Origin of the sequence: Streptococcus sp. 27098_8_22 (genome assembly GCF_041432415.1) — a bacterium.
GTDB lineage: Bacteria > Bacillota > Bacilli > Lactobacillales > Streptococcaceae > Streptococcus > Streptococcus pseudopneumoniae_M.
In genome coordinates this window covers 1-57,671 of the sequence record NZ_JAPVZP010000002.1, presented here as the reverse complement: position 1 = coordinate 57,671, position 57,671 = coordinate 1, and the positions used below count along the sequence as shown (strand labels likewise).

Genomic DNA, 57,671 nt, shown 5'->3' with positions numbered 1-57,671 from the left:
TATTCGAGACTTGTCTCGTCAGGACTACCGTCGACAGTTTGGGATGGTTCTACAGGATGCCTGGCTCTATGAAGGTAGTATCAAGGAAAATCTTCGCTTTGGAAATCTTGAGGCAACGGATGAGGAAATCGTTGAAGCTGCTAAGGCTGCCAATGTTGACCACTTTATCCGTACTCTCCCTGGTGGTTACAACATGGAGATGAACCAAGAGTCAAGTAATATTTCTCTTGGTCAGAAGCAGTTGTTAACTATCGCGCGTGCCCTCTTAGCCAATCCAAAAATTCTAATCCTTGATGAAGCGACATCATCAGTTGACACCCGTTTAGAACTCTTGATTCAAAAAGCTATGAAGCGTTTGATGAAGGGAAGAACAAGCTTTGTCATTGCTCACCGTCTTTCTACAATTCAGGAAGCTGATAAGATTTTGGTACTTAAAGATGGACAGATAATTGAACAGGGAAATCATGAAAGCCTCTTGGCTGCAAAAGGATTCTATTATGACCTTTATCAAAGCCAATTCTCTCGGAAAGATACTGAAAATAACTAAAAAGATATCTGCTCATTTTCTTAAATTATCAGTCTATTACAACTTTTTTAATATGGGTTAATTTTCTTGCTTTTATCTACTAGGTGTAGTATACTGAGATAGTAATCAATAAATATGGTTGCAAAAATAATATTATGAGGTGAGAAAAATGGTAGAATTGAAAAAAGATGCATTAAAAGACGTAACAACATTATCTAAGACAGCTCCTGAAACGCTAGTAAAAACGAAAGAAGTCTTGAATCAAGCCGTAGCAGACTTGTATGTAGCGCATATCGCTCTTCATCAAGTACACTGGTACATGCGTGGACGTGGTTTTATGGTATGGCATCCTAAGATGGATGAATATATGGATAGCCTTGATGGTTACCTTGATGAAATCAGCGAACGCTTGATCACTCTTGGTGGCAAACCTTACTCTACTTTGACAGAATTCCTTCAACACAGTGAAATCGAAGAAGAAGTTGGAGAATTCCGCAACGTAGAAGAAAGTTTGGAACGTGTTCTTGAAATTTATCGTTACCTCATCACTCTTTTCCAAAAAGCTTTGGATGTAACAGATGAAGAAGGTGATGATGTAACCAATGATATCTTCGTTGGTGCTAAGGCAGACCTTGAAAAAACAGTCTGGATGCTTGCAGCAGAATTAGGACAAGCACCTGGTTTGTAAGATACTGAATTTTTCTAAAAATCCGTAGAAAGTTTCTACGGATTTTTTCTATTTCGGAGGGCGTTCCAAAACAGTCTTTTTTCAAGATTTTTGATAAAATAGAACTATCAATAAAAAGGATGAAAGCATGACAAAGAAAATCGTAGCCATCTGGGCACAAGATGAAAAGGGTGTAATCGGAAAAGAGGATCGCTTACCATGGCATTTGCCAGCAGAGTTAAAACATTTTAAAGAAACAACCTTGAATCATGCCATCTTGATGGGACGTGTCACCTTTGATGGAATGGGACGACGATTGCTTCCAGGACGTGAAACCTTAATTTTGACTCGAAATCCTGAAGAAGCAATCGATGGTGCTCTGGTCTTCCAAAATGTTGAGGATGTTTTAGGTTGGTATCATCATCAGGCTAAGAATCTCTATATCATTGGTGGCAAGCAGATTTTTCAGCTTTTTGAACCTTATCTCGATGAGATTATTGTGACACAAATCCATGCTCAAGTTGAAGGGGATACTTTTTTTCCATCAGATTTCGACTTGACTGTTTTTGAGACTGTTGCAAGCAAATCTTATATCAAGGATGAGAAAAATGCCTATGATTTTACTATCGAATATAGAAAGAGAAAGGAAGTCTAATGGAGCGCAGTATTTTTGGATTTTTTACAGCTCTTTTGTGTGCTGTCTGTCTTGTGGCTGGATCACACGCTTTTCGTAAAAAGCGCTTTGGACTTGCTACTCTACTTTGGCTAAATGCCTTTACAAACTTGGTGAATAGCATTCATGCTTTTTATATGACCTTATTTTAGATAGAAAAATCAATTAGAACGGAAGGGAATCATGCCTACAAATAGGAAAAATGATATGATGGTTTATTGCTCGTTTTGTGGCAAAAGCCAAGAAGAAGTTAAAAAAATAATCGCTGGGAACAATGCCTTTATCTGTAATGAATGTGTGGAGTTGGCCCAGGAGATTATTCGTGAGGAGTTGGCTGAGGAAGTCTTGGCAGACTTATCTGAAGTACCAAAACCAATCGAACTCCTAAACATTTTGAACCACTATGTGATTGGTCAAGATCGTGCCAAACGTGCTCTGGCAGTGGCTGTATATAACCACTACAAGCGCATTAATTTCCATGACACTCGTGAAGAGACTGAAGATGTTGATTTGCAAAAATCAAACATTCTAATGATTGGCCCAACTGGATCAGGGAAGACTTTCCTTGCTCAAACTCTTGCTAGAAGTTTGAATGTACCATTTGCCATTGCAGATGCAACAGCACTTACTGAGGCTGGTTATGTTGGTGAGGACGTAGAAAATATCCTCCTCAAACTCTTGCAAGCAGCTGACTTTAACATCGAACGAGCAGAACGTGGGATTATCTACGTGGATGAGATTGACAAGATTGCTAAGAAGAGCGAAAATGTTTCTATTACACGTGATGTTTCTGGTGAAGGGGTGCAACAAGCACTCCTCAAGATTATCGAGGGAACTGTAGCTAGCGTGCCACCTCAAGGCGGACGCAAACATCCACAACAAGAAATGATTCAAGTGGATACCAAGAATATCCTCTTTATCGTGGGTGGTGCCTTTGATGGGATCGAAGAGATTGTCAAACAGCGTCTGGGTGAAAAAGTCATCGGTTTTGGACAAAATAGCAAGGCCATTGACGAAAACAGCTCTTATATGCAAGAAATCATCGCAGAAGATATTCAGAAATTCGGTATTATTCCTGAGTTGATTGGACGTTTGCCTGTCTTTGCAGCTCTGGAGCAGTTGACAGTAGATGATTTGGTTCGCATCTTGAAGGAACCAAGAAATGCCTTGGTCAAACAATACCAGACCTTGCTTTCTTATGATGATGTTGAGTTAGAATTTGACGACGAAGCCCTCCAGGAAATTGCAAACAAAGCCATCGAGCGTAAAACTGGTGCGCGTGGTCTTCGCTCAATCATCGAAGAAACTATGCTAGACGTTATGTTTGAAGTTCCAAGTCAAGAAAATGTGAAAACTGTTCGTATCACAAAAGAAGCAGTTGATGGAACAGCTAAGCCAATCCTAGAGACAGCCTAGAGGTGACTATGGAAATCAATACACACAATGCTGAGATTTTACTGAGTGCTGCCAACAAGTCCCACTATCCGCAGGATGAACTTCCTGAGATTGCTCTTGCAGGTCGCTCTAATGTTGGTAAATCAAGTTTTATCAATACCATGCTCAATCGTAAGAATCTAGCTCGTACCTCTGGGAAACCAGGAAAAACACAACTACTTAATTTCTTTAACATTGATGATAAGATGCGTTTTGTGGATGTGCCCGGTTATGGTTATGCCCGTGTTTCCAAAAAGGAACGCGAAAAATGGGGTCGCATGATTGAGGAGTACTTAACCACTCGTGAAAATCTTCGAGCAGTTGTCAGTCTCGTTGACCTTCGTCATGATCCGTCAGCAGATGATGTACAGATGTACGAATTTCTTAAATATTATGAGATTCCTGTCATCATTGTGGCGACCAAGGCAGACAAGATTCCGCGTGGTAAATGGAACAAGCACGAATCAGCTATTAAAAAGAAATTAAATTTTGATTCAAGCGATGATTTTATCCTCTTTTCATCCGTAACAAAAGCAGGAATGGATCAAGCTTGGGATGCTATTTTAGAAAAATTGTGAGGGATACAAATGGCAAAAACAATTCATACAGATAAAGCTCCAAAGGCAATCGGACCTTACGTTCAAGGAAAAATCGTTGGCAATCTTTTGTTTGCTAGCGGTCAAGTTCCACTATCTCCTGAAACTGGAGAAATCGTAGGAGAAACGATCCAAGAACAGACTGAACAAGTTTTGAAAAACATTGGAGCTATTTTGGCAGAAGCGGGAACAGATTTTGACCATGTTGTCAAAACAACTTGCTTTTTGAGTGATATGAACGACTTTGTACCTTTCAATGAGGTATACCAAACAGCCTTTAATAAGGAATTTCCAGCTCGTTCAGCTGTAGAAGTAGCTCGTCTTCCTCGCGATGTAAAAGTCGAAATTGAAGTCATTGCAGAGATTGGATAAGCGAGTTGAAGTTTGGTTCTTCCAAACTTCTTTTGATATAAGGAGACAATGATGACAAAGAAACAACTTCACCTGGTGATTGTGACAGGAATGAGTGGTGCAGGAAAAACTGTAGCCATTCAATCCTTTGAAGATTTAGGATATTTTACCATTGATAATATGCCGCCTGCCCTCTTACCAAAATTTTTGCAGTTGGTTGAGACCAAGGATGATGACCACAAGTTAGCCCTAGTGGTTGATATGCGTAGCCGTTCTTTCTTTTCAGAGATTCAGGCTGTCTTGGATGAATTGGAAAATCAAGATGATTTAGACTTTAAAATCCTCTTTTTGGATGCAGCAGATAAGGAATTGGTGGCACGCTATAAGGAAACTAGAAGAAGTCACCCTCTGGCAGCAGATGGTCGTATCTTGGACGGGATCAAGTTGGAACGCGAACTTTTGGCACCCTTGAAAAATATGAGTCAAAACGTAGTAGACACAACAGAGTTAACTCCCCGTGAACTTCGTAAGACGATTGCAGAGCAATTTTCAGATCAAGAACAGGCTCAGTCCTTCCGTATTGAGGTTATGTCTTTCGGGTTTAAATACGGCATTCCAATTGATGCTGACTTAGTTTTTGATGTCCGTTTCCTCCCAAATCCCTACTATCTACCAGAACTTCGCAATCAGACAGGTGAAGACCAGGCCGTTTATGACTATGTCATGAATCATGAGGAATCTGAAGATTTTTACCGCCATTTGTTGGCCTTGATCGAACCAATCCTACCTGGCTATAAAAAAGAGGGCAAATCAGTTTTAACCATTGCTGTAGGTTGTACAGGTGGACAACACCGAAGTGTTGCATTTGCCAAACGCTTAGCCAATGATTTGTCTAAGAATTGGTCTGTAAATGAAAGTCATCGTGATAAAGACCGAAGAAAGGAAACGGTAAACCGTTCATGAGAAAACCAAAAATTACGGTGATCGGTGGAGGAACTGGAATCCCAGTTATTTTAAAAAGTTTGCGGGAAAGAGATGTCGACATTGCAGCCATTGTAACCGTCGCTGATGATGGAGGTTCTTCAGGTGAACTGCGTAAAAATATGCAGCAGTTGACGCCACCTGGGGATTTACGCAATGTACTTGTTGCCATGTCAGATATGCCAAAGTTCTATGAGAAGGTTTTTCAATACCGCTTTTCGGAGGATGCAGGTGCCTTTGCTGGACATCCTCTGGGGAATATTCTCATAGCAGGGCTTTCTGAAATGCAGGGTTCAACCTATAATGCCATGCAATTACTGAGTAAATTTTTCCATACGACAGGTAAGATTTATCCATCTAGTGATCATCCCTTAACCTTGCACGCAGTCTTTAAAGATGGTTCAGAAGTAGCTGGGGAAAGTCACATTGCAGACCATCCAGGCATGATTGATCATGTTTACGTCACCAATACCCTGGATGATGAAAAACCACAAGCAAGTCGCCGAGTTGTGAATACCATTCTTGAGAGTGATATGATTGTCTTAGGGCCTGGTTCACTCTTTACCTCCATTTTGCCGAATATCGTCATTGAAGAGATTGGAAAAGCCCTTCTTGAAACCAAAGCAGAGGTAGCTTATGTTTGCAATATCATGACCCAACGTGGCGAGACTGAGCATTTTACAGATAGTGATCATGTGGAAGTCTTGCAACGTCATTTGGGTAGACCATTTATTGATACTGTGCTTGTTAATATCGAGAAGGTACCTAGAGATTATATGGATACCAACCGTTTTGATGAGTATTTAGTACAGGTTGAGCATGATTTTGAAGGTTTACGTAAGCAAGTCCCACGTGTCATTTCATCCAACTTCCTACGTTTGGAAAATGGTGGGGCCTTCCACGATGGGGATTTAATCGTTGATGAATTGATGCACATCATACAGGTGAGAAAATGAGTTTCACAGTAGCAGTAAAAGAAGAAATCCTAGGTCAGCACCATCTGAGTCGCTATGAGTTATCAGCCATTATCAAGATGTCTGGAAGCGTAGGTTTGTCGAGTTCTGGCTTAACCTTGTCCGTTGTTACAGAGAGTGCCAAGCTTGCCCGCCATCTCTATGAATCTTTCTTACACTTCTATGGCATCAAGTCGGAGATTCGTCACCACCAGAGAAGTAACCTTCGTAAAAATCGTGTTTATACTGTGTTTACAGATGAGCAAGTTCAAGAACTTTTAGCTGATTTGCGTTTGGCCGATTCTTTCTTTGGTCTGGAGACTGGGATCGATCCAGATATTTTAGAAGATGAAGAAGCAGGTCGTGCATACCTTTGTGGAGCCTTCTTAGCAAATGGGAGCATTCGTGATCCCGAGTCAGGCAAGTATCAGCTGGAAATTAGTTCAGTTTATCTAGATCATGCCCAAGGGATTGCTTCGCTCTTGCAGCAGTTTTTGTTAGATGCCAAGGTGATTGAACGAAAAAAAGGTGCAGTGACCTATCTCCAGCGAGCAGAAGATATTATGGATTTCCTGATTTTGGTGGGAGCCATGCAGGCGCGAGATACTTTTGAAGGTGTCAAGATTCTCCGAGAAACTCGTAATGATCTCAATCGTGCCAATAATGCAGAGACGGCTAATATTGCTCGTACGGTTTCAGCGAGTATGAAAACCATTAACAATATCAGTAAAATCAAAGATAGAATTGGCTTGGATAATCTTCCAGCAGACTTGCAGGAAGTTGCCCGTCTGCGTATTCATCATCCGGACTATTCTATTCAAAAGTTGGCAGATAGTCTGACAAATCCACTCACCAAAAGTGGTGTCAATCATCGACTGAGAAAGATTAACAAAATCGCAGATGAACTGTGAAACATAATATATTGATGTTTAAAAAAGATGCATTGAGATAGATGTTTGAAAAATTTTTAAAATAACTTCAAATCCTAAAAATTCTACTGAAGTTTCATTCAGTAGAATTTTCATTTTCAGAGGATTCGTTGTTTTAATAGATTAAGGTTCTAGATAGAATACTAAAAATTTCAAATTTTTATTTTTAATCTTCATTAAATTGCGTAGTTATAGTTTTTTAAAAAATTAATAGATAGTTATGTATTTTCTTTATAAAATCTTTAAATTTATATTTTATTATTGAAGTGTAAATTTAAGGAGGATCAAAATGGAAAAAAATATTTTAGAGACAAGGAATTTGTCAAAGAAATTTGGGAATCAACTTGTAGTGAATAATATTTCATTACAAGTGAAAGAGAATTGTATCTACGGATTACTTGGTCCAAATGGTGCTGGGAAATCAACAACACTAAAGATGATAACAGGAATGCTTCATAAATCGTCCGGAGATATTATATTTAATGATCATACATGGAGTAGAAAGGATCTCGAACAAATTGGTGCCTTGATAGAGCTTCCTCCGTTATATGAGAACTTAAGTGCAAGAGAAAATTTAAAAGTAAGAACAATGTTACTTGGATTACCCGAATCAAGAATTGATGAAGTTCTAAAAATCGTTGGTCTATCAAATACAGGTAAAAAAAGAAGTGGAAAATTTTCTTTGGGAATGAAACAACGATTAGGAATTGCAATAGCACTGTTAAATAATCCTAAATTATTAATTTTAGATGAGCCAACCAACGGCTTAGATCCATTGGGAATTCAAGAATTAAGAGAGATGATTCTTGGCTTTCCAAAACAAGGCATTACAGTAATTCTATCCAGCCATAATATTTCCGAAGTTGAGCAAGTTGCAGATTATATCGGAATAATATGTGAAGGTGAATTAAAATACCAAGATATAAAAAACTCTCAAGAAAGTTTAGAAAATTTATTTTTGGAAGTAGTAAAGAAGGAGAATTAAAAATGATAAATTATATCCTTAGTGATTATTTAAAATATAAAAGAACTTTTTTAAAAAAAATAATCTATATAATACCTATATCTTTGATAATTCTTTCTTATATACTGGCACCACCATATTTTACAGTAGATTCATATAATTGGTGGTATACTATAATTATGCCAATTACTTATGCACTGATTCCTGCTTTAATGAATCGATACGAAGATAAAAAAATAAAATATAGGGCAGTTTATCCTCTAAGTATTGATTTAAGAAAGATTTGGATATCAAAAATTATTGTAGCAAGCTGTTTGATTCTGATGACAAGTTTGGTTCATTTGATAGCAGTTTTAATTGTGCAATTTATTTTTGGAAAACAAATATTTTTAAGCTATAGCTTTAGTACTTTATTAGTTTCGAGTATAGTATTAGTGGTATCAAGCATATGGCAAATTCCATTTTGCCTACTATTAGCTAAAAAGTTTGGTTTTTCTATTAGTCTTATGATAAATGGTTTACTAGGTGTTGTACTTGGAATTATGTTTTCTGCTGGAGATTATTGGTTGTTTTCCCCATATAGTTGGAGTATAAGAGCTATGGTTCCAATGCTGAAAATTATGCCAAATGGACTACCAGCAGATTCAGGAAATATGATGTTAAGTACATCCATTTTGCCTCCATGTATCTTCTCAATTCTGTTATTTCTTCTATTATCTTACTTATCATCTATTTGGTTTGCAAAACAGGAGGTGGGATAGTGATAAATATTTTAAAGTCTGAACTATATAAGATAAAACATACTTGGTTACCCTGGTTATATCTGTTTCTCCCAATACTATTTGTGATTATGATATATGCTGGTTTTAAATTTACAAGCCTAAGTAGGTATTCAATTGAGGATGTCACATTAAATTATTTGATTACGTTAGGTGCATTGTTCCCGATTATTATTGGTTTTATTACTGCGAAGGTAATAGAAATGGAAGCAGAAGCAGGTTGTTTTCAGATAATGTTAACTGGTTCGCAATCAAGAACTAGTATGTATATTGGTAAGTTATTATCCTTATTGTTGTGTGCATCTCTATCACTTGTTTTACTCCAAAGTAGTTTTTTGATGTTTTTTAATTATCAAGAATTTTATGATTTGATATTGGAATCAGTCTTAATGATTATCGGAGTTGTTCCGTTATATTTAATACATCTGGTTATTAGCCTCAGATTTGGGAGTGGTGCCTCTATTGGTCTTGGTTTCTTTGAAACATTGATAGCTCTGCTTGCTGTTACAAGTATGGGGGATAAGATTTGGTATTACATACCAAGTTCTTGGTCTTCAAGACTTTGTGGTCTTTACTTTGTAGATAAAATATCTGGTGAAAACTTATTTTATTATGATTTTTTTAAATGGTCTTTAGTTGCAACACCAATGATAGTTGTAATTTTATTTGTAAGTTTGATTTGGTTTAATAAATGGAACGGCAGAACTAATATGGAATAGAAATGAAGGTGGTAATAGGATGGTGAAAATATTAGCTATAGATGATGAAATGGATCTCTTAGTTTTAATCAAAAATATTTTAACGCAAAAATTATATCATGTAGATATTTTTCAAAATCCAACAGAGGTGCCTATTTCTAAATTATCAGAGTATGATTTAATTTTATTAGACATAATGATGCCAAAGATAGATGGTATATCTTATTGTAAATCTATTAGAGATAGAGTAGACTGTCCCATCTTATTTTTAACTGCAAAATCTTTGGAAAGTGACATTGTTTCGGGTTTATCAACAGGAGCTGATGATTACATTCTAAAACCTTTTGGGGTAAACGAATTAATTGCGAGAGTTGATGCTCATTTACGTCGAGAAAATCGAGAGAGACATTTAAGTTTAAATCTTGGAGAAATTAGATTTGATTTATCAGCGAATATAATTTATGTAAATGATAAGAAAATTCCTTTTACAAAATCTGAGTATCGAATTTGTGAACTTCTAGCTCGTAGGCGTGGGCAAGTATTTTCAAGGGAACAGATTTATGAGATGATATTTGGATATGATGGAATAGGTAATTCTTCAGCTATTTCAGAACATATTAAAAATATTCGCGCAAAATTACAGAAGGAAGGTGTATCTCCAGTAGTAACTGTATGGGGGATTGGATATAAATGGGAATAAAATTAAAAGGGCAATCGCTAAAAATAATATTTTTAGAATATCTAATAAGTGTAGGAATTGTATTGTTTCTTTCACTTGGTTTAGTAATTCTGATGTTCACCACCATGTATTCATTAGGATTTATTTTACCTGCTGATTACACAGAAAATCAGATTTATGAGAGGAAGAATGCGATAGCCAATACAGAGACCTTTGATAAAAATCTTATACCAGATAATGCCTCATATCTATTAATTTCAAAGGATGGAAATATCATTACTAGTTCAATGAGTAAAGATGAAGAAGAACGAGCAATTCGATACTATAATAATGAGAGAGTATATAATACCCCATCTTATAGCTATATGGAAATTTTACGAAGTGACGGTTATTGTATTATTCAATATTCAGTAAAACCCTATTTTACAAATAAATTCATGGCAAAATATTTTCCTAATGTTAATATGGTGTATTTCAGTATTATTATTTTAGTTAGTTTACTAAATACATTGGTTGTTACAATAGTATGGGCTAAATATCTTGTAAAACAGCTTTCACCTATATTAGCCGCTTCCGAAAAAATATCAGAACAAACTTTAGATTTTGAACTGCATTATTCAAGAGTCAAAGAATTTAATGAAGTTCTATTTAGCTTGGAGAAAATGAGAAATGCTTTGCAAGAGTCATTAATCAAAGAGTGGCTACAGGAAGAAAATAAGCAAAAACAGATTTCTGCTTTGATACATGACTTGAAAACCCCGGTATCTATTGTTCAAGGAAATGCTGAGTTGCTTAAAAAGACATCTGTGACAGAGGACCAGAGTATTTATATAGATTATATACTGAGGAACAGCAATAGAATATCTGCATATATAAAAACACTTCTAATCATGAATAAGAATTCTAATGCCACTGAATACCAGCCACAATCGTTGGCAGTAAAAACTGTATCAGAACAATTGGTAACAGTTTCTAAAGAACTAATGTCAATTAATTCTAACAATCTAAAAACTAATGTAGTAGTTGAAGATGGTATAATGAGTGTAGACTTGAAACTCTTAGAGAGAGCATTGCAAAATGTCTTAGCGAATTCAATTGAAAATAATAATGGAATAGTTATATTGGAATTGGATATAAAAACTGTAGATAAATTTTTAGAAATATCAGTATTAGATGATGGGAAAGGTTTTTCTGATATCGATTTAATTCACGCAAAAGAACAGTTCTATCGTGGAGATTATAGTAGGCATTCTACAACCAATTATGGTATTGGACTATTTATTACTGAACAAATAATTAAATTACATGGTGGATCAGTAATCTTGAAAAATAGAGAAGATTGTCATGGTGCTGAAGTTAAATTTATATTACCGATACAGAATAATAAATGAGCCCAGATTAACATTTGACTTATGTAATAATTAATATAACAGCCACTAACATCAAACTTTATAACATGTTCATAACTGTATTTAACGTCAATTTGTAAATGTTAACTTCGAACTTTTACTACAAATTACACTAAGATAGAATATTATCTAGTATTACTCATACGGTGCACAGAGATTGTTAGTCTGAATATGTCGGAATGAGGGGAAATATTAAAAAACTAATCAATAAGTATTAAACTTTCTATAAAAAGCAAATAAAGGTGGTTAGTGGAAAAGTTTTTAAAATCATAAAAACGCATAATAGCAAGTTCTTTAGATACTTGTTATTATGCGTTTTATCATGAAATTTCACTTGATTTTTTAATAAAATTGTAATTTTGACATTATAGACTTGTAGAGTGTTTTGGTTGTACTTTTTGTTCGGGGTCGATATAGTTGATAGCATTATTAACGGCAGTTGGTGCTTCACCTAGACCTGTCGCAATCAAGTCAATCTTACCTTCGTAGTAGCAGCAGTCACCGATAGCGTAAATTCCAGCTTGGCTTGACTCCTGCTTGCTATTGACGATAATCTTGTGACGGTTAAGGTCAAGTCCCCATTTTTTAAGATTACCTACAGAAGATTTGAAGCCATAGTTGACAAAGAGGTGGTTCAACTCAATGCTTTCTGTCTCCTCGGATTTAACTTTTGTGATTTCAAGCTTGTCTAAAGTTTTTCCATCTCCAAGAAGCTGACTTGGCACAAAAGGTGTTTTGATAGTCACAGAAGACTCTTGCAAGGCTTGGACGCTATGCTCAAGAGCACGGAAGTTATCGCGACGATGGACAAGTGTAGTTGGAGCAATCTTCTCAAAAGCTAAAGCCCAGTCAACGGCTGAGTCACCACCACCCAGGATGGTTACCTTCTGACCAGCGTATTGTTGAATATTAGAAACGTGGTAGTGGATATTTTCATAGCCTTCTACACCTTCCAATTCAAGTGGACGTGGTTTAAAGGCACCACCACCCATAGCAATAATAACGGTTTTAGAAGTATGATTTCCCTTATTAGTTGTAATCTTAAAAACATCATCCTCTTTTTCAATCTCAAGAACAGTTTCATTGAGGTGAACAGGCGTCTCAAACCCTTCAAGTTGTTCCAAAAGGCGGTTAGTCAATTCTTCCCCTGTAAGGTTTGGAAAACCAGGAACATCGAGAATTTGTTTTTCAGGATATAGGATAGCAGGCTGACCACCTAGTTGAGGAAGAGAATCGATGATTTGTACTTTGGCTTGACGAAGGTGAGCATAAAAGGCAGCGAAAAGACCGACAGGTCCACCTCCTACAATGGTGATATCATATAGTTCAGACATGGTTTCTCCTTATTTCATTTTTATCATTTTATTCTATCATATTTTCTACCAATTTAAAATGAAGTAGGGGGAAGAAAATTTTCATATAAAATGATATAATGAAGAGTAGCTTTTTTATGGAGAGGAGGCCCAGAATGAATTTTCAGCAATTATCTAATCTTCAATACTGGTCTAGTTTATTTTCCAGTCCTTGGAGTATTCTGATAAATGTGATTGATATTCTTATCGTTGCCTATATCTTATACCAATTTACAAAATCAATTGCAGGAACCAAGATTATGATCCTGGTTCGAGGTGTTTTAGTTTTTATCTTAGCTCAGATAGCAGCAAATACCTTGGGCTTAACGACTATTTCTTGGTTGATCAATCAATTGATTACTTACGGTGTTATCGCAGCGGTAGTTATTTTCTCCCCAGAAATTCGGACAGTTTTAGAGCGTTTAGGACGTGCGACAGATTTCTTTTCAAGTACACCAATGAGTTCAGAAGAACAGATGATTCAGGCTTTTGTTAAAGCGGTAGAATATATGAGCCCTCGTAAAATTGGAGCACTGGTCTCTGTTCAGCGTGTCAGAACCTTGCAGGAATATATTTCCACGGGGATTCCTTTAGATGCTAAGATTTCTGCAGAACTCTTAATCAATATCTTCATTCCAAACACACCTTTACATGATGGTGCAGTCATTATAAAAGGTGATCGTATAGCTGTAACATCTGCTTATCTTCCACTTACTGAGAACACTGGTATTTCTAAGGAGTTTGGAACACGACACCGTGCAGCTATTGGTTTATCTGAAGTATCAGACGCCTTAACATTTGTTGTGTCAGAAGAAACTGGAGGCATTTCCATTACCTATAATGGTGTCTTTAAGCATGATTTAACGATGGAAGAATTTGAGGAAGAACTACGTCGTATACTGATTCCGGAAAATTCACAAGAGCCAAGCTTAACAGAGCGTATATTAGGAGGCTGGAAGAATGAAAAAAAATAGTTTATATATCATCTCCTCACTCCTATTTGCTTGCGTTTTATTTATCTACGCTACCTCTATTAATTACCAAAATAATAATAATGCAAGACCGGCTCGAACAGAAACCTATACCAATACAGTCGTAAATGTACCGATTGATATTCAGTACGATAGTGAGCAGTATTTTATTAGCGGTTTTAGTTCAGAAGTAACGGTATTTTTAACTGGATCCAATCGAGTGACCTTGGCTAGTGAGATGCAAGAAAGCACTCGTAAATTCAAGGTTATTGCAGATTTGACACAAGCTACCGAAGGAACCATTGAAGTTCCCTTGACCATTGAGAATCTTCCAAGCGGTTTAACAGCTCTAGCAACACCACAGAAAATCACCGTTAAGATTGGGAAGAAGGCAACACGGGATAATTTACCAGTCACTCCACAGATTGACTCTGGTAAGGTTGATGAACGAATTCTCATCGATAGTGTGACCGTTTCAGATGAACGCGTTTCAGTTACAAGTGATGCCGATACCTTATCTAAGATTGATAAGATTGTAGCTGTCTTACCAACGAGTGAAAAAATTACTGGAAATTATACGGGTTCAGTTCCTTTACAAGCTATTGATAAGAATGGAACAGTTTTACCAACGGTGATTACACCGTATGAAACAACCATGAAGATAACAACGAAACAAGCTAGATCAGCAAGTAGTTCTACCTCTTCAACGACTAGCTCATCTTCAACGAAATCTTCTACTACAGGGTCTGAAACCAAACCAGACTCTTCAAATAAAGACTAAAAAATTAGAAAAGGATATAACATGGGTAAATATTTTGGAACGGATGGAGTCCGTGGAGAAGCAAACGTAGAACTTACGCCAGAATTAGCTTTTAAATTGGGACGTTTTGGAGGTTATGTTCTCAGTCAACATACGACTGAAGCACCAAAAGTTTTTGTAGGACGTGACACTCGTATCTCAGGTCAAATGCTAGAAGCAGCTTTGATTGCTGGTCTCCTTTCGGTCGGAATTCACGTTTATAAACTAGGAGTTCTTGCAACACCAGCAGTAGCTTATCTTGTTAAAGTAGAAGGTGCGAGCGCAGGTGTCATGATTTCAGCTAGTCACAACCCAGCCCTTGATAATGGAATTAAATTCTTTGGTGGTGATGGCTTTAAACTAGACGATGACAAAGAAGCAGAAATCGAAGCCTTGCTTGATGCCAGTGAAGATACTCTTCCGCGTCCAAGTGCAGAGGGCTTGGGTACGGTTGTTGACTACCCGGAAGGTTTACGTAAGTATGAATCCTATCTTGTTTCAACTGGAACTCCTCTTGAAGGGATGAAGGTTGCCTTGGACACTGCTAACGGAGCAGCTGCAACAAGTGCTCGTCAAATTTTTGCAGATCTAGGTGCTCAATTAACAGTTATCGGTGAAACACCAGATGGCCTTAACATCAACTTGAACGTTGGTTCAACTCATCCAGAAGCTTTGCAAGAACTTGTAAAAGAAAGCCAATCTGCCATTGGTTTAGCCTTTGATGGTGATAGCGACCGTTTGATTGCTGTAGATGAAAATGGCGAAATTGTCGATGGTGACAAGATTATGTACATTATTGGTAAATACCTTTCTGAAAAAGGTCAGTTGGCCCAAAACACGATCGTAACAACAGTTATGTCCAACCTTGGTTTCCATAAGGCCTTGGATCGTGAGGGTATCAATAAAGCAGTCACTGCTGTTGGAGACCGCTATGTCGTTGAAGAAATGAGAAAATCTGGTTACAATCTCGGTGGTGAGCAGTCAGGTCACGTTATCTTGATGGATTACAATACAACAGGTGATGGTCAGCTTTCAGCTGTTCAATTGACGAAGATCATGCAAGAAACAGGTAAGAGTTTGTCTCAATTGGCCTCAGAAGTGACCATTTACCCACAAAAATTGGTCAATATCCGTGTGGAAAATACCATGAAAGAAAAAGCTATGGAAGTGCCAGCTATCAAGGCTATTATCGAGAAGATGGAAGCAGAAATGGCAGGCAATGGTCGCATCCTCGTTCGCCCAAGTGGAACGGAGCCACTCTTGCGTGTCATGGCTGAAGCCCCAACCACTGAGGAAGTAGACTACTATGTAGACACTATTGTCCAAGTTGTTAAAACTGAGATTGGTATTTAGTAAATCTAGCAGAAAATAAAAAAATATGGTACAATGGCAACTATATTGTACCAATGGAGATGAAAATGAATTTAAAACGTGAACAAGAATTTGTTAGTCAGTATCACTTCGATGCGCGTAACTTTGAATGGGAAAATGAAAATGGAGCACCTGAAACTAAGGTTGATGTAAACTTCCAGTTGCTTCAGCATGATCAAGAAAATCAAGTTACCTCTTTAGTAGTTGTTTTGAGCTTTATGATTGTCTTTGATAGATTTGTCATTAGTGGAACGATTTCTCAAGTCAACCATGTTGAAGGTCGTATTATCGATCAACCAAGTGATTTCAGCCAAGAAGAGGTTGAGACACTAGCTCGTCCATGTTTGGATATGCTTAATCGTTTGACTTATGAAGTAACAGAAATTGCCCTTGATTTACCGGGGATTAATTTGGAGTTTTAAGAAATGAAATTAGCGGTCATAACAGACTCATCTGCTTTTCTACAAGCGGAAGCCTTGCGGAAAGAAGATTTATTTGTGCTAGACATTCCTGTGAATATCGATGGACAGGAGTATGTTGAAGGTGTAAATCTAACCGCTCAAGAATTTTATGAAAAAATGGCTTCAGCAAGCGAATTGCCAAAAACGAGTCAACCAAGTATTGCCAAGTTGGCTGAAATTTTATCATCATTAAAAGCTAAAGGCTATACACATGCCTTAGGTCTTTTCCTATCTTCTGGAATATCAGGATTTTACCAAAATATCCAGTATATGAAGGATGAATATGAAGGGTTAACCATTGCCTTTCCTGATACCCGTATTACAAGCGCTCCCCTAGGCTATATGGTTGAGAGTGTCTTTAAATGGGCAGAGCAAGGAGATGGCTTTGAGTCTATCTTAGATAAAGTAACTGAACAGATTGAAAATACCTCAGCCTTTATCATGGTGGATGATCTTGACCATCTAGTTAAGGGGGGACGACTCTCTAATGGCGCGGCTATTTTGGGGAATCTCCTTAGTATCAAGCCAATCCTATACTTCAATGACCAAGGTGTGATAGAAGTATATGAAAAGGTTCGTACAGAGAAAAAGGCTACAAAACGCTTAGTTGAAATTGTTAAAGAAGCAACAGCTAATGGGAATTACCAGATTACTGTCATTCACGGGAATGCTCCTCAAAAAGCAGCAGATTTGCACCAGCTTTTAATCGATGGTGGAGTGGCTACAGATGTTTCAATTGCAACCTTCGGTAGTGTTATTGGGACTCACCTGGGAGAAGGAAGTATTGCTCTGGGCTATACACCAATAATCTAGACTATTTTTCATGGATAGCTTACGTCCTTTGTATCTTAAAATTGAACACGCCTGGAACCCTGTGTGAAAAAGATAGTTCTTCCAAGGAGTAGATACTCCTTTCTCAGACCTCCTATTTTCACTTTGTGTTCTTACAGGCTTTGTATCTTAGAAATTGAACACGGACTACCTGCCTCTTGAAAAAAGCTGCCTGTCTTGCCTTTCGTGGAAAGTCAGCGCCATTCCCTATTTTTCATGGGCAGCTAAGGTCCTTTGTATCTTAAACAGGAGTAGAGATTGAGATGAGTATTCGAGTAATTATTGCTGGTTTTAAGGGGAGAATGGGCCAATCTGCTTGTCAGATGGTTTTGTCTGATCCTGAACTTGAACTAGTAGCAGTTTTAGATCCTTTTGAGTCTGCATCTGACTGGCAGGGAATTCCAGTATTCAATGATAAGAATGACTTGGCAGATTTTGAGGCAGATGTATGGGTGGACTTTACAACACCAGCTGTTGCCTATGAGAATACACGCTTTGCTCTTGAAAATGGCTTTGCTCCAGTAGTTGGAACAACAGGTTTCACTAGTCAAGAGATTGAAGAACTAAAAGAATTTTCTCGTTCTAAAAACTTGGGTGGCTTGATTGCTCCTAACTTTGCTTTGGGTGCTGTCTTGCTCATGCAATTTGCGGCACAAGCTGCAAAATACTTCCCAAATGTAGAGATTATTGAGCTTCACCATGACAAGAAAAAAGATGCTCCGAGCGGAACAGCTATCAAAACAGCGGAATTGATGGCAGAAGTTCGTGAGTCTATCCAACAAGGTGCTAGTGATGAGGAAGAACTCATTTCAGGTGCACGTGGAGCTAACTTTGATGGTATGCGAATCCACTCAGTCCGTTTGCCAGGTTTGGTAGCTCATCAGGAAGTTATATTTGGAAATCAGGGAGAAGGATTGACTTTACGTCATGACTCCTATGATCGTAGCTCCTTCATGACAGGGGTGAATTTGGGAATCAAAGAAGTTGTCAAGCGTCATGAGCTTGTCTATGGATTAGAACACTTATTATGAGATTAACACAAATGCCTTCTGAATTTCAGAAGGCTTTACCAGTATTAGAAAAAATTAAAGAAGCAGGCTATGAAGCCTATTTTGTTGGGGGATCTGTTAGGGATGCCCTGCTCGATCGTCCCATCCATGATGTGGATATTGCGACATCATCTTATCCAGAGGAGACCAAGCAGATTTTTCCACGGACAGCTGACATTGGCATTGAGCACGGAACAGTTTTGGTTTTAGACGGAGATGAAGAGTACGAAGTCACCACTTTTCGAACAGAGGATGTCTATGTAGACTACCGTAGACCAAGTTCAGTTTCTTTTGTTCGTTCGTTAGAAGAGGACCTCAAACGCCGTGATTTCACAGTCAATGCCTTTGCCTTGGATGAGATGGGAAAAATCATTGATTTGTTCGATGGTTTGAGAGATCTAGAAAATCAAGTTTTACGAGCAGTTGGTGTAGCTAGTGAGCGTTTCAACGAAGATGCTTTGCGGATTATGCGTGGCTTTCGTTTCCAAGCTAGTCTTGGTTTTGAACTCGAGCAAGAAACCTTTGAGGCTATGAAAGATTTGACGCCACTCCTAGAAAAAATCTCTGTGGAGCGTACTTTTGTTGAATTTGATAAACTTCTACTAGCTCCTCATTGGCGAGTAGGTCTGTCTTCTATGATTGCAAGTAAAGCTTATGATTATCTTCCGGATATGGCTGGTAGTCAGGAGAACCTCCAATCTTTATTTGACTTAGATGCTGATTTTACCTTTGAATCTTCTGAACAAGCCTGGGCTGCACTTTTATGGGTTTTAGAAGTGGAAGATGCTCAACAATTTTTGAAACATTGGAAAACTTCGCGTCAATTCGCTAAGCAAGTTCAAGATTTACTTACGATCTTAAAACTTCGTGAAGAAGGGGAACTAAGCAAGCGTGATTGTTACCGTTTTGATCTAGATTTGCTTTTACAGGCTGAAAATCTTCGTCAGGCTCAAGGAAAAGAAGTCAATCCACAGGCTATCGAAGAGACTTACCACAGCTTAACCATCCATGATAAAAAAGAAATTCAAATCAATGGTGGGATTCTCATCAAGGAATACGGCTATCAGCCAGGACCAGAAATGGGAGAAATTTTAGCAGAGATTGAGTATGCTATTGTGGATGGAGATTTGGAAAATAACTTGGAAGCTATTCATACCTACTTGGGGGAGAAAAAATGAGTGATTTTATTGTTGAAAAACTAAGTAAATCCGTTGGAGACAAGACTGTCTTTAAGGATATTTCCTTTATCATCCATGACTTGGATAGAATCGGTCTTATCGGTGTCAACGGAACTGGGAAAACAACCCTTCTAGATGTGCTTTCAGGTGTTTCAGGTTTTGATGGCGATATTAGCCCTTTTTCAGCAAAGAGTGATTACAAGATTGGCTATTTGACCCAAAATCCCGATTTTGATGATAGCAAGACTGTCTTGGATACTGTTCTATCGAGCGATTTGAAAGAAATCCAGTTGATCCGTGAGTATGAATTGATCATGTTCAACTACAGTGAGGATAAGCAAGCCAGTTTGGAACGGGTTATGGCGGAGATGGATTCTCTCCAAGCTTGGGAAATTGAGAGTCAGGTCAAGACCGTTCTCAGCAAGTTGGGAATTCAGGATTTATCAATTCCAGTTGGAGCTCTTTCGGGTGGATTGCGAAGACGGGTTCAGTTGGCCCAAGTTCTGCTAGGAAATCACAATCTTTTGCTTTTGGATGAACCAACCAACCACTTGGATATTGCCACCATTGAGTGGCTGACCCTCTTTTTGAAAAATTCCAAGAAGACCGTCCTCTTTATCACCCACGACCGTTACTTCCTAGATGCGCTTTCGACGCGAATTTTCGAGTTAGACCGAGCTGGTTTGACAGAATATCAGGGTAATTATCAGGACTATGTTCGCCTCAAGGCTGAACAGGATGAGCGCGATGCAGCTCTTCTTCACAAAAAAGAGCAACTTTATAAGCAGGAATTGGCCTGGATGCGCAGACAACCACAGGCTCGTGCAACCAAGCAACAAGCACGTATCAATCGATTCCATGACTTGAAAAAGGAGGTTTCTGATACTAGTGTTGAGACAGACTTGAGCATGAATTTTGAAACCAGCCGTATCGGTAAAAAGGTCATCGAGTTTAAGGATGTTTCCTTTGCCTATGACGACAAACAGATTTTGCAAGATTTTAACCTTTTGGTTCAAGCCAAAGACCGTATCGGAATTGTTGGGGACAACGGTGTTGGAAAATCAACTCTGCTCAATCTGATTGCAGGAAGTCTTGAGCCGACAGCAGGTCAAGTTGTGATTGGGGAAACGGTTCGCATCGCCTATTTCTCTCAACAAATCGAAGGCTTGGATGAGAGTAAGCGGGTTATCAACTATCTGCAGGAAGTGGCAGAAGAGGTTAAGACCAGTGGTGGCTCTACGACTTCAATCGCTGAGTTACTAGAACAATTTCTCTTCCCGCGTTCAACACACGGTACTTTGATTGAGAAGCTATCAGGTGGAGAGAAGAAACGTCTCTACCTCCTCAAGTTACTATTGGAAAAACCCAATGTTCTCCTCTTGGATGAGCCGACTAATGACCTAGACATTGCGACCTTAACTGTTCTAGAAAATTTCTTACAAGGTTTTGCAGGTCCAGTCTTGACCGTTAGTCACGACCGTTATTTCCTTGATAAGGTGGCGACTAAGATCCTTGCCTTTGAGAATGGCACCATCCGTCCCTTCTTTGGCAACTATACCGATTATCTGGATGAAAAGGCCTTCGAAGCAGAAGCGACAAGTCAAGTTCAAAAGGTTGAGAAAGAAAAAGTTGTCAAAGTCCGTGAAGAAAAGAAACGCATGACCTACCAAGAAAAGCAGGAGTGGGCAAGTATTGAAGGCGATATCGAAAACTTGGAGAACCGTATTTCTGAGATTGAAGAAGAGATGCAGGCAAATGGCTCTGACTTTGGCAAGCTAGCTACCCTTCAAAAAGAGCTGGACGAAAAGAATGAAGCCTTGCTTGAAAAATATGAACGCTATGAATATTTAAGTGAGTTAGCTTAATGGAAGAAAAAATCATCAAATGGAGCAGCAAGAAAATCATCTGGAATATTTCTCTCTGCTTAGTTGAGTTAGCTTTTCTTCTTTGGATCCTATCTTTTATGATGACCTATCCCAAGGAGGCACCTGTGGGATTGGTGGCATTAAGACTCTTTATCTTATTCTTAATCATCATTGTTGGATGGATTTTGTATGAACGCTTGCGACTTCTTTTTTCAGATAAAGAGTATTTGAAATGTACGTCTCAAGGTTTTTTCTATAAGCCACATCCTAAAAAAGATTGGCAGTTTTATTCTTGGGGGCAGGTAGAAACGTTTTCTCTTATGAGAATCAAGGGTGGAAGAAGTTCGAGGAATTTTTATACTATTGAAGTTCATTTTTATGACAAGGATTTTATAAAAACCAACTCTTTATGGAATCGTTTACGAAGTAGATTTTCGACTACAAAGCAATCAAATGTTTTGAAAATCCCAATCTACTTGCTGGATGTCGGTTTACCGCGAAGAGTCTTTGAAACCATGTCCTACTTTGAGCGAGAGTGGCGTATCGAACAAAATCGTCAACTCAATCAAAAATCTAAAAGCAAAAAGAAGGAAAGATTTCATTAAACGAGCAATAGTTACAGATTTAATTAGAAGCCTTGGACTCAGTTTCCAGGGCTTCTTTCTATTTCTCTTTTCTAAGATTTATGGTATAATAGGGAGTAAAAACTTAAAAAGAAAGAAAAACTATGAACTTAAAAGATTACATTGCAAGTATTGAAAATTATCCACAAGAAGGAATTACATTCCGTGATATCAGCCCTTTGATGGCTAACGGCAATGCCTACAGCTACGCTGTTCGTGAAATTGTTCAATATGCTACTGACAAAAAGATTGATATGATCGTAGGACCAGAAGCGCGTGGATTTATCGTTGGATGTCCAGTTGCTTTTGAGTTGGGAATCGGTTTTGCACCTGTGCGTAAACCAGGAAAATTGCCACGCGAAGTGATATCAGCTGACTATGAAAAAGAATATGGTGTTGATACTTTGACTATGCACGCAGATGCTATCAAACCAGGACAACGTGTTCTGATCGTAGATGACCTCTTGGCAACAGGTGGTACTGTTAAGGCTACAATCGAAATGATTGAAAAATTGGGTGGAGTCGTAGCAGGTTGCGCCTTCTTGATCGAACTTGATGAGCTTAAAGGTCGTGAAGCTATCGGAGATTACGACTACAAGGTGCTTATGCATTATTAATGAAAAACAGTCCCTAGGGCTGTTTTCTCTTCATCTGATATAAAAAAAGGCTATATCTAGTTAGAGAAAAACTATAATTGAAAACTATATCTTCTTACAGTATAATAAAGGGAAGGACTTTCGTCAGCTGATTTTTTCACTTGATGACTGTATGTTCACTTGAGCCTAAACTTGATACAGTAAGGAGATTTCCATGCCGATTCGAATAGATAAAAAATTACCAGCAGTTGAGATTTTACGAACGGAAAATATTTTCGTCATGGATGACCAGCGGGCGGCTCATCAGGATATTCGACCACTGAAAATTCTGATTTTAAACTTGATGCCACAGAAGATGGTTACAGAGACTCAGCTTTTACGACATTTAGCTAATACTCCTTTGCAGTTAGATATTGATTTCTTATATATGGAAAGTCATCAGTCGAAAACAACTCGTTCTGAACATATGGAGACTTTTTATAAGACCTTCTCGGAAGTTCAAGACCAGTATTTTGATGGCTTGATTATCACAGGAGCACCAGTTGAACATCTCCCTTTTGAAGAAGTGGACTATTGGGAGGAATTTACTCAGGTCATCGATTGGTCAAAGACTCATGTCTTTTCAACCCTGCATATTTGCTGGGGAGCACAGGCTGGCCTCTACTATCGTTACGGCGTAGATAAACACCAGATGGCTCAAAAACTTTCGGGAATTTATCCTCAGGATGTTTTAAAAGAAGGTCATCTTTTACTGAGAGGCTTTGATGATTTGTATGTGTCTCCCCATTCTCGTCACACAGAAATTCTCAAAGAAGACATTGTAAATAAAACAAATTTAGAGATCTTAGCATCTGGAAAAGAAGTGGGAATCTCTATCCTTGCAAGCCGAGATTTAAGAGAAGTTTATAGCTTTGGGCATTTGGAGTATGATCGTGATACGCTAGCCAAGGAATATTTTAGAGATCTAGATGCTGGTTTAGATCCCCATATACCAGAAAATTATTTCAAAAATGATGACATCCATGAACTTCCTTGTATGCGTTGGAGTTCCTCAGCAGCTCTCTTTTTCAGTAACTGGGTAAATTATGCAGTTTACCAAGAAACGCCTTTTGAGTGGAAGAGTGCAGAAGAAGATGTGTCTCATTTTGGATATTTATAAGAGGAATTATGACATATTTAGATGCTTTCAAATCAGGGAATTTGGTCTTACCAAGTGCTCTGCTCTTAAACTACAATCAACTTTTCTCATCAAGCGATGATTTCTTAGTTTGGCAATTCTTTTATCTACAAAATACAACAGCCTTAGGGGAATTGTCCCCAAGCCAAATTGCTGAGAAAATAGGCAAGCAAGTCTATGAAGTCAATCAAGCAATTTCACGCTTGACCGAAAAAGGCTTACTCCAATATCGTACTATTGAACTCAATGGAGAAATAGAAGTTATTTTTGATGCGACTTTGGCTTTAGAGCGCTTAGACCAACTTTTTGAAAAGCAAGAACCAAACCAAGCGCTACTCGTTAAAAATGATTTGAAAGACTTGGTGGAAACCTTCCAACAAGAACTAGGGCGTCTCTTGAGTCCTTTTGAGATCGAAGATTTAGAAAAGAGTTTGAAAGAAGACGGAACCAGTGCGGACCTGATCAAAGAGGCCCTACGTGAGGCCGTTTTGAATGGAAAACCAAATTGGAAGTATATCCAAGCTATCCTACGAAACTGGCGTCATGAAGGCATTAAGAGTGTAGTACAGGTAGAGGCGAAGCGTCAGGAGAGAGAAGCGACTAATCCTCAAAATGTTCAAGTTTCTGCAGATTTTCAAAATGCTATGGATCTTTGGAAAGACCAATTTTAAGTATTGATAATAGAAAAAATGCCTACAGGCTAGAAAGAAAATCTAGCTTGTGGGCATTTTTTGTGTGTTTTATACTCAATGAAAATCAAAGAGCAAACTAGGAAGCGAGCCGCAGGTTGCTCAAAACACCGTTTTGAGGTTGTGGATAGAACTGACGAAGTCAGTAACACATATACGGCAAGGAGAAGCTGACGTGGTTTGAAGAGATTTTCGAAGAGTATTAATTGATTAGTTAGCCAGTCCCCAGACGCTAAGAGAGCGTTCTGTAACTGGGAAATCTCCATAACCTTCAGCATTGATGGTTACTTGGTCAGGATGGTTACCAAGCAAATCAACAAAGGTTTGGTCAGCCCATTCTTGACCGACGAACATGGTTTTGGAGTTTGCTTGGCCATTAGAAATCACGATGGCAAGTGGTGATTGATTGTCAGCTCCTGAACGGACCCAACCGATACAATTAGGGTCATCAAAGTAGTCGGTTTGCTCTCCATAAGCCAACTCTTTTCGGATAGCTAGCAAACGGTCAAGAACATCTTTGAAATCTTGCTGAGCATATTGACCAGAAATACCATAGTAGTCTCCATAAAAGACACATGGGAGCCCCTGCTCTCGCAAAAGAATGAGGGCGTAGGCTGCTGGTTTAAACCATTCTTCAACAGTGGATTCAAGAGCTTGGCCACGTTGAGTATCATGGTTATCGACAAAGGTTACAGCTCGGTCTGGATTGAGTTGTACTAGACTATCCTCAAAGATGGCTGTCAAATCATAGTCTTCTCCAGCCTTGCTTGCTTCAAAGAAATTTTGGTGAAGGCGAACATCGACAAGATCAAAGCGTTCTTCAATTTTTTCAAGGTAGTCCAGATTTGCTTCCTTGTCTGGATTCCAGAATTCTCCAAAGACATAGAAATCTTGGCCATATTTTTCTTTGATATCGCGAATGAAATTGCGCATAAAGAAAGAGTCAATGTGTTTGACTGCATCCAAACGGAAACCAGTTACACCAGTTGTTTCCATAAACCAATCTGCCCAATCGTAGATATTTTTTATCACTTCAGGATGTTTGAAATCTAGATCGGCATACATGAGATAGTCGTAATTGCCATTCTCATTGTCGACTAATTCCTCATGAGCCCAGCCTTTGTTGTCTCCCTGTATCAGATAGATTCCAGATTTACGGCGTTTAGCATCGTAGTCAGTTCCAGTAAAGTGGTACCAGTGCCAGTGGAAGTCATTGTAGGTATTTTGTCGTCCATCAAAAGTAAAACCAGTCCAGCCATTGATGGTAAAAGGTTCTCCTAGTTCCACAGTTCGATCTTCTGGATCCACTTCGATAACTTGAAAAGATTCTAAATGGTCAGCGGCTGCCTTATGATTTAAGACGATATCAGCCATTGGTTGAATCCCATGAGATTTTAAAGTTTGGATGGCATGAAGATAGTCTTCCTTAAAGCCATACTTAGTACGTACAGTACCCTTCTGATTAAATTCTCCAAGGTCAAACAAGTCATAGACGCCATAACCAACATCTTTTTCATTTGTTGCTTTAAAAGCAGGTGGCATCCAAATGTGACTAATGCCTAAGTTAGCTAGGTGTTCAGCGTCGTCAGCTAGGCGCATCCAGTGTTTTCCATCGTGGGATAGATACCATTCAAAATATTGCATTAAGGTTTGATTTTTCATAGTTTATCCTCTTACTTACAGTGTTGAGAATTATTGTAGCATAAAGTCAGCTTCTGCGCAAACGTTTGCGCTCAAATTAAACTCTTAAAATTTTATGTCTATTTTTCAACTAGAAGTGTTGAAATATATAAAATAAAAATAGTAGGACTAATGGGAGGAAAAATTCTCTCAGATAGGGCAAGATGATGGATAAATCAATAGTTTCTATTTTGTGAATTGTCATAAAATTTGTTATAATAGTATTTATGAATAAAGTATTCGTCAGTAGACGTGTTGAAAAAAAACTAAACCAAGGTCTAGTACTTTTGGAGGAAATTGATTTTCCAGAACTATCTGAAACTGATCAAGAAGTCGAGTTATTGAGTCAAAACAAGCAGTTTTTGGGCAAGGCCTATTTATCTCGTCAAAATAAGGGGATTGGTTGGTTTGTAACGAAACAGAAGCTTTCTTTTAACCAAAAATTCTTTGAAAGTTTGTTTGAAAAAGCCAAACAAAGACGTTCTGTTTACTATCAAGATGAGTTGACAACTGCCTTTCGTTTGTTTAATCAAGAAGGCGATGGTTTTGGTGGAATGACTTTGGATCTTTATGGAGATTATGTTGTTTTTTCTTGGTATAACTCCTATATCTATGGACTTCGCCAACAGATTTTAGCAGCTTTTGCTCAGGTTTTCCCTGAAGTCTTAGGTGCCTATGAAAAGATTCGTTTTAAAGGTCTAGACTATGAGTCTGCCCATATCTATGGTCAAGAAGCACCAGAAAATTTTACAGTTCTTGAGAATGGAGTCTTGTACCAAGTCTTTATGAATGATGGTCTTATGACAGGGATTTTCTTGGATCAGCATGAAGTTCGTGGTAGCTTGGTTGATGGTTTAGCCATGGGCAAGTCCTTGCTAAATATGTTTTCCTATACAGCAGCCTTCTCAGTTGCTGCAGCTATGGGGGGAGCTAGTGAAACAACCTCTGTAGACCTAGCCAAACGTTCAAGAGAACTATCAGAAGCTCATTTTCATGCCAATGGACTCAGTCTTGACAGTCATCGTTTCATTGTTATGGATGTCTTTGAATACTTTAAATACGCTAAACGTAAGGGCTTATCTTATGATGTGATCGTTCTTGATCCACCTAGTTTTGCCCGTAATAAAAAGCAAACTTTCTCTGTAGCTAAGGACTATCACAAGTTGATTTCCCAGAGTTTAGAGATTTTAAATCCGGGAGGTATGATCATTGCTAGCACCAATGCTGCCAATGTTTCCCGTCAAAAATTTATAGAACAAATCGACAAAGGATTCGCAGGAAGAAAATATCAGGTTCTTCAAAAGTATGGACTTCCAGCAGACTTTGTCTACAATGAAAAAGATGAAAGTAGTAATTACCTCAAGGTGATTAGCATGAAGGTAACTAAATGAAATTAGTCGTTTCAGTAATGCCAAAGAGTTTGGAAGAGGCGCAAGGAATCGATGCCATGCGGTATATCGATGCTGATATCATTGAGTGGCGTGCCGATTTTCTACCAAAGGAAGCTATTTTACAGGTAGCTCCAGCTATTTTTGAAAAATTTGCAGGTCGCGAACTCCTCTTTACCCTACGAACTCGTGCTGAGGGAGGAGAGATAGATTTGGATTCAGCAGAGTATGTCCAAATTATCAAAGATGTAGCTCAACTCTATCAACCAGAATATATTGATTTTGAGTATTTTTCTCACAAGGATGTTTTTGAAGAGATGCTTGATTTTCCAAATCTAGTCTTGAGTTATCATAACTTTCAAGAAACTCCAGAGAATATGATGGAAATCTTATCCGAGCTAACCAGTCTAACTCCGAAAGTGGTTAAAGTATCGGTTATGGCTCAAACAGAACAAGATGTATTGGACCTTATGAACTTTACACGTGGTTTTAAAACATTGAACCCAGAACAAGAATATGTGACGATTTCTATGGGGAAAGTGGGTAAGGTTTCTCGTGTCACTTCAGATGTGACAGGTTCTAGCTGGTCTTTTGCAAGTCTGGACGAAGCCAGTGCTCCAGGACAGATTTCACTTTCTAGCATGAAAAAAATTCGGGAGATACTAAATGAAGATTGATGGCTACACACGTTTAGCAGCTGTAGTCGCCAATCCTATCAAACACTCCATTTCACCCTTCATTCACAATCAAGCTTTTGAAGCAACTCATACCAATGGTGTCTATGTAGCTTGGGAAGTAGAAGCGACTGACTTGGCAGAAACAGTTGCAAATGTTCGTCGCTATCAGATGTTTGGGATCAATCTTTCCATGCCTTACAAGGAGCAGGTGATTTCTTATCTGGACCAGTTGAGTGAAGAAGCTCGGTTGATTGGTGCTGCCAATACAGTGGTGAATCGAGAGGGAACTTTAATCGGATATAACACAGATGGCAAGGGATTCTTTAAGAGCTTGCCTTCTTTTAAAATATCTGGGAAAAGAATGGTATTGTTAGGATCAGGCGGTGCAGCCAAGGCAATTTTGGCGCAGGCAATCTTGGATGGAGTCAGTCAAGTTTCTGTCTTTGTACGTTCGGCTTCAATAGAAAAAACAAGACCTTACTTAGAAAAACTACAAAATGAAACAGGGTTTAAAGTAGATTTATTTGCTCTAGAAGATGTTTCTGAACTGCAAGCAAGGATAATTGATTCGGATTTACTGGTAAATGCGACTAGTGTTGGCATGGATGGAGTATCTCTGCCAATCCCAGCAAGTGTCCTTTTACCAGAGAAGCTTTTGGTAGCTGATGTGATTTATCAACCCTTTGAGACACCATTTTTAAATTGGGCAAGAAACCAGGGCAATCATGCTGTTAATGGTCTGGGCATGTTGCTTTACCAAGCAGCTGAAGCTTTTCAGTTATGGACCGGCAAGGAAATGCCAACCGATCAAATCTGGAAATTACTAAAACAAAAGTATCAAAAATGAAAAAAGGAGAACTGCTATGAAAATCAAAATAGACCTTCCCCACCATCCTTATGATATTCAGATTGAAAAAGGATGCCTGTCTCAAGCAGGAAAATGGTTGAGGGAACTTTGGCAACCACAAAAAGTCGTTATCATTACCGATAACCATGTGGCTTCTCTCTATGCAGAAAAAGTAAAATTGAGCTTAGAGGATGCTGGTTTTCAAGTGGCAGTTTTTGACTTTCTAGAGGGGGAAGAGCGAAAAAATCTAACCACGGTTCAAAAGGCTTATGAATTTCTAGTTAAGCAAGACTTGACTCGCAGTGACGGAATTGTAGCTTTAGGTGGTGGTGTAGTTGGTGATTTGGCTGGCTTTGTAGCCTCAACCTATATGCGAGGTATTCACTTTGTTCAAATTCCGACTAGCTTGACAGCTCAAGTTGACTCTTCAATCGGGGGTAAGACAGGAGTGAATACTCCTTTTGCCAAGAATATGGTGGGAACTTTTGCCCAGCCAGATGGTGTTTTGATTGACCCAAACGTTCTTGAAACCTTAGGGAAGAGAGAATTGATTGAAGGAATGGGTGAAGTCATCAAGTATGGCTTAATTGAAGATCCAGAACTCTGGGACTTATTATCTGAAATGGATGGTTCTGTAGAGAGTATTTTGGAGCATTCAGAAAGTTTGATTGAGCATTCTTGCCAGGTCAAGCGAAAGATGGTAGTTGAGGATGAATTGGACAATGGCATTCGTCTGTATCTCAACTTTGGTCATACAATCGGTCATGCTATTGAAGCAACTGCTGGTTATGGACGTGTCATGCATGGTGAGGCAGTAGCGATGGGAATGGTTCAGGTTTCTAAGGTAGCAGAACAAAAAGGCCTTATGCCAGCTGGAATCACTCAGTCTATCCGAGAAATGTGTCAGAAATTTGGCCTTCCTGTTGATTATGAAAACTGGGACCTTGATAAGCTTTATCAGGCTTTGACTCACGATAAAAAAGCGCGTGGCAATACTTTGAAATTAGTCTTGGTACCAGAACTTGGTTCAGCAAGGATTCACCCAGTTTCTCTCGAAGAAATGAAAGATTACCTAGTAAAATAAGGAGAATGTATGAGATATTTAACAGCAGGAGAATCACATGGTCCTCGTCTGACAGCAATTATTGAAGGAATTCCAGCAGGACTGCCTTTGACTGCAGAAGATATCAATGAGGATCTTAAACGTCGCCAGGGTGGATATGGACGTGGTGGTCGTATGAAGATTGAAAGTGACCAAGTTGTCTTTACTTCTGGTGTTCGCCACGGGAAGACGACAGGGGCTCCCATTACCATGGATGTCATTAACAAAGACCATCAAAAATGGCTAGATATCATGTCTGCTGAGGATATTGAGGATAAACTTAAAAGTAAACGAAAAATCACACATCCTCGCCCAGGTCACGCTGACTTGGTAGGAGGTATCAAATACCGCTTTGATGATTTGCGAAATTCTCTGGAACGTTCATCTGCCCGTGAAACAACTATGCGGGTTGCAGTTGGGGCAGTAGCCAAGCGGCTTTTAGCTGAACTTGATATTGAAATTGCTAACCATGTTGTTGTTTTTGGTGGCAAGGAAATCGATGTTCCAGAAAACTTAACAGTCGCAGAGATTAAAAAACTAGCTGCCCAGTCAGAAGTTTCTATCGTCAACCAAGAACGTGAGCAGGAGATCAAGGATTATATTGATCAGATTAAACGTGATGGAGATACCATTGGTGGAGTTGTTGAAACGGTTGTCGGTGGCGTTCCGGTTGGTTTGGGTTCTTATGTTCAATGGGATCGCAAACTAGATGCAAGGCTAGCTCAAGCAGTTGTTTCAATCAACGCCTTTAAGGGTGTGGAGTTTGGACTTGGTTTTAAAGCAGGTTATCTCAAGGGCAGCCAAGTCATGGATGAAATTCTCTGGTCACCAGAAGATGGCTATACTCGTCGTACTAATAATCTCGGAGGTTTCGAAGGTGGTATGACCAATGGCCAACCGATTCTTGTTCGTGGGGTTATGAAACCAATTCCGACTCTCTACAAGCCGTTGATGAGTGTCGATATTGAAACCCATGAGCCTTATAAGGCAACGGTGGAGAGAAGTGATCCAACCGCTCTTCCAGCAGCAGGTGTTGTTATGGAAGCAGTCGTAGCAACAGTCTTGGCTCAAGAAATTCTAGAGAAATTTTCTTCTGATAATCTGGAAGAATTAAAAGAAGCTGTTGTGAAACATCGGGAGTATACAAAGAATTATTAAGGAGTTCTTATGGCAAAAACCATCTATATCGCAGGACTAGGTTTGATTGGTGCTTCCATGGCACTCGGAATCAAGCGAGATCATCCTGATTATGAAATTTTAGGATACAATCGTAGTCAAGCGTCTAGAGATATTGCCTTGGAGAGAGGAATGATTGACCGAGCGACGGATGACTTTGTCAGTTTTGCTCCACTTGCAGATGTCATCATTCTTACCTTGCCAATCAAGCAAACCATTGCTTTTTTACAAGAATTAGCAACTTTGGAACTAAAAGAAGGTGTCATTATTTCTGATGCTGGTTCAACCAAATCAGCTATTGTGAATGTAGCGGAGGAGAATTTTGCTGGTAAGCCTGTTCGCTTTGTAGGGGCTCATCCTATGGCAGGGAGTCATAAGACAGGAGCGGCTTCTGCCGATGTTAATCTTTTTGAAAATGCCTACTATATCTTCACACCTTCGAGTCTAACAACCCAGGATACGCTCGAAGAAATGAAGGACTTGCTGTCAGGTCTTCACGCTCGTTTCATTGAAATCGATGCTACAGAGCATGACCGAGTAACTTCTCAGATCAGTCATTTTCCGCATATCTTAGCATCAAGCTTGATGGAACAAACTGCTAGTTATGCCGAAGAACATGGGATGGCACGACGTTTTGCGGCGGGTGGTTTCAGGGATATGACTCGAATCGCCGAAAGTGAGCCAGGCATGTGGACTTCTATCCTCTTATCCAATCGAGAGACCATTATTGAACGTATCGAGGATTTCAAGGGGCGTTTGGATGAGATAGGTCAAGCAATCAGTAGGGGTGATGAAAATCAAATCTGGAATTTTTTCAACCAAGCGCGGGAGCAACGCCAAGCTATGGAAATCCATAAACGTGGAGGAGTAGATAGCTCATTTGACCTCTATGTCGATGTTCCCGATGAGGAAGATGTTATCTTGCGCATCTTGGAATTGCTACGTGGAACTTCCTTGGTCAATATCCATATCAATGAGGAAAACCGTGAGGATGTTCACGGGATTCTACAAATTTCCCTTAAGAATGCTCAGGATTTAAAACGTGCTGAGCAAGTCATTACAGAAAATACAAATTACACAGTCGTTATTAAATAAGGAGGACAATTATGTCAAATATTTATGATAGTGCAAATGAACTTAGTCGTGGACTACGTGAGTTGCCTGAATACAAGGCGGTTAAGGAAGCTAGAGATGCTATCCAAGCAGATGCAGAAGCTAGCAAGATTTTTGCAGATTATATTGCTTTTCAGCATGAAATCCAAGTCATGGCCCAAACTGGTCAAATGCCCGACGCTTCTTTCCAAGAAAAAATGGAAAGCTTTGGTAAGCAGATTCAAGGCAACTCTCTTTTATCAGCCTTCTTTGCCAAACAGCAACAACTTTCTATCTACCTTTCTGATATTGAAAAAATTGTTTTTGAACCAATTTCAGAACTTTTAAAATAAGAATTCACCTCATAAAGTCAGGAATTTTTAAGAAATTTCTGACTTTTTATGATAAAATAAGAAAAAGTATTGTCAGTATGAGGTCTAGTATGAAGTTAAAAACAAACATTAACCATTTGAATGGTAGTATTCGAGTACCAGGGGATAAGTCTATCAGTCATCGCTCTATCATTTTTGGGAGCTTAGCTGAGGGCGAGACCAAGGTTTATGATATCTTACGTGGTGAGGATGTTTTGTCAACTATGCAAGTTTTTCGCGACCTCGGCGTTGAGATTGAGGACAAGGACGGTGTCGTTACCATTCAAGGTGTCGGGATGGATGGATTGAAAGCCCCTAAGAACGCTCTCGATATGGGGAATTCTGGGACCTCTATTCGTTTGATTTCAGGTGTACTTGCTGGTGCAGACTTTGAAGTAGAGATGTTTGGAGATGACAGTCTTTCCAAACGTCCTATGGACCGTGTGACCCTTCCTTTGAAAAAAATGGGAGTTAGCATTTCTGGTCAGACAGAGCGAGACTTGCCACCGTTACACTTAAAAGGAACAAAAAACTTAACACCTATTCATTATGAATTGCCGATTGCCTCTGCTCAAGTTAAGTCAGCCTTGATTTTTGCAGCTTTGCAGGCTCAGGGTCAGTCTGTCATCATTGAGAAGGAGTGCACTCGTAATCATACAGAAGATATGCTGCGTCAATTTGGCGGAGACTTGAGTGTCGATGGTAAGAAAATCACAGTCCAAGGGCCACAGAAACTAAGTGGGCAAACTGTTGTCGTACCTGGAGATATTTCTAGTGCAGCCTTTTGGTTAGTCGCAGGTTTGATTGTTCCAAATTCTCGTGTGGTGCTTAAGAATGTTGGTATTAATGAAACACGTACAGGGATTATTGATGTTATCCGTGCTATGGGTGGGAAATTGGATCTTACTGACATTGACCCAATTGCTAAGTCTGCAACTTTGACTGTTGAGACGTCAGACCTAAAAGGAACTGAGATTGGCGGAGCCTTGATTCCGCGCTTAATTGATGAATTGCCAATTATCGCCCTTCTTGCTACCCAAGCTCAAGGTCAAACGGTTATCAAAGATGCAGAAGAACTCAAGGTTAAAGAAACGGATCGTATTCAAGTTGTCGCAGACGCTTTAAATAGCATGGGAGCAGCTATTACTCCTACAGCAGACGGCATGATTATCAAAGGGAAATCTGCTCTCCATGGAGCCAGAGTCAATACCTTTGGTGACCACCGTATCGGCATGATGACAGCCATTGCAGCACTCTTAGTTGCAGATGGAGAGGTCGAATTGGACCGTGCAGAAGCTATTAACACAAGCTACCCAAGCTTCTTTGATGATTTGGAGACCTTGATTCATGGCTAAGGTTTTACTTGGATTTATGGGTGCAGGAAAATCTACTATTGCTAGAGGATTAGATCCTGACTTTGTAGACATGGATGCCTTACTTGAAGAACGCTTGGGGATGCCGATTGCTCGTTTCTTTGAAGAAAAAGGAGAAGCAGCTTTTCGTCAGTTAGAAGAAGAAGTCCTAGCTGATTTGCTAAAGACAGATCAAGTCGTGTCAACTGGGGGAGGAGTAGTCATTTCTCCGCGTAATCGTGCCTTGCTCAAGCAAAATCCAGACAACATCTACCTTAAAGCAGATTTTGAGACCCTGTACCAGCGAATTTCAGCTGATAAGGACAATCAACGCCCACTATTTTTAAAGAATAGCAAGGAAGAATTGCTTGCAATTTTTAACGAAAGACAGGCTTGGTATGAGGAAGTGGCTAGTAAAGTTATCGATGTGTCCAAGCTAAGTCCAGAGGAAATTATAGAGGAATTGACATGAAAATTGCCTATCTAGGTCCCAAAGGATCTTTTTCGCACCATGTGGTGCAAACGGCTTTTCCTCATGAGGAACTAGAGCCTTTTTCAAATATTACGGACGTTATCAAGGCTTACGAACAGGGCTTAGTAGACTTTTCAGTGGTGCCAGTTGAAAATTCTATTGAAGGTAGTGTTCATGAAACCTTGGATTATCTTTTCCACCAGGCTCGAATTCAAGCTGTGGCGGAGATTGTACAGCCAATTCATCAACAGTTGATGGCGGTGCCAGGGCAAGTTAAAATTGAGAAAATCTTTTCTCATCCGCAGGCCTTGGCACAGGGGAAGAAATTTATTGATGAGCATTATCCAGATGCGCAACTAGAAGTCACTGCCAGTACAGCCTACGCTGCCCGCTATGTTTCCGAGCATCCAGATCAGCCTTTTGCTGCCATTGCTCCAAGAAGCTCTGCTGAAGAATATGGTCTAGAATTGATTGCGCAAGATATCCAAGAAATGGAAGCCAATTTCACTCGTTTTTGGGTGTTGGGTGCAGAGTTGCCACAGATTCCTTTACAAGATGCAACTGAAAAAATGAGCCTAGCAGTGACCTTGCCAGACAATTTACCTGGTGCACTTTACAAGGCACTCTCGACCTTTGCTTGGCGAGGGATTGACTTAACCAAGATAGAAAGTCGTCCCCTAAAAACAGTCTTGGGAGAATATTTTTTTATCATTGATGTGGACTATGCTGATAAAGAACTGGTCCATTTTGCTCAAAAAGAACTAGAAACGATTGGAATCCAGTATAAAATACTAGGAGCTTACCCTATCTATACCATACAGGATAAAGGGAAGGAGAAGGAATGACTAGAGAGAATCCTTTGACACATCATGAAAAACTGAGATATGACTATCTTTTGAAAAACATTCATTATTTGAATGAGAAAGAAAAGAGAGAATTTGCCTTTTTACAAGCCAAGTTAGAAGGTCAAAAAGATTCATCAGAAGTTTTCAATCCAGAAGCCAAAGAACAACTTCTTTCAGACTCTGGTATCAACCTGCCAACCTATGCTAATCGTAGTCGTTCTAGTCGCCGTAGTAGTGGAAATCAACTGGAAACGAAGATTCCAAAAGCTAAGAAGCAAAAGAAAAAAAGAGGTTTTCGTTTTAAACGCTTATTTGCTTGGTTAGGGATGATATTGCTTTGTGTAGCAGTAGGAATGATCGTCATGTTCTTAAAAGGCTTCCAATCGGCGAACCCTAATAGTTCAAATGGGCCCAAAGATGCCAAAGCTGCTCAGGTTGAAGTCTTCAATGGACAAGATACGCGTGATGGGGTTAATATTCTGATTTTGGGTACGGATGGCCGTATTGGACAGAATAGTGCAGAAACACGGACAGATTCCATTATGGTTTTGAATGTAAGTGGCAAGGATAAAAAATTGAAGCTCGTTAGCTTTATGCGTGATAACCTGGTCTATATTGATGGGTATAGCCAAGTCATCAATGGTCAAAAACAGACAGACCATAAATTAAACTTGGCCTATGAATTAGGGGAACAAGAAGGTAAACAAGGAGCTGAAATGGTCCGCAAGGTGCTCAAGGATAATTTTGATCTGGACATCAAATATTATGCCCTTGTCGATTTCCAAGCCTTTGCAACAGCCATTGATACGCTTTTCCCTGATGGTGTGACCATTGATGCTCAGTTTTCAACTCTAAATGGGGTCCCAGTTACAGAAGCGACTGTAGGCGATGACTTGCACGCAACGGAAACTGAGTCACCGACTCAAACCATTCGAGCTGGGAAACAACAGATGAATGGGTCGACTCTTCTCAACTATGCACGTTTCCGTGATGATGATGAGGGGGACTATGGCCGTACTCGTAGACAGCAACAAGTCATGACTGCTGTTTTACAACAAATTAAAGATCCGACAAAACTTTTCACTGGTTCGGAAGCTCTTGGTAAAGTATTCGCCATGACCTCCACAAACCTTCCATATACCTTCTTATTGACCAATGGCTTATCAGTCCTTGAAGGTGCGCAGAATGGTATTGAAAGATTGACAGTCCCAGAACTTGGAGACTGGGTAGACGACTTTGACGTATACGGCGGTCAATCCCTTCGAGTGGATCAAAAAGCTTACCAAAATAAATTGGCCCAAATGGGATTTAGATAACATGTAAAATGAATCAGAGCTTGAGGTACCTATGAAAATGGGTATCGTGGGCTTTGATTTTTCACATGGTCAGATGGATTTATAAACTATTTTTATGGTATAATAGAATGATGTATTCTATAGAAGAGGAAGAGAATGAGATGAGTGATTTAAAGGCAATTCAAGCTCGTAGCCTAGAGATGGCTGAATATTTTGTCGCCTTTTGTAAAGAACACAATTTACTCTGTTATTTGTGTGGTGGAGGAGCTATTGGAGCTCTACGAAATAAAGGTTTTATCCCTTGGGATGATGATTTAGACTTCTTTATGCCTCGCAAGGATTATGAAAAACTAGCAGAGCTATGGCCTCGTTATGCGGACGAGCGTTACTTCCTGTCAAAAAGTGATAGAGACTTTGTTGACCGCAACCTCTTTATCACTATTCGAGATAAGGAGACGACTTGTATCAAGCCTTATCAACAAGATTTGGATCTACCACACGGCTTGGCCTTGGATGTTCTTCCCTTGGACTACTACCCTAAAAACCCAGCTGAACGTAAGAAACAGGTACGTTGGGCTTTGATTTATTCTCTCTTTTGTGCACAAACCATTCCAGAAAAGCACGGAGCTCTCATGAAGTGGGGCAGCACGATTTTATTAAGGTTAACTCCTAAAGCCCTTCGCTATCGTATCTGGAAAAAGGCTGAGAAAGAAATGACCAAGTATGGACCAGCTGAAAGTGATGGCATCACAGAGTTATGCTCAGGTCCAGGTTACATGAAGAAGAAATACCCAATTCAAGCCTTTGCAGATAACATTTTCTTACCTTTTGAAGGAACAGAAATGCCTATTCCAGTTGGTTATGATGCCTATCTCAGCACAGCTTTTGGTGACTACATGACACCACCACCAGCTGACAAGCAAGTGCCGCACCACGATGCCCTTATAGCAGATATGGATAAGAGTTATAGAGAATATATGGGAGAATACAATGCAAGAAAAAATTAGTATTATAGTTCCAGTATACAATGTCGAAAAATATCTTGAACGATGTGTTGAGTCAATCATAAAGCAGAATTATACCAATTTTGAATTGCTTCTTATAAATGATGGTTCGACAGATCAGAGTGGTGCCTTGTGCGATCAGTTGGCATCTAAAAATGAAAATATCAAAGTTTTTCATATTAAGAATGCAGGAGTCTCGAATGCTAGAAATATAGGTATTCAACATTCAAGAGGAGAATGGATTACTTTTATTGATAGTGATGATTTTATTACACCAGATTATTTAGAAACTTTAATAAGTGTAGTTGATAGTGACGATTCTATCGGATTTAGTATAGCACGTCTCCATCATATAAAAAATGGTCAAATTACAGAACTACCAGTTTTTTCAGGAAAGGCAGAGAAGTGGTCGACAGAGCAGACAATGAGAGAATTATTGATGACAACTCGGACTTCTTTTTTCCCTGTTGCAAAATTGTTTAAAAGAGGGGTTATTTCAGGTTTTATATTCAATACAGACTATCATTTGGCTGAGGATGCATTGTTTTTAACAGAAGTTTTATTAAAAACCAAATGTACAAGCGTATTTATTGATAAACCAATCTACTATTATGATCATCGACAGGGGAGTGCGACAACTTCTGTCAACAATCATGTATTTGATACCATAGAGGTCTATAAGATTATTATTTCTGAAGTTTTTCAAATATTTCCACAACTAAAAACTGAATTAGTGAACAGGGAGTGTTGGTCCTATATCACTGTGTACGATAAAATAATCTTTACGGATCCTAGTCAATATCGAACAGAGAAAAATACGTTGAGAAAGTGGATTATTAATCATTTATCTGAGATATTAAAAGATCCTTATTTTACTAATTTTCGAAAAATAGCCGTTTTGTCGCTCCTTGTTTCTCCATGGATCTATAGACAAATTGTCGGCTTGAATTAATAATGTCATTTAAAGGAGTTGAAGATGAATTTTTCAAAAACAATTGAAAGCTTTGAAAAATCAAAACTGTGGATTTCATATCTTTTTGTTTTTATTTCGATTTTAAGTATGAGTTCGCTAATTTATAAAGTAACCAATCCGATTTATAAAGGGCTTTCAGCAATTGTTGTTCTTTCTATTTGTTTAACTTTATTTTTAAATTGGAAACGAATAGAGATAGATAAGAAGTTTCTTTCACTATTTGGTCTTTTAGTAGGCAGTCACTTTTTATCAGCACTCGTTAATCGTTCTGGACACCTGTTCGGAAATATGGTTGAAATTTTCTTTATGCTAACTTATGTTTTGTTATTTACCATGGTAAAACCAGAGCAGTTAAGGAAGTTATTAGGATTGATTGCAGGAACCATACAGATTGTCTCATTTACTTCGGCCTTATTTGCTTTTGGTTTATTACTTTCAAGAGTTTTAATATTATTTAAAATTGGAGAACAATCCTATTATTATGGTGTTATGAATGGACGCTTATGGGGAATTGTTAATCCAAATGCAAGTGCTATTTTCTCATACATTAGTATAGTTTTTGCTATGTATTTAATTCATAAGGGGAGTAAATACTCTGTTTATCTTAAAATTAATAATGTCATTCAGTTAGTTTATTTTGCAACTATGCAGAGTAGGGGAGCTCTTTTATCAGTTATTCTAATGCTAGTATTCTATTGTCTTTTTATTTCTAGAGGAAAATTACTCAAAAAATGGCTTACTTTTCTAGTAGCTAGTATCTTACTCACAGGTAGCAATATTGGTATTAGTTATGTAACTTCGGTATATATTTCAGCAGCCAAGGCAACTGTAATTGACTTAAATAAAGGCAAATCATATTCAGAGACAGATTCGGACGTAGCCAAGAAAAACGGGGAACTTCATTTAATTGAGACGACACCAAGTGGTCGTACATATATTTGGAAAAATGCAATCAAAATGGGAAGTGCAAAACCCCTATTTGGCTATGGTGTTCGAAACGTATCCGATTATTACACAAAATATTTTAGTAAATTTGAAATTACAAACTCACTTATTGGAGGTAATTTTCACAATATCTTTGTTACCATTTTTGTGAGTTCTGGATTCTTAGGTCTCTCTTCTTTCATACTCATCATTGCTTATGTAAGTTTCCGCTTTGTTTCTTACTTGATTAAATCAAAGAGAAATAGTGAAAAACTAGTCATGATTCTATTCTTTGGAATATTATTTGGACAATTGTTTGAAAGTCAGATCATGTATTCAACCAACTTCATCAACATCATTTTCTGGTTAGTGGTAGGATATGGTCTAATGATCTGTGAAAAAGAAAATAACATTCGTTACAAGGAAGTAACTGATATTTCTGAAATTCAACAGATGGAGTTAGGAATCATGGAGTATATCCATGAAGTGTGTCATAAAATTGGTGTCAAATATTTCTTGTCCTATGGTAGCTTAATTGGTGCAGTTCGTCACCAAGGTTTTATTCCATGGGATGATGATATGGACATTTGTATGTTACGAGACGATTATGAAAAATTACAAGATTATCTGATTGCACATCCAGACGAGCGATACGAAGTCATGTCTTATAAAAATAATGTCAATTATGTCTATCCTTTCATGAAGATTCAAGACAATCAGACTTACTTAGTTGAAGAGGATGTGCGAATTGATTCGAATATGGGTATCTATGTAGATATTTTCCCTGTAGATGGTTATGAAGATGATCAGGCGTTTAAGGATAAAATGACTAAAATCATCAAGAAACGCCAGTTAAGTTGTTATACATTCAAAGGAATTACGAATACTAAAAGTGTAGTCAATTCAATGATCCGCTATATTTCTGTTATTATCTTTTATTTCACTAACACAAATAAGTATGTTTCTCAGATTGATGAATTAGCTAAATCCAGAAAAGTAGAAGATTATGAATTGGTGGACTATGTTGTCTATAAGGATATGAATAAGCCCGTTTGGAAACGTGAATGGTTAGAACAAGTTGAAGCTGGTAGCTTTGAAGGTAAGGAATTTATGATTCCAAAACATTATCATGAAATTTTAACTTCAGATTATGGAAATTATATGCAGTTACCACCAGTTGAGCAACAAGTTTCGCATCATGACTTCAAATTGTGGAAGATTACTGAAAACCAATAGATTATTATTTAAACAAAGAAGTAGAGATTAGGAGTGACAAATAATGTCTGAAAAAATCTTAAGCCTTGAAGAAATCAAGCAAGTTGAGCTTGGTATCCTAGAGTACTTACATGAGATATGTGAAAAACACGATATCAAATATTTTATCGATTTTGGAACTTTATTAGGAGCCGTTCGTCATAAGGGTTTTATTCCTTGGGATGATGATACAGACATTTCGTTAGCTAGAGATGAATTTGAAAAGTTATACGCTGTTCTAAAAAATGATAACCACCCATACTATAAGTTGATTTCTTTTAGAGAAACTAAGGGATATCCATATAGTTATATGCGTGTTTACGATATTCGAACAAGGAGAGACTCGAATCTTTTAGATCCAAGTGTTGTTCTTGGAACTTGTGTAGATGTCTTCCCGTACGATGGTCTTGTTACAGATGAACAAGATCGTAAGAAAATGAAACTTTACAAACAATTAATTCGTCTATCGTCTTTAAACTTTAAGGGAATTAAGTACGAAAACGGAGGGATTAAAAATCTTCCTCGCTATATTGCTTCAACGATATTCAGATTTACATCTCCTCAATTCTGGAATCAAAAACTTGAACAACTTGCTTTAAAATACAGTGTTGAAAATTCTTCAGACTTAGTTTGTTCGACTTATGACTCTTACTATCCAGCTGGTATTAAAACAGAATGGTTGTATGATACAATTGATATGCCATATGAAAATTTAATCCTAAAAGTACCGAGAAGATATCATGAGATTCTTGTCTATGAGTTTGGTAAAGAGTATATGACTCCACCTCCTGTTGACAAACAAATTCCAGGAAATGAAAAGAATTATTGGATTGATTAACAAAATAGTATAAAATTAATTAAGAAAGTTGAATGCCTTATGAAAAGTTTAAAAAAATCAATATTGCTTAGTGCCTTGTTTCTATCGGCCACAATAATTCAAGCGCAAACAGTAAATGCAGATACTATCTCAGCAGGTGCAGGGAATCGCATACATTTTATCAATACAAAAGCTAAATCTGGAAGCGATGCTATTCTTCTAGAGAGTAATGGTCATTATGCCCTTATTGACATGGGCGAAGATTATGATTTCCCTGACGGAACTGATCCGAGATATCCAGATCGCTGGGGAATTTCTATGCGAAATTATCAAGTTTTGGAAGATCGTTTAATGCGACATCTAGATCAGGTTGGAGTGAAGAAATTAGATTTTGTCCTAGGAACTCATGTTCATAGCGACCATATAGGTGGTGCGGATGAAATACTTAATCGTTATCAAGTAGACAAATTTTATTTGAAAAAATATTCAGATGAAAGAATTACAAGTAATTGGGGACTGTGGGATAATCTTTTCAATTATGATAATGCTCTTCGTGCTGCTCAAAATCGCGGGGTTACAGTTGTCCAAGATATAAAGGACGAAGACAGCCATTTCACAATGGGAAACATGGATATCCAACTCTATAATTATAAGAATGAGTATGGTGCAGACGGGAAACTCAAAAGGGTACTTGATGATAATTCCAACTCAATTGTAGCTGTTGTGACTGTGGCAGGTAAAAAGATATATCTTGGTGGCGACCTAGATAACGCTGAGGGAGCTGAGGATAAGCTAGGTCCAGTTATTGGAAAAGTGGACATGATGAAATGGAATCACCACTATGATGCAAAAATATCAAATACTAAAGCTTTTATCGACAATCTTTCACCAAGCATGGTTATCCAAACTACTGGAGGAGAGATCAACCTTGCTTCGACAAGGGATTATCTTCAAGAGAAAAATATTCAGGTTGTCCGTGCTTCTAGCAATACTCAAGACGCAACGGTATTTGATATTAGTAATCAAGGATTCACTAATGTCTCAAATGCTTTCCCTGATATTCCTAAAGTTGATGCGAATTGGTATCAGGAAGGTGGATATTGGAAATATCGTCTTTCAGATGGACAAATGGCTATTGGTTGGCAAGAAATTGATGGTAGTTACTATTTCTTTAATGGAAAAGGTCAAAAACAAACGAGTCGATGGCTCCATTTAAAAAATAATGGTGTAAATCTTGAAGGTAACTGGTATTACCTTAATGATGATGGTAAAATGCAAACAGGTGGATGGTTCTATCATGATAATGCTTGGTATTATATTCAATCTGATGGTGCAAGACGATATGATCAGCTAGCTGAAATCGGTGGACAAAAGTACCTCTTTGATAAAGATGGTAAAATGCTTACTGGCTCACAAGTCTTTAATGGTAAGAAAATGTTCTTTGCAAGTAGTGGGGCATTACAGTCAGATGAGACAGGCTCTGGATGGCAAAAAATTGAATCAAACTGGTACTACTTTGATGAAGAAGGAAAACAAATAGTTGGTAAAAAAGAAATCAATGGAGTAACCTACTACTTTGATAATAAGGGAGTTATGCAAACCGGTTGGGTCTCGATTGAAGGGCATTGGAACTATTTTGCTAGTTCCGGAGCGATGAAAACAGGCTGGATCAAGGATAAAGATACTTGGTATTACTTGGATAAAGAAGGTGTTATGCTAACTGGCCTACAAGAGATTGAAGGAACTCGTTATTATCTAAATGCAAGTGGAGCCATGCAAACAGGTTGGAAGTGGTTCGATAATCATTATAGCTACTTCACAAGCAGTGGCGCAATGAAGACAGGTTGGCTCAAAGATAAGGGGCTTTGGTACTATCTAGATAAAGAAGGTATCATGCAAACTGGCCTACAAGAAATTGAAGGTACTCGCTATTATCTCAATGCAAGTGGGGCTATGCAAACAGGTTGGAACTGGTTTGATAATCATTACTACTACTTTGCAACTAGCGGAGCAATGAAGACAGGTTGGTTCAAAGATAAGGACACATGGTACTATCTAGACAAGGAAGGTATCATGCAAACTGGTCTTCAAGAAATTGATGACACTCGCTATTACCTCAATGCAAGTGGAGCTATGCAGACCGGCTGGAAATGGCTTGATAATCATTACTACTACTTTGCAACTAGCGGAGCTATGAAGACAGGTTGGTTCAAAGATAAGGACACATGGTACTATCTAGACGAGGAAGGCATCATGCTAACAGGTCTTCAAGAGATTGATGGCTCTCGTTATTATCTCAATACTAGCGGCGCAATGGAGACTGGTTGGAAACAGTTGAATGGCAACTGGTACTATTTCCAAGCAGATGGTTCACTTCTAAGAAATGGAACAACACCTGATGGCTACAAGGTCAATCAAGATGGTATTTGGAGCTTAAATCCTGTAAAAGAGGAAGAAGTTCAGGGAAATCAAGAAGACCCTAAGAAGGATTCTGATAAGCCAGTAGATAAGGAAGAAAAATCAGCAGATGCCCAAGAAACTTCGACTTTGAAGGCAGATAAAGAATAAGTGCTTTCTACCTCTTACTATGTCTTCGAGAAAACTCCCTCTGTGCTAGTGTTTCACTCACAACCTAGTCTTCTCATGAAATAGTATTTATATACATCTCAAAGAATTTATCAATGTTTTTAGGATGAGAATATTGATCAGCTTTGGGATGTTTTTTGATTCTATACACCCTAAATTGTTGAAAACATTCTCTTAGTCTTCAAATCGAAATATTTTGATAAGAAATTTTAAAAACCCCCGATTAGATAAATAAGAAAAATTATGGTATAATAAAACGATACAAAAAAGGAGTATATATGGACATTTCAGAAATCCGTCAAAAAATTGACGCCAATCGTGAAAAATTAGCTTCTTTTAGGGGGTCTCTTTGACCTCGAAGGGTTAGAAGAAGAAATTGCCATTTTGGAAAACAAAATGACAGAACCTGATTTTTGGAACGATAATATTGCGGCCCAAAAAACGTCGCAAGAATTAAACGAACTAAAAAATACCTACAATACCTTCCATACCATGGAAGAGTTGCAGGATGAGGTTGCAATCTTACTAGACTTTTTAGCAGAGGATGAGTCTGTTAAGGATGAGTTGGTGGAGAAGCTAGCTGAGCTAGATCAGATGATGACTAGCTACGAGATGACCTTGCTCTTATCAGAGCCTTATGATCATAATAATGCTATTTTAGAGATTCACCCAGGATCTGGTGGAACAGAAGCCCAAGACTGGGGCGATATGCTCCTTCGTATGTACACTCGTTATGGTAACGCTAAAGGCTTTAAGGTTGAAGTCTTGGACTATCAAGCTGGTGATGAAGCAGGAATTAAGTCGGTGACCTTGTCTTTTGAAGGACCAAATGCCTATGGTCTTCTCAAGTCAGAGATGGGAGTTCACCGTTTGGTCCGTATCTCACCATTTGACTCAGCTAAGCGTCGTCACACCTCGTTTACTTCTGTAGAAGTTATGCCAGAGTTGGATGATACTATTGAAGTTGACATCCGAGAAGATGATATCAAGATGGATACTTTCCGCTCGGGTGGAGCAGGTGGACAAAACGTCAACAAGGTTTCAACAGGTGTCCGCTTGACCCACATTCCAACAGGGATTGTTGTTGCATCGACTGTTGACCGTACTCAGTACGGAAACCGTGATCGTGCGATGAAGATGCTTCAGGCAAAACTCTATCAGATGGAGCAGGAAAAGAAAGCTGCGGAGGTAGATGCCCTTAAGGGGGATAAGAAAGAAATCACATGGGGAAGCCAGATTCGCTCCTATGTATTCACCCCTTATACCATGGTGAAGGACCACCGTACCAGTTTTGAAGTTGCGCAGGTAGATAAGGTCATGGATGGAGACTTAGATGGTTTCATCGATGCCTATCTAAAATGGCGTATTAGTTAAAAGAAAGGAAGTCACATGTCGATCATTGAAATGAGAGATGTTGTCAAAAAGTATGACAACGGGACAACAGCCCTACGTGGCATCACTGTAAATATCGATGCAGGAGAATTTGCCTACATCGTAGGACCTTCAGGTGCTGGTAAATCAACTTTTATCCGTGCCTTGTATCGTGAGGTCAAAATCGACAAAGGAAGCTTGCAAGTTGCAGGTTATAACCTGGTTAAGATTAAAAAGAAAGATATTCCGTTCTTGCGTAGAAACGTTGGAGTAGTCTTTCAGGATTACAAACTTTTGCCAAAGAAAACCGTTTATGAGAACATTGCTTACGCCATGGAGGTTGTTGGTGAAAGTCGTCGCAATATCAAAAAACGTGTTATGGAAGTCTTGGACCTTGTCGGTTTGAAGCACAAGGTTCGTTCATTCCCGAATGAACTTTCAGGTGGTGAGCAACAACGTATCGCCATTGCTCGCGCTATCGTAAACAATCCTAAGGTTTTGATTGCCGACGAACCAACAGGTAACTTGGACCCAGATAACTCATGGGAAATCATGAACCTCTTGGAGCGCATCAATCTCCAAGGGACGACTGTTTTGATGGCGACTCACAATAGCCAAATCGTAAATACCTTGCGCCACCGTGTCATTGCCATCGAGAATGGTCGTGTGGTTCGTGACGAAGCGAAAGGAGAGTACGGATACGATGATTAGTAGATTTTTCCGCCACCTATTCGAAGCTTTAAAGAGTTTAAAGCGTAATGGGTGGATGACCATTGCTGCTGTCAGTTCAGTAATGATTACCTTGACCTTGGTTGCTATTTTTGCCTCAGTTATCTTTAATACTGCAAAATTGGCAACGGATATCGAAAACAACGTCCGCGTCATGGTTTATGTTCGTAAGGATGTTGAAGACAATAGTGAAACCATTGTCAAAGAGGGCCAAACAGTTACAAACAATGATTACCACAAGGTTTATGATGCCCTCAAGTCTATGCCAGCTGTTAAAAGTGTAACTTTCTCAAGTAAAGAAGAGCAGTACCAAAAGCTGACTGAAACCATGGGTGACGAGTGGAAGGTTTTTGAAGGAGATGCCAATCCTCTTCATGATGCCTACATCGTCGATACCAATTCACCAAGTGATGTGAAACCAGTCGCTGAAGAAGCTAAGAAAATCGAAGGAGTTTCTGAGGTTCAAGACGGTGGTGCCAATACGGAGCGTCTCTTCAAATTGGCTTCCTTCATCCGTGTTTGGGGATTGTTCATTGCAGGACTCTTGATTTTCATCGCGGTCTTCTTGATCTCAAATACCATTCGTATCACAATCATTTCACGTAGTCGTGAAATCCAAATCATGCGTTTGGTTGGTGCTAAAAACAGCTACATCCGTGGCCCATTCTTGTTAGAAGGTGCCTTTATTGGTTTGTTGGGAGCAGCTCTTCCATCAGTTCTGGTTTACTTTATCTATAACCGAGTATTCCAATCTGTCAACCCATCCTTGGTTGGACAAAACCTATCCTTGATTACCCCAGATACCTTTATTCCATTGATGATCGGTCTTTTGTTCCTCATCGGAATCTGTATCGGTTCACTTGGTTCAGGAATCTCAATGCGTCGATTCTTGAAAATCTAAGTAAGATAGTTTACTAAAATCTATAAAAGTAGGATACCATCAGGCTTGACTGAGTCAGATGGTCCTACTTTTTATGTTGAACTTATAAATCATACTCTTCAAAAATCTCTTCAAACCACGTCAGCTTCGTCTTGGCGTACTCAAGTATAGCCTGCGGCTCGCTTCCTAGTTTGCTCTTTGATTTTCATTGAGTATCAGTTGCTTGCCAATTTTTGGGAAACAGTGTATGATAGGAAAGGACCTTTTTGATAAAAGAGTGATAGGGACTAGATAAAAGATAACTTTTATCTATACAGTAATATCTAGCTCTTTTGACTTAACATAAATAATGAATGAGGATAAAATGAAACAATTTTTGGAAAAAGTGAGTATACTTTCCCTGTCGTTAGTATTAATCACATCATTTTCAATATCAAGTGCCCTACCAGCCATGTTTGACTATTATCAGGGCTATTCGACCGGTCAGGTCGAGCTCTTGGTCAGCCTCCCTTCCTTTGGAATTATGGCCATGCTACTCTTAAATGGAGTTTTAGAACGACTTTTTCCAGAACGTCTCCAATTAACCTTGGGACTCTTGATTTTATCAATCAGTGGAACAGCTCCTTTCTGGTATCAGGGTTATTACTTTGTTTTTGCGACACGCTTGCTTTTTGGGATTGGTGTGGGGATGCTAAACGCCAAGGCTATCTCTATCATCAGTGAACGATACCATGGCAAAACTCGTATCCAGATGCTTGGTTTTCGTGGCTCAGCTGAGGTGGTGGGAGCCTCTATCTTGACCTTGGCAGTCGGTCAACTTTTGGCCTTTGGGTGGACCGCAACCTTCCTAGTCTATGCAGCAGGTCTAGTGGTTCTTGTACTCTTCCTTCTCTTTGTCCCTTATAACAAAGAAGAAGTTCATGAGTCCAAGCAAAAGACAGAAGAAGTAGTAAGATTAACTCGCTCCATGAAACAGTTGATTTTCTTTCTAGCTGTCGGTGCTGCAGTCATTGTATGTACCAATACAGCTATTACCTTCCGTATTCCTAGTCTCATGATTGAGGCAGGCTTTGGAGATGCTCAGTTGTCTAGTCTGGTACTCAGTGCCATGCAGTTGATTGGGATTCTGGCGGGAATTAGCTTTTCTTTCCTCATCTCTGCCTTTAAGGAAAAATTGTTATTGGTTGCGGGTGTAACTTTTGGAATTGGGCAAATCATCATCGCTCTTTCACCTTCTCTTTGGGTTGTCGTTGCAGGTTCGGTCTTAGGAGGATTTGCCTACAGTATCGCTCTTACGACAGTCTTTCAATTGATATCTGAAAGAATCCCAGCAAAACTCCTCAACAAAGCAACTTCCTATACTGTTTTGGGATGTAGTTTTGGTGCGTCATTAACACCTTTTGTTCTTTCAGGGATTGGCTTGGTGACTACAGATGGTCGAATGACCTTTATCATTCTAGGAGTATGGATGATTGTGACATCAGTCCTTGTTTCTCTCCTGTTGAAAAAAGAAGATTAACAAAAGAGGCTGGGCAAAAAGTTATTACAATCAGAAAAACGCATACTATCAGGTGTTGAAAAGCCTTGATACTATGCGTTTTATTTTTTCCATTTTCTGATAATACTCTTCGAAAATCTCTTCAAACCACGTCAGCTTTACCTTGGATTACATATGTGACTGACTTCGTCAGTCTTATCTACAACCTCAAAGCAGTGCTTTGAGCAACCTGCGGCTAGCTTTCTAGTTTGCTCTTTGATTTTCATTGAGTATAAAATTGAGTTTTTGCTCAACCTTTTTTTAGTGGTCAGGCGAACATTTGCCAAAAGTAATCAATGATGTAGGTCAATCCATAAGTGTAAACAACCAGGGTAAAGGGCTTGGTCAAGATGATGATGGTCATGTAGCGCTTGAAGCTCATCTTGGTCAGAGCAGCCAGCATACAGAGAAAATCCGCTGGGCTAACTGGCCAAATCATCATAAAAATAAAGAAACGGTCAAAACGATTGCCCTTATCCAACCAGCCAATGTACTTATCATAGGTGCGTTTACTGACGACAGACTGAACAAAGGGGGCTCCGTAGAGACGCACTAAGTAAAAGATAATGGCGCAACCAATAACAATACCAATATAGTTGTAAATCGTCCCCACGATATGCCCGTAGATAAAGACACCGGCAACGGATGTCAGAGCACCAGGAATGATAGGAACAACCGTCTGCAAAATCTGTAAAAAGATAAAGAGTGGTGGCCCCCAGATACCGGCCTGTTGGATAAAGGCAGATAGGGTTTCCTTAGAATGCAAGACTCCAGCCTGATAGGCCCAGATACAGAAAATCAAAGTACCAACTCCACCGATGATGGAAGAAATATTGATTGCTTGCTGTAGAAGGGGAGAAACAGCTTTCATTTCTTTATCGTGTGACATGTAAACTCCTCTTGTGTAGTATGATTCTACTATACCATATTTTAAGGAGAAAGACTATATGGGAAACTTCGTGTGACTTAGTCTCAAGTATGGTAAAATGGGAATAAGAAAATGACAGCTTAGAATGAGGAAAATCATGTTAGGATTGAAGTTTAATGGCACTTGGCGCAACTATCAAAAGCAGGTCTTGGATAAGTTCCAAGAATACCAGGCAGATGGCCATGTCCACTTGGTGGCAGCACCAGGTTCTGGTAAAACAACCATTGGGATTGAGTTGATTGCTCGCTTTGATAAGCCTGCCCTCGTTTTGGTACCGACGGTTACCATCCGGGAACAATGGGTGGATAGGATTCGCCAGGCCTTTTTAGAGGATGAGGACCAAGTCACAAATCTCGTGTCTCAAAATCTCAAGGACATGGAGCAAATCACCATCGCCACCTACCAAGCTTTTCACAGTGCTATGCAACAGGTACAATCTCAAGAGGATAATGGCGAGGTTGAGGACTATGTCGGCTTTGACCTGCTTGCCAGACTCAAGGAAAGGGGTGTCGAAACCCTCTGTCTGGACGAATGCCATCACTTGAGAAATGAATGGTGGAAGAGCCTAGAAGACTTCCGTAAAAACTACCAGCAACTGCAAGTCATCTCTCTCACTGCGACACCGCCTTATGACAGTGAACCAGAACTCTGGGATCGCTATCTCCAGATGTGTGGCGAGATTGACCAAGAAATCACAGTGCCAGAACTGGTCAAGGAAGAAACTCTTTGCCCTCATCAGGACTTTGTCTATATCTGTTTTCCGACTAAGGAAGAGGACAAGCGCTTGGAAGAGTTTGAAGACACCAAGTGGCAGTATGTCAGCCAACTAGTCGTTGATCCTGACTTCCAAGAGTTGATTCGGAGTTCCAAGGTTCTCAAAGGGGAAATTTCTGCGGATATGCTCCTCGAAGATCCCAAGTATCTTTCAGCCCTCCTCATTTATCTACAGGCTCAAAAGCTAGAAATTCCCAAGCATCTACGAGATTTACTAGGAGCTGAAGGCTTGCCTGCTCTTAATTACTACTGGCTAGAAGTCCTCTTGCAAGGCCTTCTCTATCAGACACCCGACTGGTATGAGGATCCACAGGAGACAAAGAAAAAGATAGAAGCTGAGTTGAAATCAAGAGGATTGATTGAAAAACGTCAGGTCTTCTTGGTCAAATCCAAGGCCAATGACCAAATCCTCAATCAATCTCTAGGAAAACTGGCTGGCATCGCATCTATCTTTGAAACCGAGTATGCTAGTCTAGGTCAGGACTTGAGACAACTAGTCCTAGCAGACTATATCCGTAAGGACTTTGCTAACTATCTAGGGGACGATCAGGCTCCCATCAGTCAACTGGGGGTTCTTCCTTACTTTGAAAGCATTCGCCGAAGTGCTCAGAAACAGAGGATTTCTGTTCCCCTAGCAGTGCTTTCAGGAAGTGTGGTTATCGTGCCAACTAGTGTTAGGGAGGAACTTCAGGCACTCTTGCCAACAGTCGCTTTGACCTTCTCAGCCATTGGTCAACTAGATCCAGCTACCTATCTTCAGGTAGGTTTTCCCTCGACCTGTAAAGGTATGGTAGGGGCTGTAACTGAGCTCTTTCAAAGGGGGGCCATCCAGGTCTTGATCGGGACCAAGTCTCTCTTAGGTGAAGGGTGGGATGCGCCTTGTGTTAATTCTCTGATCTTAGGTAGTTTTGTGGGGAGCTTTATGCTCAGTAATCAGATGCGAGGGCGTGCCATTCGTGTCTGGTCAGGACATCCAGAAAAGACCAGCAATATCTGGCATCTAGTCGCTATCAAACCCTATACCAAAAATCTTTTCTTGAGGGAAAAGGAAAATGAAGAGGAAGTAGATAAGGATAATTCCTATCAAGATTTACTCAATCTAAGTCGCCGGATGGAGCACTTTCTAGGTTTATCCTATAAGGAGGATACCATCGAGACAGGGCTGAATCGCTTGGACTTTCCTAAAGCTCCTTTTAAGAAAAGTAAGATTAAAGCCTATAATCAGAAAATCAAGGAATTGTCCAAGGACCGTAGCTCCCTTCGCAAAAAATGGCAGGAGGCGTTAGTAGTTGCGGATAAATTGGAGATTGTCAATGAGGTAGCAACCGATCGCAAGCAAATCCCTCTCTTGACACTGGTTGATGCTGAAAAGTGGGTTCGCTATTCTTTCTTATTGATTGCAGTTAATCTCCTCCTCTATCTTTTTAAAACAAATGGTATTCGTCTTGCTTGGTTAACGACTATTAGTCTTGTCTTGCTTACTATTGCTCTGGTTCGTTATTTCTTTTACAAGAGTCCTTATGTACGTCTACGTCAGGTGGGTGAAGGTATTCGTAGTGCCATGCTAAAGATGGGGCATCTTTCCGATGATCAGTCGCGCGTGCAGGTGGAAGAAGATAAGGATAGCTATTGCGTTTTTGCCTATCTTAAGGGTGGCAGTATGCGAGACAAGGAACTCTTTTCTCAGACCTTGGGTGAATTCTTTGCTCCCGTGGACAATCAACGCTACCTCTTAGTAGCAAAAAAAGCACCAGTCGGCCAATCCAAGTATTTCGTAGTTCCTAGCCTCTTCGAAAAACGCAAGGAAGAAGCACAGCTCTTTTTAGACGCAGTCGTACCTCAGCTAGGTGATTACCAGCTAGTCTACACCCGTAACGAAGCAGGCAGAAAAGTCTTACTCGAAGCCCGACTCAAATCCCTAGCCAACAAAAATGACCGCCTCATCACCAAGAAGAAGGTCAAAAGTGCTTTGAAGTAGGGAGAGTTACAATTTTAATATTTATATAAAGAAAAAAAGAGAAGGAAATAACTATGGCAGATACAATTTTAATTTTAGGCAATGGCTTTGATATAGCGATGGGGCGAAAAACAAAGTATACAGATTTTATTGAGTTTGAAAAACAATTATTTTCTAGCCCTTCTGAGGGACTGTTAGAGTTTCTAGAAGTTAAAAATATAAGGATTGAGAAATATAAGAATAATTTGTATTTGAGATTTATTAATGAAAACGAAGAAACTCTAGGGATAAATTGGTCGAATATTGAACTCATTATTTCAAGACTTTTAGATGCTATTATATATTTTAAAAACAACAGTGATGTATTATTTGAAAGTATTGACTATTTTGATACTCTTGAATTTGATAATGTTTTATTAGATAGAAGTAATTATATTGCAAAATATTATGTTGTTAAAGTGATTGCGGAGAATTTTGGTCAGATAGAGTTTGATAATAAACAAAAAGAGCTACTAATAGAGAAACTTGATGAGTTATTTCTTGATCAACTTGATTTATTAATTGAGTTATTAGAAATTTATCTGTCGTATCAAGATTACTTAGATTTTGAAGTTAGGGGGATTGAAGCAAGGTCAACAGCTCTAGATGCAATATCGGATTTATCAAATTCCTCTGTTCTAAATTTTAATTATACCAACACATCAGGTCATCTCTACGGAACTTCTGAGAAGAAAACTCATTTCGTACATGGCCGAATTGATATAGATAGAACTTTCAGTCGCATCAATACTATGGTTTTTGGAATTGAGGATAAAGAAAATGATGTTAACAGTGATTTAATTCCCTACCAGAAATATTATCAGAGAGTAGTAAAAGAAACGGGAAATGATTTTGAAAAATTTTTTAAACCAAAGGACAAGTATTCAAATGAGGGAGTGTCTAAGTTGCAATTAACAAATATCATTATTTATGGCCACTCGGTTGATCCCTTAGATAAAGAAATATTTCAAAAATGTTTTGAATTAGTAGAGGCTGAATCAGAACAGAATATAATGTATATATATCGATTTATTTTTACTTACTTTGATGAACCAGCTAAACGTTCAATTATTAAGAATCTCGCAATCATCCTTGGGAAGGAAAAACTGATAGAGTTAACAGGTAAACGAAATATTGTATTCGTAAAAAGTGATGATAAGGATGATATGGAAGAAGTGCTACTGCCTTAATATAGTCACAAAGTAATTGAAGTTATAGAATACCATTATAAAATCATATTTTAAAAATAGTTTTTTCCCCACTCGATCTATTCAGGTCGAGTGGTTTTTCTTGAAATATGATAAAATAGAAAAGATAATACATTAAATAAGGGAAGTAAAAATGGCAAGTAAAGAAAATGCAGAACGCAAGGAGTTGCATCGTAAAATTTGGGCGATTGCAGATGATGTTCGTGGAGCTGTAGACGGTTGGGATTTTAAGCAATATATCCTAGGAATCCTTTTCTATCGATTTATTTCCGAGCACATGGCAGACTATTTTGACCGTGCTGAGCATGAGGCTGGGGATCTAGAGTTCTGTTATGCTGACTTAAGTGACCAAGAAGCTGAGCAAGATTTTAAACCAGGGACAGTTGAGGATAAGGGGTTTTTTATTCTTCCAAGTCAACTGTTTGAAAATGTGGTCAAGAACGCTTCACAAAATGAAAATTTAAACGAAGAATTGGCCAATATTTTCCAAGCTATTGAGAAGTCAGCGATTGGATTCAAGTCTGAGGATGATATCAAAGGATTATTCGATAATTTGGATACACGAAGTAACATCCTTGGTGGAACTGTTCCAGAAAAAAATAAACGCCTATCTGATATTCTTAATGGTATCAATAGTATTAACTTTGGCAACTTTGAGGAAAATGATATTGATGCTTTTGGTGATGCCTATGAATTCTTGATTTCTAACTATGCCAGTAATGCAGGGAAAAGTGGTGGTGAATTCTTCACTCCTCAGACAGTTTCTAAACTACTGGCTCGCTTAGTGATGGTCGGTAAAGACAAGATTAACAAGGTTTACGACCCAACATGTGGGTCGGGCTCTCTCTTGTTACAGATGAAAAAACAATACGAAGACCATATCTTGGAGGATGGTTTCTTTGGTCAAGAAATTAATATGACCAACTATAACTTGGCTCGTATGAATATGTTCTTGCACAATATCAACTACAATAACTTCGATATCAAGCGAGGAGATACACTTTTAAATCCTCAGCATTTAGAAGAAAAGCCATTTGATGCGATCGTTTCTAACCCTCCATACTCTGTCAAATGGGTGGGAGATGGAGACCCAACTCTGATAAACGATGACCGCTTTGCGCCAGCTGGTAAGCTAGCTCCTAAGTCAAAAGCTGACTTTGCCTTTATCATGCATAGTCTCAACCATTTGTCTAATAAGGGTAGGGCAGCCATTGTGTGTTTTCCAGGTATTTTCTATCGTGGTGGTGCTGAAAAGACCATTCGTCAGTATCTGGTAGATAACAACTTTGTTGAAGCAGTAATTTCCCTTCCTGATAATCTCTTCTTCGGAACTTCTATTGCGACAACTATCTTAGTTTTAGCAAAAAATAAACTAGAAAATAAAACGCTCTTTATCGATGCGAGTAAAGAATTTAAGAAAGAAACCAATAATAATGTCTTGACCGATAGCAATATCGAGCACATTGTTGAATTATTTTCTAATTATCAAAGTGTTGACTATAAAGCATCTCTTGTTGAGAATGAGGTGATTGGTTCAGAGCAGGATTATAACCTATCTGTCTCAACCTATGTCGAACAAGAAGATACACGTGAGAAGATTGATATTGATGTGCTTAATAAAGAAATCGCTGAGACAGTTGCTAAGATTGACTACTTACGTGCAGAGATAGATAAGATTGTAGAGGAGCTAAGCCATGGCAAATGATGTAATTCTCTATAGAACGGATGATGGCGAGTCAGCTATTGAACTACATTTGGATAATGGTACAGTCTGGCTGACCCAACAGGAACTAGCTGAGCTCTTTCAAACTTCCAAGCAAAACATTAGTAAACATATCAAGGCCATCTTTGAAGATGGTGAATTGTCGGAAGAAGCAACTGTCAACTATAAGTTGACAGTTCAAAATGAGGGGAATAGAAGTGTTCAACGAAATGTTGCCTACTATAATCTTGATATGATTTTAGCGATTGGCTATCGTGTACGTTCCCCTCGTGGAATCCAGTTTAGACACTATGCTTCGACAGTCTTGAAAGACTATCTGATTAAGGGCTTCGCTATGGATGATGAGCGTTTGAAAAACTTGGGTGGTGGCTCTTACTTTAAAGAACTCCTTGAAAGAATCCGAGACATTCGCTCGAGTGAAAAAGTTTTTTACCGTCAGGTCTTGGATCTCTTTGCTACATCAAGTGACTACAATGCAAATTCACCAGAGGCAAAGAAATTCTTTGCGACGGTACAAAACAAGATGCATTATGCCATTCACCACAATACTGCCAGTGAACTCATCTATAACCGTGTTGATAGTGAAAAGGAGTTTATGGGCTTGACTACTTTTAAGGGAGACCTCCCTACTCTATCTGAAGCAAAAGTTGCCAAGAACTATCTAACAGAGAAGGAACTCCGTGGGCTTAATCAGCTTGTATCAGGATATCTAGACTTTGCTGAAAGACAGGCAGAGAGGGAAGAAGTCATGACTATGGCGGACTGGGTGGCCCACGTAGATCGAATACTTCAGGCTACTGGAGAAGACTTGCTGGACAATAGTGGTTCTATTTCTCGTGAACAGATGAAACAGAAGGTAGATAAGGAATATAGGAGCTATCAAGCCAAGACCCTCAGTCAAGTTGAAAAAGATTACCTCAAGGAAATCAAAAGTATTGAAAATCTAGCCAAGGAAGGAGGTAAGTGATGAACATCCTAGAAGAAATCCAGAACTGTCCCGTTGAGTGGAAAGAGTTGGGGGAAGTTTGTTCTGTTAATAAGGGTAAGCAACTAAATAAGAATCTGTTGACATATGATGGACTTTATCCTGCGTATAATGGTGGACAAACTTATTCAGGAAGAACTAATGATTACAATGTTGAAGCTAACACAATTATTGTAAGTCAAGGTGGGGCTTCTGCAGGTTTTGTTAATTTTGTAGAGACTAAATTTTGGGCTAATGCTCATTGCTATTATATACTTCCCGATGAAACTCAAGTGAATAATAGATTTGTATATCATTTTTTAAAAATGAATCAAAAATATCTTATGGATTTTCAACATGGCGCCGGTATACCTGCGTTAAAATCTGATAAATTAACTAAACTATTAATTCCCATCCCTCCTCTAAAAATTCAAGAAAAAATAGTACAAATACTTGACAAAATGACAGAGTATGTTACAGAATTGACCTCAGAATTGACCTCAGAATTGACCTCACGTAAAAAGCAATATTCTTTTTATCGAGATAAACTATTATCGTTTGAAAACGAGGTTTATCAGGTTGAGTGGAAAGTTCTTAAAGATGTTGCTACATTGAAAAATGGTAAAGATTGGAAAACTCTTTCAAGTGGAGAAATACCAGTATATGGAAGTGGTGGGGAAATGGGAGAGTTTGTTGCAGACTATTCTTATGATAAACCAACTGTTTTAATTCCTAGAAAAGGCTCTATTACTAATTTATTCTATTTAGAAAAAGCTTTTTGGAATGTCGATACAATTTACTATACAGAAATTGATAATAAACAGATTATTCCAAAATATTTTTATTATTATTTAACAACTGTCAAATTAGAAGAAATGGCAACTAATCCAACTAGACCGAGTTTAACTCAAGCCATTCTTGATAAAATTAGAATCCCAGTTCCTTCCCTTGAAATCCAATCTCGCATTGTTCAAGTTCTAGACAACTTTGATACGGTTTGTAATGACTTAAATATCGGACTGCCCAAGGAAATTGAACTGCGTCAAAAACAGTACAAATATTTCCGAGAAAAACTCTTGACATTCGTCGCCGAAGGCGAGTACAC

General features: G+C 38.8%; 55 protein-coding genes (1 of these 55 running past the window's edge). 52 read left to right on the top strand and 3 right to left on the bottom strand.

The features are described 5' to 3' along the window. The 15 genes from O3633_RS03895 to O3633_RS03825 form a co-directional block, all read left to right on the top strand. On the top strand, window positions 1–547 hold the 3' end of the coding sequence (locus O3633_RS03895) for an ABC transporter ATP-binding protein (protein WP_371620446.1). The gene continues 1,235 nt to the left of window position 1, outside the view; the window shows 547 of its 1,782 coding nt (coding positions 1,236–1,782); the start codon falls outside the window, past its left edge; the stop codon is at window positions 545–547. Between the two features lie 148 nt (window positions 548–695). After that, window positions 696–1,214, top strand: a complete 519-nt coding sequence (locus tag O3633_RS03890; RefSeq protein ID WP_371620445.1) for a Dps family protein — start codon at window positions 696–698, stop codon at window positions 1,212–1,214. 127 nt (window positions 1,215–1,341) lie between these two features. Continuing rightward, window positions 1,342–1,848 (top strand): dihydrofolate reductase, encoded by a 507-nt coding sequence (locus O3633_RS03885; protein WP_000162496.1) that lies wholly within the window; start codon window positions 1,342–1,344, stop codon window positions 1,846–1,848. Continuing rightward, complete coding sequence (locus O3633_RS03880) at window positions 1,848–2,018, top strand: hypothetical protein (RefSeq protein ID WP_060955427.1); 171 nt, start codon at window positions 1,848–1,850, stop codon at window positions 2,016–2,018. Before O3633_RS03885 ends, O3633_RS03880 begins: the two co-directional genes overlap by 1 nt. A gap of 31 nt (window positions 2,019–2,049) precedes the next feature. Beyond that, window positions 2,050–3,282 (top strand): ATP-dependent Clp protease ATP-binding subunit ClpX, encoded by a 1,233-nt coding sequence (clpX, locus tag O3633_RS03875; RefSeq protein ID WP_223333495.1) that lies wholly within the window; start codon window positions 2,050–2,052, stop codon window positions 3,280–3,282. Window positions 3,283–3,290: 8 nt separating this feature from the next. Further along, window positions 3,291–3,878 carry a ribosome biogenesis GTP-binding protein YihA/YsxC gene (gene yihA, locus O3633_RS03870; RefSeq protein ID WP_371620444.1) on the top strand — a complete coding sequence of 196 codons (588 nt, stop codon included), beginning with the start codon at window positions 3,291–3,293 and terminating at the stop codon, window positions 3,876–3,878. 9 nt (window positions 3,879–3,887) lie between these two features. After that, complete coding sequence (locus O3633_RS03865) at window positions 3,888–4,268, top strand: RidA family protein (RefSeq protein ID WP_001140424.1); 381 nt, start codon at window positions 3,888–3,890, stop codon at window positions 4,266–4,268. Window positions 4,269–4,319: 51 nt separating this feature from the next. Continuing rightward, window positions 4,320–5,210 (top strand): RNase adapter RapZ, encoded by an 891-nt coding sequence (rapZ, locus tag O3633_RS03860; RefSeq protein WP_004252192.1) that lies wholly within the window; start codon window positions 4,320–4,322, stop codon window positions 5,208–5,210. Next, window positions 5,207–6,184, top strand: coding sequence for a YvcK family protein (locus O3633_RS03855; RefSeq protein ID WP_371620443.1), 978 nt, complete (start codon window positions 5,207–5,209; stop codon window positions 6,182–6,184). Before rapZ ends, O3633_RS03855 begins: the two co-directional genes overlap by 4 nt. Continuing rightward, window positions 6,181–7,092 (top strand): DNA-binding protein WhiA, encoded by a 912-nt coding sequence (gene whiA / locus O3633_RS03850; RefSeq protein WP_371620442.1) that lies wholly within the window; start codon window positions 6,181–6,183, stop codon window positions 7,090–7,092. The genes O3633_RS03855 and whiA overlap by 4 nt, the downstream gene beginning before the upstream one ends. A 307-nt stretch (window positions 7,093–7,399) precedes the next feature. Continuing rightward, a complete protein-coding gene (locus O3633_RS03845; RefSeq protein WP_371620441.1) occupies window positions 7,400–8,095 on the top strand; it encodes a lantibiotic protection ABC transporter ATP-binding protein in 696 nt (231 codons plus the stop codon). 2 nt (window positions 8,096–8,097) lie between these two features. Beyond that, window positions 8,098–8,835: a lantibiotic immunity ABC transporter MutE/EpiE family permease subunit gene (locus O3633_RS03840; protein ID WP_371620440.1), complete on the top strand. Its 738-nt coding sequence runs from the start codon at window positions 8,098–8,100 to the stop codon at window positions 8,833–8,835. Continuing rightward, a complete protein-coding gene (locus O3633_RS03835; RefSeq protein ID WP_371620439.1) occupies window positions 8,835–9,572 on the top strand; it encodes a lantibiotic immunity ABC transporter MutG family permease subunit in 738 nt (245 codons plus the stop codon). The genes O3633_RS03840 and O3633_RS03835 overlap by 1 nt, the downstream gene beginning before the upstream one ends. Window positions 9,573–9,591: 19 nt before the next feature. Then, complete coding sequence (locus O3633_RS03830; protein ID WP_315639467.1) at window positions 9,592–10,251, top strand: response regulator transcription factor; 660 nt, start codon at window positions 9,592–9,594, stop codon at window positions 10,249–10,251. Further along, window positions 10,242–11,621, top strand: a complete 1,380-nt coding sequence (locus tag O3633_RS03825) for a sensor histidine kinase (protein WP_371620438.1) — start codon at window positions 10,242–10,244, stop codon at window positions 11,619–11,621. The genes O3633_RS03830 and O3633_RS03825 overlap by 10 nt, the downstream gene beginning before the upstream one ends. Before the next feature lie 383 nt (window positions 11,622–12,004). Here the strand turns inward: O3633_RS03825 and O3633_RS03820 are convergent, their stop codons facing one another. After that, entirely contained in the window at window positions 12,005–12,973 is a 969-nt protein-coding gene (locus O3633_RS03820) for an NAD(P)/FAD-dependent oxidoreductase (protein ID WP_371620437.1), read from the bottom strand. A 134-nt stretch (window positions 12,974–13,107) separates the two neighbouring features. On the opposite strand from O3633_RS03820, the gene cdaA reads away from it, so the two are divergent. From cdaA to O3633_RS03760, 12 genes are all read left to right on the top strand, one after another. After that, complete coding sequence (gene cdaA, locus O3633_RS03815; RefSeq protein ID WP_371620436.1) at window positions 13,108–13,965, top strand: diadenylate cyclase CdaA; 858 nt, start codon at window positions 13,108–13,110, stop codon at window positions 13,963–13,965. Beyond that, window positions 13,952–14,743 (top strand): CdaR family protein, encoded by a 792-nt coding sequence (locus O3633_RS03810; protein ID WP_371620435.1) that lies wholly within the window; start codon window positions 13,952–13,954, stop codon window positions 14,741–14,743. Before cdaA ends, O3633_RS03810 begins: the two co-directional genes overlap by 14 nt. A 21-nt stretch (window positions 14,744–14,764) precedes the next feature. Beyond that, window positions 14,765–16,114: a phosphoglucosamine mutase gene (glmM, locus tag O3633_RS03805; protein WP_371620434.1), complete on the top strand. Its 1,350-nt coding sequence runs from the start codon at window positions 14,765–14,767 to the stop codon at window positions 16,112–16,114. 65 nt (window positions 16,115–16,179) lie between these two features. Next, complete coding sequence (locus tag O3633_RS03800; RefSeq protein WP_001050093.1) at window positions 16,180–16,554, top strand: DUF1149 family protein; 375 nt, start codon at window positions 16,180–16,182, stop codon at window positions 16,552–16,554. A gap of 3 nt (window positions 16,555–16,557) precedes the next feature. Next, complete coding sequence (gene fakB, locus O3633_RS03795; RefSeq protein ID WP_371620433.1) at window positions 16,558–17,406, top strand: fatty acid kinase binding subunit FakB; 849 nt, start codon at window positions 16,558–16,560, stop codon at window positions 17,404–17,406. A 281-nt stretch (window positions 17,407–17,687) separates the two neighbouring features. After that, window positions 17,688–18,455 (top strand): 4-hydroxy-tetrahydrodipicolinate reductase, encoded by a 768-nt coding sequence (gene dapB / locus O3633_RS03790; protein ID WP_371620432.1) that lies wholly within the window; start codon window positions 17,688–17,690, stop codon window positions 18,453–18,455. After that, window positions 18,452–19,651 (top strand): CCA tRNA nucleotidyltransferase, encoded by a 1,200-nt coding sequence (locus O3633_RS03785; protein ID WP_371620431.1) that lies wholly within the window; start codon window positions 18,452–18,454, stop codon window positions 19,649–19,651. The genes dapB and O3633_RS03785 overlap by 4 nt, the downstream gene beginning before the upstream one ends. After that, window positions 19,648–21,516 carry an ABC-F family ATP-binding cassette domain-containing protein gene (locus tag O3633_RS03780; protein WP_371620430.1) on the top strand — a complete coding sequence of 623 codons (1,869 nt, stop codon included), beginning with the start codon at window positions 19,648–19,650 and terminating at the stop codon, window positions 21,514–21,516. Before O3633_RS03785 ends, O3633_RS03780 begins: the two co-directional genes overlap by 4 nt. After that, window positions 21,516–22,121 (top strand): hypothetical protein, encoded by a 606-nt coding sequence (locus O3633_RS03775; protein ID WP_371620429.1) that lies wholly within the window; start codon window positions 21,516–21,518, stop codon window positions 22,119–22,121. Before O3633_RS03780 ends, O3633_RS03775 begins: the two co-directional genes overlap by 1 nt. A gap of 122 nt (window positions 22,122–22,243) precedes the next feature. Next, entirely contained in the window at window positions 22,244–22,756 is a 513-nt protein-coding gene (locus O3633_RS03770; RefSeq protein WP_001049312.1) for an adenine phosphoribosyltransferase, read from the top strand. A 193-nt stretch (window positions 22,757–22,949) separates the two neighbouring features. Continuing rightward, on the top strand, window positions 22,950–23,894 hold the full coding sequence (metA, locus tag O3633_RS03765; protein ID WP_001122704.1) for a homoserine O-acetyltransferase MetA: 945 nt from the start codon (window positions 22,950–22,952) through the stop codon (window positions 23,892–23,894). A gap of 8 nt (window positions 23,895–23,902) precedes the next feature. Next, on the top strand, window positions 23,903–24,583 hold the full coding sequence (locus O3633_RS03760; RefSeq protein ID WP_371620428.1) for a DnaD domain-containing protein: 681 nt from the start codon (window positions 23,903–23,905) through the stop codon (window positions 24,581–24,583). Window positions 24,584–24,811: 228 nt separating this feature from the next. On the opposite strand, the gene O3633_RS03755 is transcribed toward O3633_RS03760, so the two are convergent. Next, window positions 24,812–26,263: an alpha-amylase gene (locus O3633_RS03755; RefSeq protein ID WP_371620427.1), complete on the bottom strand. Its 1,452-nt coding sequence runs from the start codon at window positions 26,261–26,263 to the stop codon at window positions 24,812–24,814. A 245-nt stretch (window positions 26,264–26,508) separates the two neighbouring features. On the opposite strand from O3633_RS03755, the gene O3633_RS03750 reads away from it, so the two are divergent. The 20 genes from O3633_RS03750 to O3633_RS03655 all read left to right on the top strand — a co-directional run bounded on the left by O3633_RS03750 (window position 26,509) and on the right by O3633_RS03655 (window position 48,955). After that, window positions 26,509–27,672 (top strand): class I SAM-dependent rRNA methyltransferase, encoded by a 1,164-nt coding sequence (locus O3633_RS03750; RefSeq protein WP_371620426.1) that lies wholly within the window; start codon window positions 26,509–26,511, stop codon window positions 27,670–27,672. After that, window positions 27,669–28,346 carry a type I 3-dehydroquinate dehydratase gene (gene aroD / locus O3633_RS03745; protein ID WP_371620425.1) on the top strand — a complete coding sequence of 226 codons (678 nt, stop codon included), beginning with the start codon at window positions 27,669–27,671 and terminating at the stop codon, window positions 28,344–28,346. Before O3633_RS03750 ends, aroD begins: the two co-directional genes overlap by 4 nt. Further along, complete coding sequence (locus tag O3633_RS03740; protein WP_371620424.1) at window positions 28,336–29,193, top strand: shikimate dehydrogenase; 858 nt, start codon at window positions 28,336–28,338, stop codon at window positions 29,191–29,193. Before aroD ends, O3633_RS03740 begins: the two co-directional genes overlap by 11 nt. A 16-nt stretch (window positions 29,194–29,209) precedes the next feature. After that, window positions 29,210–30,277: a 3-dehydroquinate synthase gene (gene aroB, locus O3633_RS03735; protein ID WP_371620423.1), complete on the top strand. Its 1,068-nt coding sequence runs from the start codon at window positions 29,210–29,212 to the stop codon at window positions 30,275–30,277. A gap of 9 nt (window positions 30,278–30,286) precedes the next feature. Continuing rightward, on the top strand, window positions 30,287–31,453 hold the full coding sequence (gene aroC, locus O3633_RS03730) for a chorismate synthase (protein ID WP_371620422.1): 1,167 nt from the start codon (window positions 30,287–30,289) through the stop codon (window positions 31,451–31,453). Window positions 31,454–31,462: 9 nt separating this feature from the next. Then, a complete protein-coding gene (locus O3633_RS03725) occupies window positions 31,463–32,566 on the top strand; it encodes a prephenate dehydrogenase (RefSeq protein ID WP_371620421.1) in 1,104 nt (367 codons plus the stop codon). Between the two features lie 11 nt (window positions 32,567–32,577). After that, a complete protein-coding gene (locus O3633_RS03720) occupies window positions 32,578–32,916 on the top strand; it encodes a YlbF/YmcA family competence regulator (RefSeq protein WP_045614159.1) in 339 nt (112 codons plus the stop codon). Between the two features lie 89 nt (window positions 32,917–33,005). After that, window positions 33,006–34,289, top strand: coding sequence for a 3-phosphoshikimate 1-carboxyvinyltransferase (gene aroA, locus O3633_RS03715; RefSeq protein WP_371620420.1), 1,284 nt, complete (start codon window positions 33,006–33,008; stop codon window positions 34,287–34,289). Continuing rightward, the gene (locus O3633_RS03710) at window positions 34,282–34,758 is read left to right on the top strand and encodes a shikimate kinase (protein WP_371620419.1); all 477 of its coding nucleotides are present in this window, start codon (window positions 34,282–34,284) and stop codon (window positions 34,756–34,758) included. Before aroA ends, O3633_RS03710 begins: the two co-directional genes overlap by 8 nt. Further along, the gene (gene pheA / locus O3633_RS03705; RefSeq protein WP_371620418.1) at window positions 34,755–35,603 is read left to right on the top strand and encodes a prephenate dehydratase; all 849 of its coding nucleotides are present in this window, start codon (window positions 34,755–34,757) and stop codon (window positions 35,601–35,603) included. Before O3633_RS03710 ends, pheA begins: the two co-directional genes overlap by 4 nt. Next, the gene (locus O3633_RS03700) at window positions 35,600–36,919 is read left to right on the top strand and encodes an LCP family protein (RefSeq protein ID WP_371620417.1); all 1,320 of its coding nucleotides are present in this window, start codon (window positions 35,600–35,602) and stop codon (window positions 36,917–36,919) included. Before pheA ends, O3633_RS03700 begins: the two co-directional genes overlap by 4 nt. Window positions 36,920–37,059: 140 nt before the next feature. Continuing rightward, window positions 37,060–37,905: a LicD family protein gene (locus O3633_RS03695; protein ID WP_371620618.1), complete on the top strand. Its 846-nt coding sequence runs from the start codon at window positions 37,060–37,062 to the stop codon at window positions 37,903–37,905. Continuing rightward, the gene (locus tag O3633_RS03690; RefSeq protein ID WP_371620416.1) at window positions 37,889–38,854 is read left to right on the top strand and encodes a glycosyltransferase family 2 protein; all 966 of its coding nucleotides are present in this window, start codon (window positions 37,889–37,891) and stop codon (window positions 38,852–38,854) included. The genes O3633_RS03695 and O3633_RS03690 overlap by 17 nt, the downstream gene beginning before the upstream one ends. A gap of 24 nt (window positions 38,855–38,878) precedes the next feature. After that, a complete protein-coding gene (locus O3633_RS03685; protein WP_371620415.1) occupies window positions 38,879–41,035 on the top strand; it encodes an O-antigen ligase family protein in 2,157 nt (718 codons plus the stop codon). 43 nt (window positions 41,036–41,078) lie between these two features. After that, window positions 41,079–41,891 carry a LicD family protein gene (locus O3633_RS03680; protein WP_371620414.1) on the top strand — a complete coding sequence of 271 codons (813 nt, stop codon included), beginning with the start codon at window positions 41,079–41,081 and terminating at the stop codon, window positions 41,889–41,891. A 39-nt stretch (window positions 41,892–41,930) separates the two neighbouring features. Next, window positions 41,931–44,438: an MBL fold metallo-hydrolase gene (locus O3633_RS03675; protein ID WP_371620413.1), complete on the top strand. Its 2,508-nt coding sequence runs from the start codon at window positions 41,931–41,933 to the stop codon at window positions 44,436–44,438. A 296-nt stretch (window positions 44,439–44,734) separates the two neighbouring features. Continuing rightward, window positions 44,735–45,830, top strand: a protein-coding gene (gene prfB, locus O3633_RS03670) for a peptide chain release factor 2 (protein ID WP_148130293.1) whose coding sequence is annotated in 2 segments (ribosomal slippage) — window positions 44,735–44,806 and window positions 44,808–45,830 — 1,095 coding nt in all. Because the reading frame shifts where the segments join, the coding sequence is not laid out codon by codon here. Between the two features lie 15 nt (window positions 45,831–45,845). Continuing rightward, window positions 45,846–46,538, top strand: coding sequence for a cell division ATP-binding protein FtsE (ftsE, locus tag O3633_RS03665; protein ID WP_004251332.1), 693 nt, complete (start codon window positions 45,846–45,848; stop codon window positions 46,536–46,538). After that, complete coding sequence (ftsX, locus tag O3633_RS03660) at window positions 46,531–47,457, top strand: permease-like cell division protein FtsX (protein ID WP_371620412.1); 927 nt, start codon at window positions 46,531–46,533, stop codon at window positions 47,455–47,457. Before ftsE ends, ftsX begins: the two co-directional genes overlap by 8 nt. 343 nt (window positions 47,458–47,800) lie before the next feature. Beyond that, on the top strand, window positions 47,801–48,955 hold the full coding sequence (locus O3633_RS03655) for an MFS transporter (protein ID WP_371620411.1): 1,155 nt from the start codon (window positions 47,801–47,803) through the stop codon (window positions 48,953–48,955). A gap of 286 nt (window positions 48,956–49,241) precedes the next feature. Here the strand turns inward: O3633_RS03655 and O3633_RS03650 are convergent, their stop codons facing one another. Continuing rightward, window positions 49,242–49,862 carry a TVP38/TMEM64 family protein gene (locus O3633_RS03650; protein ID WP_045763499.1) on the bottom strand — a complete coding sequence of 207 codons (621 nt, stop codon included), beginning with the start codon at window positions 49,860–49,862 and terminating at the stop codon, window positions 49,242–49,244. A gap of 136 nt (window positions 49,863–49,998) precedes the next feature. Between O3633_RS03650 and O3633_RS03645 the strand changes: the two genes are divergently transcribed. The 5 genes from O3633_RS03645 to O3633_RS03625 all read left to right on the top strand — a co-directional run. Then, on the top strand, window positions 49,999–52,653 hold the full coding sequence (locus O3633_RS03645) for a DEAD/DEAH box helicase family protein (RefSeq protein ID WP_371620410.1): 2,655 nt from the start codon (window positions 49,999–50,001) through the stop codon (window positions 52,651–52,653). 53 nt (window positions 52,654–52,706) lie between these two features. Beyond that, complete coding sequence (locus O3633_RS03640; protein WP_371620409.1) at window positions 52,707–53,861, top strand: AbiH family protein; 1,155 nt, start codon at window positions 52,707–52,709, stop codon at window positions 53,859–53,861. 151 nt (window positions 53,862–54,012) lie between these two features. Beyond that, complete coding sequence (locus O3633_RS03635; protein WP_371620408.1) at window positions 54,013–55,584, top strand: type I restriction-modification system subunit M; 1,572 nt, start codon at window positions 54,013–54,015, stop codon at window positions 55,582–55,584. After that, the gene (locus O3633_RS03630; protein ID WP_371620407.1) at window positions 55,574–56,569 is read left to right on the top strand and encodes a virulence RhuM family protein; all 996 of its coding nucleotides are present in this window, start codon (window positions 55,574–55,576) and stop codon (window positions 56,567–56,569) included. Before O3633_RS03635 ends, O3633_RS03630 begins: the two co-directional genes overlap by 11 nt. Further along, on the top strand, window positions 56,569–57,671 hold a 1,103-nt coding region (locus O3633_RS03625), incomplete at its 3' end, for a restriction endonuclease subunit S (protein ID WP_371620406.1). The genes O3633_RS03630 and O3633_RS03625, both read left to right, overlap by 1 nt.

Coding starts and splice junctions, on each gene's coding strand:
- ftsX (WP_371620412.1), top strand. CDS start 46,531: ATGATTAGTAGATTTTTCCGCCACCTATTCGAAGCTTTAAAGAGTTTA.
- O3633_RS03760 (WP_371620428.1), top strand. CDS start 23,903: ATGACATATTTAGATGCTTTCAAATCAGGGAATTTGGTCTTACCAAGT.
- aroD (WP_371620425.1), top strand. CDS start 27,669: ATGAAATTAGTCGTTTCAGTAATGCCAAAGAGTTTGGAAGAGGCGCAA.
- O3633_RS03830 (WP_315639467.1), top strand. CDS start 9,592: ATGGTGAAAATATTAGCTATAGATGATGAAATGGATCTCTTAGTTTTA.
- aroB (WP_371620423.1), top strand. CDS start 29,210: ATGAAAATCAAAATAGACCTTCCCCACCATCCTTATGATATTCAGATT.
- O3633_RS03780 (WP_371620430.1), top strand. CDS start 19,648: ATGAGTGATTTTATTGTTGAAAAACTAAGTAAATCCGTTGGAGACAAG.
- O3633_RS03755 (WP_371620427.1), bottom strand. CDS start 26,263: ATGAAAAATCAAACCTTAATGCAATATTTTGAATGGTATCTATCCCAC.
- O3633_RS03845 (WP_371620441.1), top strand. CDS start 7,400: ATGGAAAAAAATATTTTAGAGACAAGGAATTTGTCAAAGAAATTTGGG.
- O3633_RS03800 (WP_001050093.1), top strand. CDS start 16,180: ATGAATTTAAAACGTGAACAAGAATTTGTTAGTCAGTATCACTTCGAT.
- O3633_RS03825 (WP_371620438.1), top strand. CDS start 10,242: ATGGGAATAAAATTAAAAGGGCAATCGCTAAAAATAATATTTTTAGAA.
- aroC (WP_371620422.1), top strand. CDS start 30,287: ATGAGATATTTAACAGCAGGAGAATCACATGGTCCTCGTCTGACAGCA.
- yihA (WP_371620444.1), top strand. CDS start 3,291: ATGGAAATCAATACACACAATGCTGAGATTTTACTGAGTGCTGCCAAC.
- O3633_RS03655 (WP_371620411.1), top strand. CDS start 47,801: ATGAAACAATTTTTGGAAAAAGTGAGTATACTTTCCCTGTCGTTAGTA.
- O3633_RS03750 (WP_371620426.1), top strand. CDS start 26,509: ATGAATAAAGTATTCGTCAGTAGACGTGTTGAAAAAAAACTAAACCAA.
- O3633_RS03725 (WP_371620421.1), top strand. CDS start 31,463: ATGGCAAAAACCATCTATATCGCAGGACTAGGTTTGATTGGTGCTTCC.
- O3633_RS03810 (WP_371620435.1), top strand. CDS start 13,952: ATGAAAAAAAATAGTTTATATATCATCTCCTCACTCCTATTTGCTTGC.
- O3633_RS03885 (WP_000162496.1), top strand. CDS start 1,342: ATGACAAAGAAAATCGTAGCCATCTGGGCACAAGATGAAAAGGGTGTA.
- O3633_RS03635 (WP_371620408.1), top strand. CDS start 54,013: ATGGCAAGTAAAGAAAATGCAGAACGCAAGGAGTTGCATCGTAAAATT.
- O3633_RS03720 (WP_045614159.1), top strand. CDS start 32,578: ATGTCAAATATTTATGATAGTGCAAATGAACTTAGTCGTGGACTACGT.
- O3633_RS03685 (WP_371620415.1), top strand. CDS start 38,879: ATGAATTTTTCAAAAACAATTGAAAGCTTTGAAAAATCAAAACTGTGG.
- cdaA (WP_371620436.1), top strand. CDS start 13,108: ATGAATTTTCAGCAATTATCTAATCTTCAATACTGGTCTAGTTTATTT.
- fakB (WP_371620433.1), top strand. CDS start 16,558: ATGAAATTAGCGGTCATAACAGACTCATCTGCTTTTCTACAAGCGGAA.
- dapB (WP_371620432.1), top strand. CDS start 17,688: ATGAGTATTCGAGTAATTATTGCTGGTTTTAAGGGGAGAATGGGCCAA.
- pheA (WP_371620418.1), top strand. CDS start 34,755: ATGAAAATTGCCTATCTAGGTCCCAAAGGATCTTTTTCGCACCATGTG.
- O3633_RS03740 (WP_371620424.1), top strand. CDS start 28,336: ATGAAGATTGATGGCTACACACGTTTAGCAGCTGTAGTCGCCAATCCT.
- ftsE (WP_004251332.1), top strand. CDS start 45,846: ATGTCGATCATTGAAATGAGAGATGTTGTCAAAAAGTATGACAACGGG.
- O3633_RS03775 (WP_371620429.1), top strand. CDS start 21,516: ATGGAAGAAAAAATCATCAAATGGAGCAGCAAGAAAATCATCTGGAAT.
- O3633_RS03650 (WP_045763499.1), bottom strand. CDS start 49,862: ATGTCACACGATAAAGAAATGAAAGCTGTTTCTCCCCTTCTACAGCAA.
- rapZ (WP_004252192.1), top strand. CDS start 4,320: ATGACAAAGAAACAACTTCACCTGGTGATTGTGACAGGAATGAGTGGT.
- whiA (WP_371620442.1), top strand. CDS start 6,181: ATGAGTTTCACAGTAGCAGTAAAAGAAGAAATCCTAGGTCAGCACCAT.
- O3633_RS03880 (WP_060955427.1), top strand. CDS start 1,848: ATGGAGCGCAGTATTTTTGGATTTTTTACAGCTCTTTTGTGTGCTGTC.
- O3633_RS03785 (WP_371620431.1), top strand. CDS start 18,452: ATGAGATTAACACAAATGCCTTCTGAATTTCAGAAGGCTTTACCAGTA.
- O3633_RS03890 (WP_371620445.1), top strand. CDS start 696: ATGGTAGAATTGAAAAAAGATGCATTAAAAGACGTAACAACATTATCT.
- O3633_RS03690 (WP_371620416.1), top strand. CDS start 37,889: ATGCAAGAAAAAATTAGTATTATAGTTCCAGTATACAATGTCGAAAAA.
- O3633_RS03640 (WP_371620409.1), top strand. CDS start 52,707: ATGGCAGATACAATTTTAATTTTAGGCAATGGCTTTGATATAGCGATG.
- O3633_RS03700 (WP_371620417.1), top strand. CDS start 35,600: ATGACTAGAGAGAATCCTTTGACACATCATGAAAAACTGAGATATGAC.
- O3633_RS03840 (WP_371620440.1), top strand. CDS start 8,098: ATGATAAATTATATCCTTAGTGATTATTTAAAATATAAAAGAACTTTT.
- O3633_RS03865 (WP_001140424.1), top strand. CDS start 3,888: ATGGCAAAAACAATTCATACAGATAAAGCTCCAAAGGCAATCGGACCT.
- O3633_RS03680 (WP_371620414.1), top strand. CDS start 41,079: ATGTCTGAAAAAATCTTAAGCCTTGAAGAAATCAAGCAAGTTGAGCTT.
- aroA (WP_371620420.1), top strand. CDS start 33,006: ATGAAGTTAAAAACAAACATTAACCATTTGAATGGTAGTATTCGAGTA.
- O3633_RS03630 (WP_371620407.1), top strand. CDS start 55,574: ATGGCAAATGATGTAATTCTCTATAGAACGGATGATGGCGAGTCAGCT.
- O3633_RS03675 (WP_371620413.1), top strand. CDS start 41,931: ATGAAAAGTTTAAAAAAATCAATATTGCTTAGTGCCTTGTTTCTATCG.
- O3633_RS03710 (WP_371620419.1), top strand. CDS start 34,282: ATGGCTAAGGTTTTACTTGGATTTATGGGTGCAGGAAAATCTACTATT.
- O3633_RS03645 (WP_371620410.1), top strand. CDS start 49,999: ATGTTAGGATTGAAGTTTAATGGCACTTGGCGCAACTATCAAAAGCAG.
- clpX (WP_223333495.1), top strand. CDS start 2,050: ATGCCTACAAATAGGAAAAATGATATGATGGTTTATTGCTCGTTTTGT.
- O3633_RS03855 (WP_371620443.1), top strand. CDS start 5,207: ATGAGAAAACCAAAAATTACGGTGATCGGTGGAGGAACTGGAATCCCA.
- O3633_RS03770 (WP_001049312.1), top strand. CDS start 22,244: ATGAACTTAAAAGATTACATTGCAAGTATTGAAAATTATCCACAAGAA.
- metA (WP_001122704.1), top strand. CDS start 22,950: ATGCCGATTCGAATAGATAAAAAATTACCAGCAGTTGAGATTTTACGA.
- glmM (WP_371620434.1), top strand. CDS start 14,765: ATGGGTAAATATTTTGGAACGGATGGAGTCCGTGGAGAAGCAAACGTA.
- O3633_RS03820 (WP_371620437.1), bottom strand. CDS start 12,973: ATGTCTGAACTATATGATATCACCATTGTAGGAGGTGGACCTGTCGGT.
- O3633_RS03695 (WP_371620618.1), top strand. CDS start 37,060: ATGAGTGATTTAAAGGCAATTCAAGCTCGTAGCCTAGAGATGGCTGAA.